The organism is Vibrio sp. TMPB1044, from assembly GCF_030442075.1.
In the GTDB taxonomy this organism is placed as follows: domain Bacteria; phylum Pseudomonadota; class Gammaproteobacteria; order Enterobacterales; family Vibrionaceae; genus Vibrio; species Vibrio satsumensis.
Genome location: NZ_JAUJED010000019.1, coordinates 241,010 through 298,680 on the forward strand (window position 1 = coordinate 241,010; position 57,671 = coordinate 298,680).

47 protein-coding genes and 1 tRNA gene (2 of these 48 running past the window's edge) are annotated in these 57,671 nt (G+C 42.9%); 34 read left to right on the top strand and 14 right to left on the bottom strand.

What is annotated here, in order from left to right:
• Positions 1-2,313: the 3' portion of a UvrD-helicase domain-containing protein gene (locus tag QQ041_RS13005; protein WP_285954135.1), read on the top strand. 681 nt of this gene lie to the left of the window's left edge; 2,313 of the gene's 2,994 nt are visible here — the last part of the coding sequence; the start codon falls outside the window, past its left edge; the stop codon is at positions 2,311-2,313.
• Positions 2,314-2,648: 335 nt separating this feature from the next.
• The gene (locus tag QQ041_RS13010) at positions 2,649-2,825 is read left to right on the top strand and encodes an AlpA family transcriptional regulator (RefSeq protein ID WP_060981908.1); all 177 of its coding nucleotides are present in this window, start codon (positions 2,649-2,651) and stop codon (positions 2,823-2,825) included.
• A 6-nt stretch (positions 2,826-2,831) separates the two neighbouring features.
• Here the strand turns inward: QQ041_RS13010 and QQ041_RS13015 are convergent, their stop codons facing one another.
• From QQ041_RS13015 to QQ041_RS13025, 3 genes are read right to left on the bottom strand one after another with little or no spacing between them, the layout of a single operon-like run.
• Complete coding sequence (locus QQ041_RS13015) at positions 2,832-6,128, bottom strand: tyrosine-type recombinase/integrase (RefSeq protein ID WP_285954136.1); 3,297 nt, start codon at positions 6,126-6,128, stop codon at positions 2,832-2,834.
• Between the two features lie 9 nt (positions 6,129-6,137).
• Positions 6,138-8,573 carry a hypothetical protein gene (locus QQ041_RS13020; protein ID WP_285954137.1) on the bottom strand — a complete coding sequence of 812 codons (2,436 nt, stop codon included), beginning with the start codon at positions 8,571-8,573 and terminating at the stop codon, positions 6,138-6,140.
• A gap of 32 nt (positions 8,574-8,605) precedes the next feature.
• Positions 8,606-9,181 (bottom strand): hypothetical protein, encoded by a 576-nt coding sequence (locus QQ041_RS13025; protein ID WP_285954138.1) that lies wholly within the window; start codon positions 9,179-9,181, stop codon positions 8,606-8,608.
• Positions 9,182-9,513: 332 nt separating this feature from the next.
• On the opposite strand from QQ041_RS13025, the gene QQ041_RS13030 reads away from it, so the two are divergent.
• A tRNA-Val gene (locus QQ041_RS13030) sits at positions 9,514-9,590 on the top strand.
• A gap of 120 nt (positions 9,591-9,710) precedes the next feature.
• On the opposite strand, the gene QQ041_RS13035 is transcribed toward QQ041_RS13030, so the two are convergent.
• Entirely contained in the window at positions 9,711-10,124 is a 414-nt protein-coding gene (locus QQ041_RS13035; RefSeq protein WP_285954139.1) for a nuclear transport factor 2 family protein, read from the bottom strand.
• A 150-nt stretch (positions 10,125-10,274) separates the two neighbouring features.
• On the opposite strand from QQ041_RS13035, the gene QQ041_RS13040 reads away from it, so the two are divergent.
• Positions 10,275-10,598: a helix-turn-helix domain-containing protein gene (locus tag QQ041_RS13040; RefSeq protein WP_285954140.1), complete on the top strand. Its 324-nt coding sequence runs from the start codon at positions 10,275-10,277 to the stop codon at positions 10,596-10,598.
• A 356-nt stretch (positions 10,599-10,954) separates the two neighbouring features.
• On the opposite strand, the gene QQ041_RS13045 is transcribed toward QQ041_RS13040, so the two are convergent.
• On the bottom strand, positions 10,955-11,848 hold the full coding sequence (locus tag QQ041_RS13045) for a LysR family transcriptional regulator (protein ID WP_146491461.1): 894 nt from the start codon (positions 11,846-11,848) through the stop codon (positions 10,955-10,957).
• Between the two features lie 419 nt (positions 11,849-12,267).
• On the opposite strand from QQ041_RS13045, the gene QQ041_RS13050 reads away from it, so the two are divergent.
• The 15 genes from QQ041_RS13050 (at position 12,268) to QQ041_RS13120 (ending at position 25,086) form a co-directional block, all read left to right on the top strand.
• Positions 12,268-12,474, top strand: a complete 207-nt coding sequence (locus QQ041_RS13050) for a Flp family type IVb pilin (RefSeq protein ID WP_017080668.1) — start codon at positions 12,268-12,270, stop codon at positions 12,472-12,474.
• A 145-nt stretch (positions 12,475-12,619) separates the two neighbouring features.
• Entirely contained in the window at positions 12,620-13,072 is a 453-nt protein-coding gene (locus tag QQ041_RS13055; RefSeq protein WP_146491462.1) for a prepilin peptidase, read from the top strand.
• A 21-nt stretch (positions 13,073-13,093) separates the two neighbouring features.
• Positions 13,094-13,918, top strand: a complete 825-nt coding sequence (gene cpaB, locus QQ041_RS13060) for a Flp pilus assembly protein CpaB (protein WP_285954141.1) — start codon at positions 13,094-13,096, stop codon at positions 13,916-13,918.
• Positions 13,918-15,288: a pilus assembly protein N-terminal domain-containing protein gene (locus QQ041_RS13065; protein WP_285954225.1), complete on the top strand. Its 1,371-nt coding sequence runs from the start codon at positions 13,918-13,920 to the stop codon at positions 15,286-15,288. The genes cpaB and QQ041_RS13065 overlap by 1 nt, the downstream gene beginning before the upstream one ends.
• Positions 15,285-15,764 carry a hypothetical protein gene (locus QQ041_RS13070; RefSeq protein WP_285954142.1) on the top strand — a complete coding sequence of 160 codons (480 nt, stop codon included), beginning with the start codon at positions 15,285-15,287 and terminating at the stop codon, positions 15,762-15,764. The genes QQ041_RS13065 and QQ041_RS13070 overlap by 4 nt, the downstream gene beginning before the upstream one ends.
• Positions 15,764-17,005 (top strand): chromosome partitioning protein ParA, encoded by a 1,242-nt coding sequence (locus tag QQ041_RS13075; RefSeq protein ID WP_285954143.1) that lies wholly within the window; start codon positions 15,764-15,766, stop codon positions 17,003-17,005. Before QQ041_RS13070 ends, QQ041_RS13075 begins: the two co-directional genes overlap by 1 nt.
• Positions 17,002-18,273 (top strand): CpaF family protein, encoded by a 1,272-nt coding sequence (locus QQ041_RS13080; protein WP_285954144.1) that lies wholly within the window; start codon positions 17,002-17,004, stop codon positions 18,271-18,273. The genes QQ041_RS13075 and QQ041_RS13080 overlap by 4 nt, the downstream gene beginning before the upstream one ends.
• Position 18,274: 1 nt before the next feature.
• On the top strand, positions 18,275-19,177 hold the full coding sequence (locus QQ041_RS13085; RefSeq protein ID WP_050621443.1) for a type II secretion system F family protein: 903 nt from the start codon (positions 18,275-18,277) through the stop codon (positions 19,175-19,177).
• Positions 19,174-20,016, top strand: coding sequence for a type II secretion system F family protein (locus QQ041_RS13090; protein WP_285954145.1), 843 nt, complete (start codon positions 19,174-19,176; stop codon positions 20,014-20,016). Before QQ041_RS13085 ends, QQ041_RS13090 begins: the two co-directional genes overlap by 4 nt.
• Before the next feature lie 12 nt (positions 20,017-20,028).
• Positions 20,029-20,766: a lipopolysaccharide assembly protein LapB gene (locus QQ041_RS13095; protein ID WP_285954146.1), complete on the top strand. Its 738-nt coding sequence runs from the start codon at positions 20,029-20,031 to the stop codon at positions 20,764-20,766.
• Positions 20,753-21,235: a TadE family protein gene (locus QQ041_RS13100; RefSeq protein WP_285954147.1), complete on the top strand. Its 483-nt coding sequence runs from the start codon at positions 20,753-20,755 to the stop codon at positions 21,233-21,235. The genes QQ041_RS13095 and QQ041_RS13100 overlap by 14 nt, the downstream gene beginning before the upstream one ends.
• A complete protein-coding gene (gene tadF, locus QQ041_RS13105) occupies positions 21,225-21,782 on the top strand; it encodes a tight adherence pilus pseudopilin TadF (protein WP_285954226.1) in 558 nt (185 codons plus the stop codon). The genes QQ041_RS13100 and tadF overlap by 11 nt, the downstream gene beginning before the upstream one ends.
• Before the next feature lie 10 nt (positions 21,783-21,792).
• Entirely contained in the window at positions 21,793-23,349 is a 1,557-nt protein-coding gene (locus tag QQ041_RS13110) for a TadE/TadG family type IV pilus assembly protein (RefSeq protein ID WP_285954227.1), read from the top strand.
• Positions 23,350-23,357: 8 nt separating this feature from the next.
• On the top strand, positions 23,358-23,996 hold the full coding sequence (locus QQ041_RS13115) for an OmpA family protein (RefSeq protein WP_285954148.1): 639 nt from the start codon (positions 23,358-23,360) through the stop codon (positions 23,994-23,996).
• Positions 23,997-24,144: 148 nt separating this feature from the next.
• A complete protein-coding gene (locus tag QQ041_RS13120; protein WP_285954149.1) occupies positions 24,145-25,086 on the top strand; it encodes a GGDEF domain-containing protein in 942 nt (313 codons plus the stop codon).
• A gap of 71 nt (positions 25,087-25,157) precedes the next feature.
• Here the strand turns inward: QQ041_RS13120 and QQ041_RS13125 are convergent, their stop codons facing one another.
• On the bottom strand, positions 25,158-26,417 hold the full coding sequence (locus QQ041_RS13125; protein WP_285954150.1) for an adenylosuccinate synthase: 1,260 nt from the start codon (positions 26,415-26,417) through the stop codon (positions 25,158-25,160).
• 206 nt (positions 26,418-26,623) lie between these two features.
• Between QQ041_RS13125 and QQ041_RS13130 the strand changes: the two genes are divergently transcribed.
• Positions 26,624-27,496, top strand: coding sequence for a LysR family transcriptional regulator (locus QQ041_RS13130; RefSeq protein ID WP_285954151.1), 873 nt, complete (start codon positions 26,624-26,626; stop codon positions 27,494-27,496).
• A gap of 192 nt (positions 27,497-27,688) precedes the next feature.
• On the top strand, positions 27,689-28,603 hold the full coding sequence (locus tag QQ041_RS13135) for a LysR family transcriptional regulator (RefSeq protein WP_285954152.1): 915 nt from the start codon (positions 27,689-27,691) through the stop codon (positions 28,601-28,603).
• A 46-nt stretch (positions 28,604-28,649) separates the two neighbouring features.
• Here the strand turns inward: QQ041_RS13135 and QQ041_RS13140 are convergent, their stop codons facing one another.
• A complete protein-coding gene (locus QQ041_RS13140; protein ID WP_186728072.1) occupies positions 28,650-30,167 on the bottom strand; it encodes an arylsulfatase in 1,518 nt (505 codons plus the stop codon).
• 374 nt (positions 30,168-30,541) lie between these two features.
• Here QQ041_RS13140 and dmeF point away from each other — a divergent pair, with 374 nt between their 5' ends.
• The 5 genes from dmeF (at position 30,542) to QQ041_RS13165 (ending at position 38,199) form a co-directional block, all read left to right on the top strand.
• Positions 30,542-31,537 carry a CDF family Co(II)/Ni(II) efflux transporter DmeF gene (gene dmeF / locus QQ041_RS13145; RefSeq protein ID WP_285954153.1) on the top strand — a complete coding sequence of 332 codons (996 nt, stop codon included), beginning with the start codon at positions 30,542-30,544 and terminating at the stop codon, positions 31,535-31,537.
• Entirely contained in the window at positions 31,515-31,931 is a 417-nt protein-coding gene (locus QQ041_RS13150; RefSeq protein ID WP_285954228.1) for a MarR family winged helix-turn-helix transcriptional regulator, read from the top strand. Before dmeF ends, QQ041_RS13150 begins: the two co-directional genes overlap by 23 nt.
• A 625-nt stretch (positions 31,932-32,556) precedes the next feature.
• The gene (locus QQ041_RS13155) at positions 32,557-34,281 is read left to right on the top strand and encodes a methyl-accepting chemotaxis protein (protein ID WP_285954229.1); all 1,725 of its coding nucleotides are present in this window, start codon (positions 32,557-32,559) and stop codon (positions 34,279-34,281) included.
• Between the two features lie 242 nt (positions 34,282-34,523).
• Positions 34,524-35,522, top strand: a complete 999-nt coding sequence (locus QQ041_RS13160; protein WP_285954154.1) for a DHH family phosphoesterase — start codon at positions 34,524-34,526, stop codon at positions 35,520-35,522.
• Positions 35,523-36,009: 487 nt separating this feature from the next.
• Positions 36,010-38,199: an immunoglobulin-like domain-containing protein gene (locus QQ041_RS13165; RefSeq protein WP_285954155.1), complete on the top strand. Its 2,190-nt coding sequence runs from the start codon at positions 36,010-36,012 to the stop codon at positions 38,197-38,199.
• Between the two features lie 247 nt (positions 38,200-38,446).
• On the opposite strand, the gene QQ041_RS13170 is transcribed toward QQ041_RS13165, so the two are convergent.
• Positions 38,447-39,190 carry a class I SAM-dependent methyltransferase gene (locus tag QQ041_RS13170; RefSeq protein WP_029235856.1) on the bottom strand — a complete coding sequence of 248 codons (744 nt, stop codon included), beginning with the start codon at positions 39,188-39,190 and terminating at the stop codon, positions 38,447-38,449.
• Positions 39,191-39,401: 211 nt separating this feature from the next.
• Positions 39,402-40,697 carry a diguanylate cyclase gene (locus tag QQ041_RS13175; protein ID WP_285954156.1) on the bottom strand — a complete coding sequence of 432 codons (1,296 nt, stop codon included), beginning with the start codon at positions 40,695-40,697 and terminating at the stop codon, positions 39,402-39,404.
• 275 nt (positions 40,698-40,972) lie between these two features.
• On the opposite strand from QQ041_RS13175, the gene QQ041_RS13180 reads away from it, so the two are divergent.
• Positions 40,973-41,497 carry a GNAT family N-acetyltransferase gene (locus tag QQ041_RS13180; protein WP_285954157.1) on the top strand — a complete coding sequence of 175 codons (525 nt, stop codon included), beginning with the start codon at positions 40,973-40,975 and terminating at the stop codon, positions 41,495-41,497.
• 173 nt (positions 41,498-41,670) lie between these two features.
• On the opposite strand, the gene QQ041_RS13185 is transcribed toward QQ041_RS13180, so the two are convergent.
• Together QQ041_RS13185 and QQ041_RS13190 are read right to left on the bottom strand one after the other, a co-directional pair.
• Positions 41,671-43,389 (bottom strand): S8 family peptidase, encoded by a 1,719-nt coding sequence (locus tag QQ041_RS13185; protein ID WP_285954158.1) that lies wholly within the window; start codon positions 43,387-43,389, stop codon positions 41,671-41,673.
• Positions 43,390-43,759: 370 nt separating this feature from the next.
• Positions 43,760-45,115, bottom strand: a complete 1,356-nt coding sequence (locus QQ041_RS13190; protein WP_285954159.1) for a sphingomyelin phosphodiesterase — start codon at positions 45,113-45,115, stop codon at positions 43,760-43,762.
• Positions 45,116-45,301: 186 nt separating this feature from the next.
• Between QQ041_RS13190 and QQ041_RS13195 the strand changes: the two genes are divergently transcribed.
• From QQ041_RS13195 to QQ041_RS13225, 7 genes are all read left to right on the top strand, one after another.
• Positions 45,302-45,898: a LysE/ArgO family amino acid transporter gene (locus QQ041_RS13195; protein WP_054546391.1), complete on the top strand. Its 597-nt coding sequence runs from the start codon at positions 45,302-45,304 to the stop codon at positions 45,896-45,898.
• Between the two features lie 175 nt (positions 45,899-46,073).
• On the top strand, positions 46,074-46,730 hold the full coding sequence (locus QQ041_RS13200) for a glutathione S-transferase family protein (RefSeq protein WP_285954160.1): 657 nt from the start codon (positions 46,074-46,076) through the stop codon (positions 46,728-46,730).
• 460 nt (positions 46,731-47,190) lie between these two features.
• Entirely contained in the window at positions 47,191-47,760 is a 570-nt protein-coding gene (locus tag QQ041_RS13205; RefSeq protein WP_146491486.1) for a porin family protein, read from the top strand.
• Between the two features lie 213 nt (positions 47,761-47,973).
• Positions 47,974-49,227 carry an exonuclease subunit SbcD gene (gene sbcD / locus QQ041_RS13210; protein WP_285954161.1) on the top strand — a complete coding sequence of 418 codons (1,254 nt, stop codon included), beginning with the start codon at positions 47,974-47,976 and terminating at the stop codon, positions 49,225-49,227.
• 5 nt (positions 49,228-49,232) lie between these two features.
• A complete protein-coding gene (locus QQ041_RS13215) occupies positions 49,233-52,949 on the top strand; it encodes an AAA family ATPase (RefSeq protein WP_285954162.1) in 3,717 nt (1,238 codons plus the stop codon).
• Between the two features lie 110 nt (positions 52,950-53,059).
• Positions 53,060-53,203 (top strand): DUF2256 domain-containing protein, encoded by a 144-nt coding sequence (locus QQ041_RS13220; protein WP_285954163.1) that lies wholly within the window; start codon positions 53,060-53,062, stop codon positions 53,201-53,203.
• Between the two features lie 93 nt (positions 53,204-53,296).
• Positions 53,297-54,181, top strand: a complete 885-nt coding sequence (locus QQ041_RS13225; RefSeq protein WP_285954164.1) for a PA4780 family RIO1-like protein kinase — start codon at positions 53,297-53,299, stop codon at positions 54,179-54,181.
• Between the two features lie 166 nt (positions 54,182-54,347).
• Here the strand turns inward: QQ041_RS13225 and QQ041_RS13230 are convergent, their stop codons facing one another.
• The 3 genes in view from QQ041_RS13230 to QQ041_RS13240 are tightly spaced (each overlapping or abutting the next) and all read right to left on the bottom strand, a layout consistent with a single transcriptional unit that may run on beyond the window.
• The gene (locus QQ041_RS13230) at positions 54,348-55,088 is read right to left on the bottom strand and encodes an SDR family oxidoreductase (protein ID WP_285954165.1); all 741 of its coding nucleotides are present in this window, start codon (positions 55,086-55,088) and stop codon (positions 54,348-54,350) included.
• Positions 55,088-56,647 (bottom strand): cryptochrome/photolyase family protein, encoded by a 1,560-nt coding sequence (locus tag QQ041_RS13235; protein WP_285954166.1) that lies wholly within the window; start codon positions 56,645-56,647, stop codon positions 55,088-55,090. Before QQ041_RS13235 ends, QQ041_RS13230 begins: the two co-directional genes overlap by 1 nt.
• Positions 56,644-57,671 carry the 3' portion of a DASH family cryptochrome gene (locus QQ041_RS13240; RefSeq protein ID WP_285954167.1) on the bottom strand. Its footprint extends 331 nt past the window's final position, so 1,028 of the gene's 1,359 nt are visible here — the last part of the coding sequence; its start codon lies beyond the right edge, outside the window; it ends in the stop codon at positions 56,644-56,646. Before QQ041_RS13240 ends, QQ041_RS13235 begins: the two co-directional genes overlap by 4 nt.

Consider the following 57,671-nt stretch of genomic DNA (forward strand, 5'->3'; position numbering starts at 1 on the left):
GGTAAAGCTGGCTATCTCATTCAAGCGAACATAGCTAAGGCTGAGAACATACTAATGCTGGCCTTTGGTAACAAAGCAGCGGCTGAGATGAACGAACGTATAAAAGATCGTATTCCAGCTAATGCAGATCACCTGAGGGCAAGTACATTTCACGCTCTAGGTAATGACATCTTAGCAAGGCACCACGGATTTAAACGTTCAATTACATCTTTTACGGAACAACCACATCAGTTCACGAAGTTTATTGACGAGACGCTCAGTGATTTGGCTGAGCATGACCCGCTATTTAAATCTGCTTTGGTCAATTATTTTTCAAGCTTGAGCACACCAGGGAAATCCGATCTAGATTTTGATTCTATTGAGGAATACAACGAATTTCTGTCAAGTTGCCGTTTGATTACGTTGAACAATGAATGGGTAAAAAGTGTAGGGGAGCTGAGGGTTGCTAACTATTTGGCATTGAGTGGCATCAAGTACGAGTACGAAGCCGATTACAAATTTAACACCAGAAGCGTCGATCGACGCCAATATCAACCTGATTTCTATTTGCCTGATGTCGATCTCTACATTGAATACCTTGGGTTGGATGAGAATAACAATACAGCGCTCTATATCGATAAAGATGAGTACTTAGCAAGCTTAGAATGGAAACGCGAGCTACATGAGTCGAAAGGCACTCATATGCTTGAATTGTACACATATCAACTCCAAAAAGGTCAATTGCAATCATCTTTAGAAGCTGCATTAAACGAGTATGAAGTGCTCATCCAGCCTGTAGAAGTCGATGCATTGTTCAAGCAGCTTAAGGAACAAAACGAAAGTCAATGGCAAGGATTTATTGACCTACTACAACGTTTCTTAGGCTTGTATAAAGAAGGGCAGTTTGATTCAAATACAGTGCGAGATGAATATCGCGGTGGAGGCTATGATATTGAGAGAACGGAAGCTTTCTTGCGGATTTTTGAACCTATTCTAACGGTGTATCAGGAGCACTTAGCTAATACAGAATGTATTGATTTTAGTGACATGATCTCTGAAGCGACTGATATTATAGAAAAAGGTCGTTTTCATCATTCGTATACTCATGTTTTGGTTGATGAGTTTCAAGATATCTCTGGTGGTCGTTATAAGTTACTTAAAGCGCTATTGGCTTCAAAGCCAAATATTCGTTTATTCGCTGTAGGTGATGACTGGCAATCCATTTACCGTTTCAATGGTGCCGATTTAGCGTTATTTACTGAATTTTCCGCCGTGTTTAACCCTGCAACAGCTGTTCCTTTGGACAAGACCTTTCGCTTTAATGACAAAATTCATGAAGTGAGTAGTCGTTTTGTAATGACAAACCCAGCTCAAATCAAAAAAGAGATTTCCACTCACGCTATGTTAGATGCACCTGCTGTCAGGTTGGTTGATGTAAAGAAAGATATGGAAAATCTTAAGTCGATTAGCAGTGTGAAGGAAAGAAAAAATCAAGCATATGTGGTTTCTTTACAGCGAGCTTTAGCTACGTTAAATCGCACAGCCGATAGAAAGGGCGAAGTCGCTTCTGTTCTCATAATTGGACGTTTTCGCCAAGAGAACACCTCGCAGTTGAAAGGCATTAATGTTGAGAAATTTTCGTATACAAATTTGGACATTAGCTTTGTTACAGCCCATGCGAGTAAGGGCCTAGAGGCCGACTATGTAATTCTATTCGGTGTTGATACTGGTGTATTTCCTTCGACGAGGGAAAACGATGAGCTGATCGATCTAGTTTTGCCAAACAAGGAAAGCTTTATCCATGGTGAGGAAAGACGGTTATTTTACGTAGCGTTGACTCGAGCGAAGCACTTTGTTTATGTATTATTCGATGGTGATAAGAGCAGCCCATTTTTGTCTGAAATGGCAAAGTTTGGCTTGCAGTTTGTAGATAATAAATTGGCACCACAACTTGCAAAGTGGAACTGTAGTCAGTGTAAGACAGGTGAACTTCGTCCGTTAACTACCAGATATAACAAAACTTTGTATAAATGCTCACACTCACCAGCCTGTGATACGTTGGTCAATAGTTGCAAGCATTGCAACTCTCCCTTGGAAACTCATGCAGAAGGGTTTAGACGTTGTCGAGGTTGTGGTGAAATTGAGATAGGGTGCTTACGTTGTGGCATCGGTACGATGGTTGCACGCTGTGAGAATGATCCAAATCGCGAGACGTTTTATGGCTGTAATCGCTTTAGAAGAGGGGCTGACGACTCATGTGGAGAAAACATTAAGATTGGGGCTTATGAAGCTCGAATGGCAAAAGCTCGGTTAATAAAAATAAGTGCTAATTGATAGATACAACTTGTATGTTGTTTTACTTGTGCTTCGATGTCAAACAACTACTCACTTTAATTATTCGTTAAATTGATCGACCTAAACCAAGAAGCTACGATCTGCTCGGATATATTCATTAAGAGTCGTAACCTCATACCTAAACTTTGTTACGGAACCACTAATCGGAAGTGTGCATAAAGAACTAATAAACAGTGGTTCCCTGACGCTCAACAAATGTTTGGTCTGAAAGCCTTGGATCCATTTAACATTAGTGCGTTAACGCAGGTGTGATAATAGGATCTTTGATGGCATGGTGTATCTTCTTTGTGAGTAAGCATAATTAAGGTATATCAATGAGATTTCTGAAAATAAAAGAAGTCATGACAAAGACCGCTTTAAGTAGGTCTTCTATTTATCGAAAGATGAGTGAGGGCTCATTTCCTAAGCCCGTACCTATAGGGGAGAGGGCCGTTGCTTGGATCGACAGTGATGTAGAAGAGTGGATGAAAGAGTGTGTAAAGCAGCGATGATTGCAGCTAGTCGATGGTCAAAGGTAAAGGGATCACATCCAAATAAACATCCAGTAATTGAAGAAAGGTAATGTATGACCTGCTTCGCTGTGGGCTCATTGGCACCAGTTTCCTAAATTCTCTTGTGAGTGAATCACGGTTCTCTTTTTTGGTCTGAAGCAGGTGGATGCTAATGTTTCCTTTTTCATGATAGCCAAGAAACTTAGCTTCATCCGAACGGTGTATATCGACACCAATTGCTGTCATTTTTTGAGATAACCGATCATATCTATGTGGGATAACTGCTTCAATAGTTGTGGCATTAAAGCCAACTCGGCTTTGCACTAACTGTTCCCAATATCGGTAATGAGAAATGACTTTATCAATCGTTATTTCATCGGACGCTAGTTTATGAGAAAAATGCCATTTAATTCTTACGTGCTCATCCTTAATGCCAATCACTTTCATGGTTTTGAGTAAGAATGCGACGGTCTTTATATCATGCGTTCGAACTAAGTGTCCTTTAGCCCCTACACAATGGTGAAGCGCTTTGGTTACTTGGGATAGGTTGATCTTGGCATTACGTAGCGCCTCTGATTGCAATGATTTATCAAATTGCTGCATAAAAAAGTTGAGTTGATCTATTTGATATTGATTTAGCCTGTTTATGCCGCAAAACTCAGGAAGGGTGTTTTTGGATCTTCTCGTGTAAATCTCGCGATGTGATTCCAGCCTAAGTGCAATCCGAGTTATGAGCTGTGCAGATATCTTTGTTAATTCTGCGGCTTGTTTTATAGAGTAACCATAACTTAATAGGGAAGTGCATTTAAAAACGTCAGCAATGGGAACACTGTTCGACGAAGGTTTTCTCTCTTCTTTGTTAATAAGTAGCTCAAGAGATCGTTCAAGGTCGGGTTTGGATTTTCCAACCATAGTCATTGGTAGTGCGTCATGATAAAGAGCCAGCGGTTTGTCATTTCGGATTGGCCTCATACTCTTGTTATCGAGTTTTACTGTGTAATCAATACTATACTGCAATAAGTGAAGGGGAGACTCATTTCGACTCCTATTTAATAAGTAAATATGAAGGGCCGCTAGGTGTATATAAGAGCTGAATGTCGTTTCAATGGTGCCATGTCCAAGTAAACGTGATAGTACAAATGCCTTTTTCCTTGTATTAGTGCACACACCCAAGCGATGAAATAGCTGGTTTTGCCTATCTGCCGAGAAGAAATTGTGCTGCAATGGCAGAGGGAGGTTATTAGTAGGGTAGCGATTGAAATTGATTAATAACCAATTCCAATTTGCAAAGCTGTGCCGTAAGTGATGAAACCTAAGTTTATCGTCTTGGGTGATCTCTTTTAAGACGACAGTAAGTAATGTAAATGCGTTTTTTAGTCTTTTAGGATCCTGAAAAATTAAAGCATTTGCCTTTTGAGAGCTAAGTTTGGATTTGTCGATAAATGAAATGAGCTTCTTTTGCCAGTGAATGGGCATCAAGCAATCTAGTGGTAAGTTGCGAGCACTGTTTCCAGTTTTTAAGGAACGATACTTATTGAGTCTGATATGTACTTGAAGGTAACCGTGGTCGTTCAAATGAAAGTCATTAAGTTGTAGCCCTCCAATTTCGCCTCTACGCAAACCACCGTAAAATCCAAGTAAAAATACAACAAGAGCAAGTTCAGCTTCTAAACTATCTTTGTTGAGAAATGATGTTACAGCATCGGCTTCGTGCATAGTTATTAAGTTAGCACTGACATTTGATTTAGATGTTGTTATATCTAAATCAGAGAAGCATAATTCGGGCACAATTTGAGAACTCACGACAAAATCAGCAAAGTAGAGGACGAAAGATTTCCTTTTAGTTGAGTTGATTCCCTCCGCAACGATATTCAATTTTTCTGCCCATTCTAGAGCATCCATTGTGAATAGGTTACAGTAATTGAATTCTGCTATGAATGGGACAGCGAAGGTTCTCACATAGTCGCGAATGGTACTAAATGTGAGTACTTTCTTCCCAATGTCACCTCGATAAAGCAATTGATACATCCAACTTACCAGAACCCAAACTACTGGATATTTACTAGCGTTATTTTCAGCTTCAAGCCATTCAAAAAGCCCCCTCCTGATTAGCCGCCCTTGATGAGCTTGTTCCCTTCTCGTGTTTTTCGATGTCTTCAATAGGTCCAAGAAGCTATGCAACATGCGCACTAACTCATCGCTACTTAGCTCAGTAATATTATTGTAAGAGGTATGGTTCTTTTTCCATGCGGTGCTTTGTCTAACCGTTGCAGCTTGGCTTGTAAATCTCGCTGGTGGTTTTCTGAAGACATCAATCTTATCGAGGAATACGCGTTTCATTGTTGAACGCGTTAACGGTGTCGATTGTAGTAGGCTAGATTGGATTCTAAAATCGATAGGACTTTGAGTTAGTACCGTTTCGATTCGATGGCATTGGCGAATATCTGAAAGATTCAAAGAATATTGTTTAGGTATAGCTGCAGTATGATGACAGTAATCATTGATACTACAAATGATTTTTGATGATGTTAATCCTGCTAAGCTTCGTTGTGAAGTTAACTTAGGGACAAGAACAGGAGCGGTGAGGCTGTTCTCATATTGATACAATCTCGCCTTTTTAATCAATAGCCTAGACTGATTGTAATGTTTCATATTTATGAATGAAATTTGGTGTAAAACTAGAAGGGCTTCAGCGACTGGTGACAGAAAATATTGCTGCTTTCCAGAAAAATAACTTAGTTGTTCAGTTCGATATAGGTCTTGGCTGTTGGTGATTAGAGCTGATATATCCTTTGTATTGACACACCCTTCTTTTAAAAATAGCCATAAAGCAAGCCTCCCTAATGACTGTTCTGAAGACAATGATAATGTGGGTTTCTTGAGCTCTGCTTCAAGCTGAGAATAGAGTTTGTCAGCTAACGAGGCTTTGAAAATATTTCCTGGCGTAACTATAGGCTTATCCCTACGAATTTCAGTAAATGAGCCTAAAGGGGGAGAAGTAACCTGGAACTCTCGCTCTAACAGCACCAAATAGAGTTGTAATATTTTCCGCTGCAGGGATTGGACATCTATATTCGAATCGAGTTTTGACTGGAGTACATTGAGTGATTTTATTGTGATGGCGTCAGATTTTGCTTCTTTATCATAATTGACCACAAGTAATTTAGTGATTAGGGCGTGTAGTTTCTCTATTAACTTTTTTGCTGCCTTTTCTGTATCGAGGACAAATATATTCTCAATATCTTGTTTAAATACTACTGAAACCTCTGCAATTAATCTTTTAAGGTCTATTGAAGGTGGCATACAGGTTCCTTAGGCCAACAGCGAGCGAATTGGAGTTAAATTCAGATCATTGGCCATACCTTGGATTATTGGACTGACGGTCCTGCATGCTTCGTTGAAGTCGAAGGTTGAATAACGTCCAAGAGGAGCTTCACCAGTAGACCAATGTCCCATAATGAAGGCTATCGATTCTGGTGGCAGGTTGCTCTTTGTTAAAAAGGTTCTCAAGTAGTGTCGAGTTGCATTGAGAGGATAGTCTGTATTTTCTTGTTCACTTAACCAAGCTGGGTGTACATTCCTCATATGTATACCGTGGCGGTTTTCCATGAAATAGAAAAGTACACCGGGGTATATTTTTGAGTTTTTAATCTCTGAGAACCAGTTTGTTGCTTCAGAGTGCTTAATGGATAATGACTGAGTCAACTCTTCTATTTGCTTCTTGGCGTGGAATGCTGTTTCAGGTTGTAGTACATGAAGAATGTTAGTTAGCTGTTTGAGGTGGTTTTGATAATGCTTGATCTGTTTATCCAGATTTTCAGCGAGTGGAATAATGCGTGCGTGGGTGAAGTCTACGTCATCTTTATCGCTGATCATTAGCATTTTATAACGACTCAATCTTAAGTTTAAAGAAGGGAGAGGGTTATAAACAGCGCGGTAACCTGTCATTGCTAACAGCATTGAGCTTACATAAAATACGTAATCATTATGATATTGGATTAATTTGTAATACGAAGACTGTATTTCGAGCTGGTTATACCCAGCCAGCTTTCTTTGAAGAGATGCGTAACGCTTTTGAAAGAACGCTTTAGAAGGTAAAAACCTAGAACCAACAACATTGCAGTCACAAGTAATTAGATAATCAATGAGTTTTACATTTCCTACTTTAATACTGGGAACAAACCCTAAAGAGGTTACTCTATCAACGATAGCTTGCCAGAAATAAAAGATACTTGAGCTCATTTCCATAAATGAATATTGAGTATAGTGGCGACTAGCTCGTGTTTTGTAAGTGGTATGATTGAAAGCGAAATCGAAAATAACAGAGTCGATTAATTGGTTGGCTTCGTTAAAGTTAAGACTGAAGTATTGAATTGATTTAAGACTGATTCTGACGGCGTGCGTTTCTGATAGGTTCTTCAAGAATGTTGCACAGCTCTCACGATACCTGCTTTTAGATATTTTATTAAACAACGGGCCTGCATTTCGTTGATTGAAATCCAATATAGAAACTAGAAACTCGGGTACTTGTGTGAGTGAATAGTCACTGATTTTTATTAACTCACTTGAGCTAGAGTATTCGGCGACTGTGAGACTATCAACAAATGCAGCCTTAAAGTGCCAAGTGTTATCAATCCGCACAAAGCCCTCACCATCTTCAGAGTGTTTATCGAGAATCTTTAAAGAGCAAACATCTGCTATCGGTCTCGATAGGTAAAGTGAAGCAGTAAGCAGCTTACAGATCACATGCGTCTCAACAACTCCGATAAGTTTACGATAGTTCTTTTTCTTATTTAGTTGAAAAAGTAGAAAAGAGAGGTCGTGAATCTGCAGTATGGTTTTATCAAGAGAAGTTGAATTGTGGGCGCGCTGAATACTTTTGGAGATGTTTGTTATTTGTGTTTGACGGGATGAGTTCTCATTGATCTGCTTAATTGCTGGAATTTCATGTTCCGGTTTTCTGTCTATTGTGGACTCTTTCTTTACGAAGCTCATCGAAGGAAAGGCTTCGGTTTGTTCAATACCCGATTTAGTGTTGTCAATTCGAGTATTTGCGATACTTGTATAGGTATCATTGCTAGCACCTATAACACGCTCGAGTTGTTTGTTGTTGAATCGCTGTCTCAATACCGCACGTGTTGACGATTTCTTTTTAGTCCTATTTTTCCAATTTAGATTGAAGAAGTTGCAGAGTTGCCTTAGTTGGTTGTTAATCGATCCTTCGTATGTATTGGTTTTACGCAAGGTGTCGAATCGGTCAGCAATTTCATTGGTTGTTACCCCAGCGAAGTTGGGTAAGTTAAATGTTTTATTTCGGTTTAGATTACGAAAAGCACTAGTCACTTCCTCTTCTCTTTCAATCTTGAAAATCGTTTCCATATGCTCAAAGAAATGCGATAGAAAGGTGAGAGTAAAAACAGCACGATTAGAAGTTGAAAAGAACATTTTGTATTGTGCAAGCAAAGCAAAAATGACGTGGGTTTGGCACCAACCTCGTTCAAAGTGATGGTTTGAAAAGTCGTCCTTGCTAGAGATTTTTGAATCAGAAATTGCCTTGATAAAACTTACTAAATCGTTTTTTGAAATGAGAAAAACGGTTTCGAAAAAGTGTGGATATTGTTGTGCTATTTCGAGTAGGTTACTTAGTACTTCGTTGAGAGCTCTGAATGAAATAGGGCACTCAATTAAAGTGAGAAAATCATAAAGTCTTTCGAACTCATCATCGCTCACATTCAATTGTTCATCCAATAAATTTTGCCTAGAAATGAACTCTCTCATGGTCATAGATCTCGATTTGAAGTGTTCAATATGGCGGCTAGTTCTTTCTTAGTTGTTAGCTCTGGAAAAATTACTTGCCACTCTTTGTTTTTTAGATAGCTACCTTTTGCCTCATCATTAGGGAACCAGTTTTCTAAGAAAAATTTCACAGTCTTTTCTTTTGTGATAAACAGCTTTTTTAATAATTGGGTGGTTAAATCGGACAAAAAGATGAGCCGTTTAATGTCGTTTTGAGGCTTTTTAGTGAGCAAGATAACGGGTGTTTTTTTAGTGAGTGACTGTTCGGAATTAATCGTATTTATAAGCAGAAAGTGAGTTAAAAGACCCGATACGAGATAGTAATGATTTCGTTTTTTATAGACCCAAATAGGAGATTGCAAAGCAACTAGGTTGCTCATAGCCTGAGTGCTTTCTGATGCAATCGACTTTGACTTTAAGGCTGAAATGGGATTTGACTGCGCGATGATTTCTGCGAGATCAGGGTCGATAGATATGTCACAAAGATTAACGTGAGAGAGCTCTACGTTGCAGAGCAGGGTCGCGTCGTATTTCTCAAGTCTAGATATAAAATCGCTCAAATGTTAGATCTCGTAGTTGCAAATTGAAATTTTCAAACCTAACTAATTGTAGTATATGGATGTGACAAGAGTGTGCCCAAATTCATACATAAAACATTTCGTCATAACAAAACCTAAGTCACTGATTTTAAATATTCTAGTTTAAGTGTCTGTTTTTTCGGTGGACAGCATGAATTTAAGGTGTTCATGTAGATTTTCTATTTACACATCTACTGTCTTGACATGGCGGGGGTCGGTGATTCGAGTTCACTCGGACGCACCATTCCTTCTTTAGTTTTTATTGCATAACTATTGAGTTTGTCACAATGCTAGTAATAAGAAATTAGAACATCGCCCGCTTAGCTCAGTTGGTTAGAGTACTTGCATGACATGCAAGGTGTCACTGGTTCGAGTCCAGTAGCGGGCACCAAATTCGTTCTCTATGAACAAGCAAAAAAGCCCACCTAGTGTGGGCTTTTTTGTGTCTGAAATTTATTGCCAGCAAAGCTTTCAGACTTCGTCCTTCAATGATCTAAAGTGCGATGGTCATTTAAAACCCGTTCGGGTTATCAATTACGTATAACCAGCCTCCATCAACATACCTCATCACTTCCAGAGCGGTTCCTTTAGGGCCTCCAACTATCTCCCATTCAGACCTTATAAGAGCCGTATCGCCGTTAATATGGATGGATACATCATGGGTTAGCATTTCAACGTCACCTTGAAGGTAACCTTTCAATATCGGCTTGATAGCCTTTGGCCCTCTAGCAAGGTTCCCTTGAGCATCCAGGACGAATATGGCGTCTTCATGGAACAGAGTGCCTAGTCCGTCTATGTCTTGTTTTGAAAAGTATTCCGCGAAAAGTTGGTGCAGTTCAGTTGGCGCCTGCGGTTTTTTGTAATCTGTTGATGCGTAAGAATAGAAAGTTATAAAGTTTAAAGCTAGGAATAGAAATATCTTCATGGAACCACCTTCTTGTTTGTGTTTTGGGTTGAGGCCATAATAGATAGGGTGCTTACTAAAAAAAATTAGCTACCTAAAAGTAACTAATTACCTTAAGGTAACTAACTATCTTTGAGTAACTTTACAATCTTGATAATCTGAGAGGTAAATATGAGTGAACAGGGTAAGCAACCTGAAGGTTACTGTAACGCTGATAAATATTTGACCTTGATCTCTACGAAGTGGACTGCTCACATCGTTTGGTTATTAGGTCAGAGTAGCGAGATACGCTTTGGACAAATTCAAAAGCAACTGGCTTTAGTGTCTAGTAAAGTACTTAGTGAGAGGCTGAAGTTACTTAGCAAAGAAGGTTTTATCTGGCGCAGGCAAGAAGAAACCGTTCCTGTGACTGTATATTATGGTCTGACAGAAAAAGGAAAAGAACTTGCGGATATTGTTGATATTATAGTAAAAAAATCTGAAAGCTGGGATTAGTTTGATGTATCTAAAGAAAGGCTCTTAACCAATGCCATTATCTTTTGTGGGTTTTCTGAGTTCATAGCTTGAGAGATGTTGTTCGAGATTTGGTGACGCACTAAGTATTAGTTAAGTGCTGAATAATCTTAAAGGCTGGTTTCTATCTAGGTTTTATTACAGATTTATGAACGGGTAGGTAATGAAAGACTCGAAGTAAATGACAATGCATATATTAGCCGATGCATCTGATAATAAATATATATATTTCATATGCTTTGCTTGGCGTTTATATTCGGATAAATATCGGGATTGAAATATCACACTCAAAGCTGGAGAGTGCAATAGAGTGTGATCGTCATGATTTTAATAGAACGTTATTGAGCTAGATCAGCAACAAATGTTTGTTTGTAATTAGTTGTGGTTTGTAGCTCTTTTTTTATCCATTGGTTAAACAAGCTAAAGTCAGAATGTATTTGCCAGAAAAGTGATGCGATAACTCGTTTACCAAAAAAGTCAGGGTGATCGGTAATAACCTTAAGCTTATGTTCTTTGATGTTGCCTTCGATGAGAAACCCTGGCAGAAAGGCGATGCCTTTTTGAGCTTTACATAAATCGATGATGGTTCCTAAATCATCGAGTCGCCATAGGTTATATGTTGCGATGTTTGACAAGTTAAGTAGCTCTTCACAACCATCCATTAATAGAACTCGCTGTGATGGTGCTTGGGACTTTAAGGTTACTAAGTCTTCATGGGCCACCCACCAACAGTTAACGTGGAATAGTTCCTCGATGTTGAAGTCGTAATTTGTCTTGTGATAGGGGTTACCTAACGCTAAGTCTATCTTTCCTTCATTAACGTAATTACCTAAAACGAAACTTGGTTTAGTCACAACAAGTAGGTCGACATTAGGAAAAGCCTCTGAAAATGCCAACAATGCCTTTTTTACGTTTTTGTTGAAAACTAATGGATCGATGCCCACGCGGTAAACTATCTGGTCGGATAGATTCATTTGTTCTGCAATAGTGATTAACTCACGATATTTTGATACCACAGGTAAAGATAATTGGAATAGGCGTTTTCCTTTCTCAGTTAACCAGACTTTAGAGTGTTCTCTATTAAATAAATTGAAACCCAAGTCTGACTCTAGGTTTTGCACAGCGGTACTAACCGTTGACTGAGACTTGCCAAGCTTACGTGCAGCAGAGCTAAATGAACCTTCTTCAACTACTGCTATGAACGAAACAATATTTTCGAAATGTAGTTTCATGATTCGACTAACCTTTTGACACAAAGAAATTATATTTTTTATGGTTTGTTGATTCGAAGAACAATAGCGTGATGATAATTGTATTTCAACATGTTTTATAAGGGGTAATAAAGATCGATGAATTATCTATTAAGCTAGTTCCAAAGCTTATATAAATTTGGATTAAGTTAAACATTGATGTATGTCTTATTTTTTCAAGTTTATAAATTTAAATATTCATTTTGTTTTTTAGCTGATTATTAATGTAAGTGCTTGTCATATATGGACTTTGTGTTTCTATTGGTATTTTTTAAGGTGTTTGTTTTGATCATTTTTTACACGACCTATAGATTGAATCGATAGGGGGTATTTTCCATAGATTGGTGGTGCTAATTATAATAGCGACGAATTTTAAACAGCCCTTATAGGAAGACATAATAATGATTACTAAGCTATACGTTAAAACAAGCATGTTTCTATCACAATTCAAGAACGATGAGCGCGGAGTAACTGCAATTGAATATGGTCTTATTGCAGTAGCAATGGCTGTATTAGTAACTACTGCAGTAGGCGCTGATGGTTTCATTGGCAAACTTGAAGGTGCTTTTGAAGATGTAGCTACTGCTATCGATACTGCAAGCAGCTAACATCAAGCCTTATTGGCTAATGTAGAATATATCGAAAGATATTTGTGCCAGACCTATGTTTTCATTGGTCTGGCTCAGTTAATTGGAAATAACAATTAATACATGTTTACGTCAATCTATATAAATTTAGGCAATATTTCCAATTTTGAGTTTTGAAGTATATTTACTGCTTTTAGCAATCGTGTGTGTCTATGTATCGGTTACCGATTTTCTCTTTCGCAAGATACAAAATCACGCATTGCTGATATTACTCTTTTTGCAATGTTTTCTGTCACCGTTAGACATTCAAATTATGAGTTTTTTACTGGTGTTTGGGGGAGGGCTGATTCTTTACGCCCTGATTTGGATTGGAGCCGGTGATATTAAATATGCCGCAGTTCTATCACTTACTATACCTCTCAACGATTTACTTTGGGCGTTTGTTATGACGGCTTTTGCTGGCGGTTTTGTAGCCGTTATTTATCTCGTAAAGAACAAGCTGATAACTAAAAAGCTAACAAGAAAAACGTCGAACGACCAACAAGGTATTCCATATGGGATAGCAATTAGCGTTGGATTCTACTTGGTAATTTTAACTCAAAACACGCCACATATTTAAACCTCCAAGAATGAGAACATTATGAGATCTCGACTGGTATTACTTGTTGCCATTGCTGCCTTAATTGTGGGCGCACTAGGCGTTGTCGATTTGTTGAAGAGTGAACCTCAGCCGACAACGACCACTGAAGTGGTGGAAGAAAAAAATGAAGAGCATGTTGCCGTTTGGATGACCACGGAACCTTATGAAAAAGGACGTGCGATTGATGCGCAAGGTGTCGTAAAACAACAACTCCCTCTTAGTGAAGCATTAACGATGGGTGTTAGAGAAGATGCACAAATCAGCTTTTCGCCCTCCATTTTGCTCAATCGTAGCCTTAACGCAGGTGAGGTTGTACTGCCTGAATATCAAGTGACGCCAGGCCAGCCCGGATACATCGACCTTTTGGTCACGGAAGGCATGACGTTATACCCACTTAAAGTCAGTGACAAAAACCTAATCAACGATTACATCCGCCCTGGAACGTCCATCGATATCCTCACTGTGAGTTCTCCAAACGATAACTTAGCCGGAATTATCGATAAGCCGAAGCGCTTTAGAGGTGTGAAGGCGTCAATGTTCCTTAAAAACGTCAAAGTACTCAACATTGGCAATGACGCCACTGGCGACAGTTCTATTACCGCTCGCGCTCCGAGTAAAGAGGATGGACTGACTACGGTGGTCATCGAAGTTAGCCCCGACGAGTTACCAAAACTTGCGCTAGCACAACGAACAATGCACATCGAAATTTACCGAAGCCAAACCTACACGCAACCCGAGTTCGCGGAGGTGCGCAATATTATCGATAACTATACAGGGATTGCTGAGTTACGTGGTAACGAGAACAATCCGAGAGAGGCTTTGTGATGATGATTCACCATCGAATCAAACAAGTACTGTTTGCTTCCATTCTAGCGCCACTGATTGGCTTACTTTCTATAACAAACGCTTTTGCCGCCGATCGCTCCATCACGCTCAACGATGGTCAGCACATCCAGTTAAAAAATCCGATTGGCCAAGTGTTTATTAATAACCCTGACATCGTCGACTACAAGATAATCAACGACAACACGATCGTTGTGTTCGCCAATGCTATTGGGCAAGCACGACTGATCGTCTACGGCATTGATGGTGATGTTCTGCTTTCCGACCGCATTATTGTTGATTTGGATTTAACGGATATTAGACGTCAACTCAAATTTCATTTCCCTGATGCCAAAGTCAAGATTCAGTCTGTGGGAGAGCAAGTCGCCGTGAGTGGTCTTGTTGATTCCGAAGCGACTCGTGACGATATCTATCGTTTGGTTGCCACTCTGCTTGGACGAGAAAAAACAGAGAGATGGGACAAAACGGTGAAACTGGAGTTTAAGTCCGATAGCTCAAATTATGAAGAGCCCGAAAGCATGGTGTTTGCCCGCAATATGACGTGGGAAGGGATCATCGAACGCATTGAAGTTGCAACGACTCAGCAAGTGAACGTCAAAATATCAGTAGCGCAAGTCACCGAATCATTTGGACAAACTGTTGGTGTAGATTGGAGTTCCGTCGGTTCAAGTGTTGGTGAATTTGTTTTCGACCAGTTTGACGCGGCTAACCTAAGCACGTTAATCACTGCATTAGGCAATGACCAGATTGCAGAGGTTCTGGCTGAGCCTAACTTAACCGTGTTATCCGGTGAGTCGGCAAGCTTTCTCGTTGGTGGCGAAGTGCCGGTTATCGTCTCTACCAGTAGCAACGTAAACATTTCATTCAAAGAGTTCGGCATCAAACTCGACCTTACAGCAAAAGTGCTTAGCCAAGACAAGATTCGAATGCAGCTAGCGCCTGAAGTGAGTGAAGTAGAAGGTTATGTTGAAGCAGCAGGCATCAAAGTTCCGCAACTGGCTTCACGACGCGCCATGACAACTGTTGAGTTAGCCGATGGCGATAGTTTCGTCCTTGGTGGTTTGATGAGCAGTGCCGATCTGGAAAAAATGCAAAAAATCCCTTTTGTTGGCGACATACCAGTACTCGGTGCCGCATTCCGAAAAGCGACCACAGAAAGAAAACGAACTGAATTGATCATCGTTGCGACCGTGAATCTTGTGGAACCGATGAAACCGAAAGACATTCAACTGCCTTACATCAAAAAGACTTCCACATTAGCGCGTTGGCTCAATGTCAAATGGGATGGCAAGGCGGTGACATCTTCTGATGCAACGATTCGTCTGTTGTCGCAAGGAGGGTTTATCCAATGAAGAAATTATTACTGATGGCGTTATTTACCACGTCACTTTTTGGCTGCGCCTCTGAGCAATATTTTGTCGGACATGGCTCTGAAGCTTTGGTGTACAAAGAGCACCACAGTTTTGAGTTTGCGATGAAAAACCGTTCTGAAACGACTAAACAGATTACAGCCTTGATTCAAGATATTGAGTCGATGGACAAAGAAGCGACCTATGTTGTGGATTACAAATCATCTCGCAGCAAACAGATGTTGCAGGCGATCTTCGAACAATATCCTTCACACCTTATTGCACCACAAAGAGTGACGTATCGAAACGCTCAATTGTTGCCTAGCGATCTAAATATTCAGGTGACGTTAACGCGTTTGAAGACTCAAGAGTGCAAGCCAGCACAGATTCACGCTCGGTTGAGACAGCAAGATTGTTTTGTTGAATCGATGCGTTTGAAGCAAGTGGCTTACAAGTCTCGATTGGTAGGAGAACAATAATGTTTGACCTTACGAAAGCATTAACAACAAAGGCCAAGCCAACTCCGACCGCAACAACAGGTGTTGCGGGGTGTACATTGTTCTATCAATCTCAAGAGTGTTTAGACCTTGTTCAAGAAGTCTTTCGATTTGAAGGATGGAATGATCCAGCTTGCGTCAAAGCCAAAGCGGGATTGACCAAACTGACAGAGCAACAGAGTAGCCATATCGTTATTCTGGAACTTAATGAATCGACCAATGTTGTTGAAGACGCTAAATCTTTTGCCAGCAAACTGCCCACCCACAAAGGTGTGGTCGTGATTGGTAAAGAAGACGCCATTTCTACGCTTCGTTCGCTTAAAGACATGGGCTTTTATTACGTTTTCTGGCCAGTGAACAAACAAGAATTTGCAGACTTCTTGAACCACGTTAGCAAGAACCTTAAAACTTTCTCTGGTGTAAGCCAGAAACGCAAAGCGAAGCGCGTAGCAATTGTTGGTGCCAAAGGCGGCGTTGGCGCGTCGTTTATCACCACTGAGTTGGGCTCACTGCTATCAACGCAAGGCTCGGACACGATTCTTGTCGACCATCAATATGCCGATACCAATATTGATGTCTTGCTCGGCCTCAAAGACTTTAAACCGCGAACCATTGATGAGTTTACTGCGCCATTGCATGAAATGGATGAAGAAGGGGCGTTGAGTTACTTAATTAACGCACGAAAAAACTTACGTCTGTTGGCTATTGATGGCGACATGAGCCAAACCGATGTTCTTAATTACAACCAAACGTTGTGTGAGTTGTTAGCGCGCAACGCCAACTTCATTATTGAAGATTTTTCAGGTGGTGTGGACTTCAAAGTTGAACCTCAACTCTTGGTAGAAAACTTTGATGTGGTGGTTCTGATTTTAGATGCTTCGGTATCTTCAGTAAGAAGTGCGAAGCGACTGTTTGAGAAAGTCTCTAACTTACAGCTTTCGTTATCGTCTCGTACGCGAGTGATTACCGTGGTGAACTTCCATCGACCGGAAAACGCTTACGTCTTACAAAAGTCCGATCTGACTAAGTATTTAGGCGCAGAGGTTGATCTCGAAGTCGACTATTGCAAAGCGCTGGCGCACATCATCATCGATGGCAAACGCGGCCATAAACATGATCGCCACATCAGCCGTTCTATGGAACAGCTGGTGAAGCTGATTAATGGTCAACCTATGGATCACAAGGGCATGAATTCTTGGTTGAAAAAGGTACGTGCTAAATGAGTTCTAACAAAGACTTATACCTCGCGTTTCGTGGCCAAATATTTGAAGCCCTAGATGCAGAAGCGGTTCAGAAAATGAGCCGCCGAGACCTTGAATCTCAGATACAAGCAGCGGTTGATCTACTCGCTAATAGCTACCAAAGACCGATCACTTCGATGATGAAGTCAGGCTTGGTGAAGAGCTTAATCGATGAGCTGTTTGGTTTAGGGCCTTTGCAGCCTTTGGTTGAAGACCAGTCTATCTCCGACATCATGGTGAACGGGCCAAACAACATCTTTTTCGAACGACATGGCAAGGTCAAAAAATCCGAAGTCTCGTTTGTGAACGAAGAGCAGTTGCTCGCTATTGCCAAGCGTATCGCATCACGCGTTGGGAGGCGTGTCGATGAACTCTCTCCTACGGTCGATGCCAGGTTGGAAGACGGCAGTCGTGTGAACATCGTGATCCCTCCGATTGCTTTAGATGGCACATCGATCTCTATTCGTAAGTTCAGAGAACAGAAAATCGGTTTTGAAGATCTGATTGGCTTTGGGTCGATGTCTCCAGACATGGCAAGAGTGCTGATGATCGCTTCGCGCTGCCGCATCAATGTATTGATCTCTGGCGGTACTGGCTCAGGTAAAACAACGTTGCTCAATGCGCTGTCTCAATACATCGCTGAAGATGAACGTATCGTGACGATTGAAGATGCGGCCGAGCTGCGTCTCCAGCAACCCAACTTAGTTCGACTGGAAACACGTACTTCAAGTGTTGAACAGACCGGAGCAGTTACCCAGCGAGAGTTGGTGATCAACGCGCTTCGTATGCGTCCAGACCGCATTATTCTGGGTGAGTGTCGTGGCTCTGAAGCGTTTGAAATGCTGCAAGCCATGAATACGGGGCACGATGGCTCAATGTCTACATTGCACGCCAACACACCGCGCGATGCGATTGCTCGTGTTGAATCCATGGTGATGATGGCGAACTTGAATCAGCCTCTAGATGCGATTCGAAGAACGATCGTGAGTGCCGTTCAGATGATTGTTCAGGTTAATAGGCTCCGTGATGGGTCTCGTAAGATCACGAGCATCTCTGAAATCGTTGGTTTGGAAGGTGAGAGCGTAGTGATGGAAGAGATTTATCGCTTTCGTTATGACGACGCGCATTACGGGGAAAACGTTAAAGGCGAATTTGTTACTGACGGCATCATGCAACGTTCTGAGCTAGTCAAAAAAGCGCAATTTTTCGGGCTCTATGACGAGCTCATCGCCGCGTTTAAGGGGGCATAACATGCTTTGGGTTTCATTAATCCTGTTCGCGTTTGTGCTGCTTTTGATCCGAGATTCAAAGGTCAAAAAGGTCTACCAGTTTTTCAATATCGAAGAAGCGGAGGCTGAAAACTTTAATGCGATTAACGTGAAGTCATTAGTGCGTAAGCAGGGCTGGCAAAAGTTCAAAGATTCCATCTCACCAACATTAATGGTGTTAGGCCCGAGATCGTCGTTGTACATAGCCTTATATATAACGGGTAGCCTTATCGCGTCTTGGTACATCGTTACGGATCTACTCTCCATCACCAACTCTTGGTTGGTGCTTGGCTCCTCTTTGATGTTTACCTTCTTCGGTTATCGTTTTCTGGTAACAAGAAGGCGTCGAGATTTTGAGAATACGTTCCCTGACGCGTTGAATATTCTAATGAGTGCCGTCACCGCGGGTGACAGCTTAATGCAAGCCATCAGCTATGTGGGCGATGTCATGCACAACCCGATTGGCCGCGAGTTTAAGCTAATGGGAGAGCGACTGAAGTTAGGCGAATCTCCAGAAGTAGTGCTTCAACGATCGTGCAAAAACTACCCTTATCCAGAGTTTCTGTTTTTTACCGTGACTATCAGGGCGAATATTGCTCGAGGTGGCCAACTTAAGGGCGTGTTAGCACGATTGATTAGGGTTTTGGTTGACTCTCGTACACTAGAGAAAAAGAAGATGGCGATGACTTCGGAAGCTCGAATATCCGCCAAAATTGTTGCAGCTATTCCTCTGATTTTTATGATTATTCTTAACTACGTTAACCCTGAGAATGTGGATTTCGTTCTCTATGACCCTGAGGGAAGAATCGTATTGTTTTATGTACTGGGTAGTGAGCTGTTTGGCTTGTTCATTGTTTGGTTATTAGTAAGAGGAGTACGTGCATGATGTTACTGGCTTCCCTTACTGTGCTGTTCTTTTCGCTACTCTTTTTAATCGTCGATTCGATTCGTAAAGAGCAACGACACAAAAAAGTTGCACTCTACATTGGAGATGATGCTGTTCGTGCACCTTCTCGCGTAAACCGTTTTTTTGTTCGTTTTGGTAAAGAACATCGACACGAACTAGAGCAAAAAATGATCGAGGCGGGTTACTACAATACAGAGTGGGCGAAATTCTATTTCCCAGCCAAGTTATTGGTATTAGCGTTGGTTTCAGGCTTGGTTTTGTTAGGGGACATGACATCCACCAACAAGCTGCTCGTCGTTATTTTCTCGCTGATTGCTGTCATCGTCGTGCCTGATACTTTACTGCAAATGAGACGCAAGATGTTGATCAGTAGAACCTCGGCTCAACTGCCGTATTTGCTCGACATGATGTCGGTATGTGTGCAAACCGGTATGACGATTGAAGCCGCGCTGGTTTATTTGGGCAAAGAGTTAGCTGAATTTGACTCAGACCTTTGTTACCAAATTAAGCGCACATCGGATTCTGCGAAAATACACGGACTTGAAAAAGCGCTCAATGATCTGAGTGAACGTATCCCGACGCCACCAGTACGAAGCTTCGTACTGACTATAATCCAAAACTTGCAATACGGGACATCCGTGGCGCATGTGTTAAGTGATCTCGCAGAAGACATGCGAAAAGTGCAAATTCTTACGGTCGAGGAAAAGGTGGGTAAGCTTTCTGCGAAGATGAGTGTGCCTTTGATCCTCTTCATCATGTTCCCGATCGTTATCCTGATTCTCGCGCCGAGCATCATGCAAATGACATTGAGCATCTAGGGAGAATTACGAATGGTTGGAAAACGCATCGGTTTCATTTTGCTCACGTTGAGTGTGTTGGCGGGCTGTCAATCGGCCCCTTCACCACAAGACCAGCAGCTTGGCGACGTGACTAGCATGGAAAAAGTGAACAACTATGATGGCTTGATTAGCTATTACAAAGCTGAATTAGAGCAAGGCTCCGAAGACCCAGAAGTTAAAGAAAAATTGGCATGGGCTTATTTCTACAAAGGGGATATTGAATCGGCTGACTTTTATGTCCAACACTTGCAAAAACAGGGGTTCGAAAATCCCAACTTGTACCAATTAGAAGGCCAAGTGTTTGATGCAAAAAATGACATTGAAAGTGCCATTTCTGCTTACTTAGCCTCTATCGATGCTGGAAACAGAACAGGGCAAATTCACGTCTTGCTCGGTGTGTCTTACACCAAAGTTGGGAAATACGACGAAGCACAGAAAGAGCTCAACCAAGCTCGTTTACGCGGTTATGACGATGTCGTTGTTAAGAACAATATCGCAATGATTCAAATGGCCAATGGTGAGTATCAACAAGCGATTCAAACATTAGCCCCTGTGTTAAAAGAAGATCCTGCGAATAAAACCGTTAAAGCGAATCTGGCGATTGCCCTGATGAAAACCCAGCAAATCGATTCGGCAAAAAAGTTGCTCAAAGGCGATTTCTCAGCAGAAGAGATCCAGAGCATCGCTGCTGAACTAACTCAATTAGGAGTTAATGATGAAGCGTCTTAACATGCAGAAGGGCGTGACGGCGATTGAGTTTGTACTAGGTGCGCTTGTTCTGTTTTTTGCCACCTTTGCGATCTTCGAATCGAGTTACCAAATTTACGTTGTGAACATGACTGAGTATTCGCTGAGAGAAACTATCAGGAATACCAAAATATATGAAGGTAAAGGGATCAATGAGCAATACGAGAATAAGTTTAGGTCGTTAATTGAAGACGATGACAATCTTTGGAGTTTCTTAATTGATAGCTCACGTTTTTCTATCGCAGGTCAGTACTTCAAAACCTATGACGATTTTATCGCGAACAGGGGACACTCAGATCAAGGCTTGAACTTCAATTACGACTTAGCCGAGATCACTGTGACCTACCGTTATACCCCAGTCATTAAATTGGCCGGTGCCGCAGATCGAAATATTTCACGCACCATGGTTTTGAACCTAGAACACGAGGGGTGGGCAGATGATGCTCCGTAATCAAGGTATGTTTTCGAAACGTCGCCAACAAGGTTCTTACACCATTGAATTAGTTTTCATCCTTGTGGCTTTGTGGGGCGTTTACCTGTTTGCTGCAGACCTGAGTTATCAGTTGCTCGTGCGCGCCAAGCTAGACCGTTCCAGTTTTGCTTTGGTGAATGTCATTAAAGAGCGTACTCGCTACTTTGAAGCCGACGTGTTGGCAGGAAAGAACTTAGCCGTGACAAGCGCAGAACTACTAGATATGACGAAAGTAGCAAGTCGAATGCTCAATACACCAGTAGACAGTGTGGCGATCAAGATTGAGTCGTTGACCAATAAAACGAATGTCGCTGAATTCTCAACCAGCAAGTATCGAAGCTTAAATTGCCAAACCGATTCGATTCTCGATCATGCAGATTTAGCTCCGGTAGAAAAGGGTGTTGTGTATCCATTGTACCGCATCAGTCTTTGTGAAGAGGAGAGCTCTTGGTTCAAACCCTTCTTCAACGGTGGTACGAGTACCACGGTCAAGGTTGGCTCATCTTCAATAATGCCAGGGAGATAGTGAAATGAAAATGCAGCATGGGCGTCATATCAATCGCCAGCATATCAGTCTCCAAAGGCAACAAGGGGTTGCCGCGGTTTGGATGGGCTTATTGCTTGTTCCAATTATGGGCATGACCTTTTGGGCGGTGGAAGGCACACGTTATGTTCAGGAGACCAGTCGATTACGAGATTCCGCAGAGGCTGCAGCCATCGCAGTGACTATTGAAGATCAACCGGATCAGGCTCGAGCGCTTGCGACCAAGTATGTCGAAAACTATGTGCGTGATATCAAATCAACCAACCTTTCTGCAGACCGTTTCCACCAAGCGGAAGACGAGGGTGCTGGGGTTCTTGAATACATCCAATACACAGTGAATGCCAAGACGACACACGACTCTTGGTTTGCGAGTAGCTTTATCCCGTCTTTTGATCAGCAGCAAGACCTGGCGGGCCGTTCGTTAGCGAGAAAGTATCCGGTGTATCTTGGTGATAACAACATCGACATTGTTTTTGTGTCGGACTTTTCCGGTTCAATGAACGACAGATGGGGTTCAAATCGAAACAGAAAAATCGACGATTTGAAAACCGCCATCGATGAAATATCCAGTAAAATTCTTTGCACATCGATTAAACAGGACTATGTCAATGGAGAGTGGAAATACGTTTGTGACGAACCGGGAGAAGATACAACCGGAGACAAGTTGCTTAATCGAGTTGGCTTCGTGCCTTTTAACGTTCGAACGAGAGAAATCGTTTCGGGTAATAAAGCTAATGCAACAAGCCAATTGAGCTACAAAGATAACTATAAAACGAATGTATCACCTTATTCTTACAACGATGTTAACTGGGATTACTGGCGTACGTATTCGCAAGATTATGTACTTAGATGTGCTGGTCGCGAGTCACGTTGTCCAAATCCAAAATCGGATAATCGAAAGTACGCTAAACGTATTAAGGATGTGATTAATCAAGATAATTACCGAGTTGCTGACGTATATAACTATGTAGATTTACCGACATCAGTGTCGACGATGTTTACTGATAAGTCGGGGTTAAAGCCTGATTTCTATGGTGTGAGTGGAACAGAGCTATTTAATGCGCATGGCTCTTCCGATTCATCGCAGTTTTCCAACATTCGCTTATCGAACAAGCTTTCAGACTTGAATCCGATTAATTCGATGTGGGCAGATGGTGGTACGGCTGCTTTTCAAGGCATTTTGAGAGGTTCTCAGGTGCTCCATGACGGTGACCCGAACAGTTCCGATCAAGAAGAGCAGCAAGTCTACAACAAGAAAATCAAGATGCTGCTGATCTTAAGTGATGGGCAGGAAAGCCCGAATAACGGCATTCTCAAAGGGTTAGTCGATAGAGGCATGTGTGACAAAGCAAGAGAAGAAATACCAGGTTTATACATAGGTGTTATCGGAATTGATTTTCGAGCATCTCAGCAAAGTGGTTTTCAAGACTGCGTTGTCGACCCAAATGAAGACATTATCGATGTATCTAACCTAGATGAATTGATTGAAAAGATAGAAGAACTCATCCGTAAAGGCTCAAAAACAAGCGGAATAACTAAGTTGTACTAGAGGAAAATATGAAAAAGTTAATGATCAGTTCAATCGTCCTATCGACATTGCAACTTAGTTTTATCGCCAACGCAAAAGAAGGCATCAGTGTTTATTGCGATACTTTGTTCAGTGAGTATCAACACAGTGTCACGGTTGATGATGTCGTTGGTATCGCACAACACAGGCAGGGCTTTCTACAAATAGAGCAGTCGTCTGACAGCAGTGAGTTAAAACAAGTATTGGCAGGCCAGTCCAATCTGGGCATGAACCAATCAGGCTGTAAGACTTGGATCAGTAACCAAGAACGCAAAGGCTTGTTGGCTCGCCTCCATTTTGGTTTTGACCAACACAACTTAACGCCGATGGGCCGTAAAGCATTGAGTCAGCTCGCCGGTGAGTTAAAGACTAACGGCAGCGCGATTACGGTGGATGGCCACACTGACAGCACTGGCGAAGCAGGTTACAACCAAGCGTTAGGGCTTCAAAGAGCGCTGACTACGTCGGACGGTTTAATCGCGGATGGTGTCGAGAAAAATCGCCTTGTGATTCGTTCGTTTGGTGAAAGTGAACCGATCGCGTCTAACGCAACGCCAGAGGGTAGAGCGAAGAATCGACGCTCAGAAATTTGGGCCTCTACGAATGATGCTTCTGAATTAGAAAATTAGGATGTAGGGCTTGGTTGTTGCTTAGTGCTTGGTTGTTGCTGAGTGGTAGGCAATAACCGCCCTAGATGATAGCTCTCGGGATTTTTGTTACAACGTATACTAATGAATGTTCGATTAAGTTTAACTGTCTGATACTAAAGAAATATAAATGCTTTTTGATAAGTTCTCTTCTGAAGGGATGCAAAGAAATATCGATGTCGATACTTGGGTATCTATATTGGATAACATACGAGACATAATGGACGCATCGAATGCGGGCATCATCATGATCTCTGATTTGAGTTGCTCTGGTTCTGAGAGCGTGTGGAGCTCCTCAAACATATCGTGTAACCAACATAAGAGCAAAATTAGCCTCTTTTGTGAGTATGTGCATAACGAAAATCGCACGGTCTATTTGAGTGGTCACGCTGGTGGTGATTCCGTTTCTGCGAATGGTAAGGATGCCTATAAGTCTTTTTGCGGGGTTCCTGTTAGGGATATAGATGAAGAAGTGTTTGCGGTGCTCTTGGTGTTTGATTTAAGCCCAACAAGGTATACCGAAAGCCAAGTTAACTTGATTGAGAACATATCGACTCTATTGCGTTCTGAAATTTTGTTAAAAGAAGAGAGCAGGATTTTATACAAAAACAGTCACTTTGATATCATGACGACGCTGCTTAATCGAAGGGGCTTTTTCCATGAATTCAACAAAGCAAACATCAGCGATGGAGAGATCGTTTGTTTGTATTTTGATTTGGATAACCTGAAATATATCAATGATACGTATGGCCACTTCAAAGGTGATGATTACATATCTGGCTTTGCGTCATGTATTAAAAACAATTCAAAGTACAACACTATATCGGCCAGAGTCGGTGGTGATGAATTCATCGTCGTCATACACTCAGAAGAGCCTGGGTATGCTCGTGAATTGGTCAAAAAAATTCACGCTGAATTTCATGATTTCATTAAAAGTTTTCATTGTGATGATGAGGTGCCACTCGGTTTTTCATATGGTTGTGGTATCGCTGACTCTCGGAACTTCAATATCATTAATTTAATAAAGTCGTCCGATGAAAACATGTACCTCAATAAAAAAAATAAGATTTAGCCGTTTGTGACAGACGTAAAAAAGCCCACTGAATGTGGGCTTTGATGTAGATGTTTGTACCGTCTTCTTAACTAAGCTCGAATGATCATTTGCTCGCGTTCAGGACCTACCGATACCATTACAATTGGCACGCCCATCAACTCTTCGATACGAGTTACGTAATCTTGTGCTGCTTGAGGAAGGCTCTCAAACGTGCGGCAACCCGTGATGTCTTCATCCCAACCTGCCATATCTTCATAAACAGGTTTTAGCTCGGCAGTTTGCGGCCAAATTGGGTTCTCTGTGTGTTCACCTGAGTAAGCCGTACAGATCTTAAGTTCAGATAAACCAGACAAGCAATCAATCTTAGTCAGTGCGATCTCAGTCGCGGCTTGCAGGTCAACACCGTTGCGAGTTGCTACTGCGTCGAAGTAACCCATATCACGTGGACGACCTGTTGTTGCACCGTATTCGTTAGAGCTTTCGCGGAAGCTGTCTTGCTCTTCCATTGCCGTAACAAGCGTGCCAGTACCCACTGATGAGCTGAATGACTTAGCAACGGCAATAACGCGCTCAGGACGAAGGGCTGGTAAGCCACTACCGATACCTGCGTAAGCTGCAGTTACATTAGAAGAGGTCGTCCATGGGTATTCACCGTAGACAAGGTCACGACCTGCACCTAATTGAGCTTCAAATAGTAAGTTTGCGTCTTGTGATTGAAGTGCTTTAAGCGGCTCAGTCACGTTGCAAATGAACGGACGCCAAGCTTTAGTCACTTCAAGTAGCCACTCTGTCATTTCAGAAGCGGTTTGAGTGAAGTCACATTGAGGGTATAGCGCTTTGAGCTGAGGCATCTTCCAATCAAGCAGGAATTGAATGCGCTGCTCTAAAATCTCAGGTTGATTCAACCAACCCACAAGAATGCCTTTCTTCATTACACGGTCGCCGTACGCTGGCGCAATACCTTGACGTGTTGAACCGTAAGCACCATCGCCTAAACGTTCTTCTTCAAGCGTATCTTCAAGGGCGTGTATAGGTAGACACAGTGTCGCACGGTCTGAAATCGCCATTTTCACTTTGATGCCAGCCGCTTGTACTTCTGCAATCTCTTCAGTTAGCGCAGCAGGGCTGATCACCATACCTGGGCCAAGAACCGCCGTACAATCAGGATTAAAAATACCACTTGGTAGCTGGTGCAGTTTGAATGTACCGAAGTCATTTACTACGGTATGGCCAGCATTGTTTCCGCCTTGAAAGCGAATGCTAGCAGAAGCTTGGTCTGCTAAAAAATCGACGATGCGGCCTTTGCCTTCATCACCCCAGTTTGCGCCCACAACAACGATAGATGGCATAACTTTTCTCCTAACTGATTGAGAAATCATGTTAGGCTCACAAAGTGGATAAGAGAAATTAATTATCTTTATTATCTTGATAAGGATTTCATATGGCCCTAAAGTCTAAACCGACAAGCGAGACTCCCTATCACGTTCGTTCCTCACTGTAGGGAATGACGGGGTGAGACATACTTTGTAGTTGGAAGTAACACGTAAGAGAGGACATGATGCTTGATATCCATTTGTTGAAGACGTTTGTGACGCTTGCGGAGTACAAGCATTTTGGGAAAGCGGCCAATGCGCTTCATATGACACAGCCCAATGTGAGTTTGCACCTGAAACAATTAGAGCAACAAACACGTATAAAGTTAATAGAGAGAAGCCCATTTCAATTGACTCAAGCGGGTGAGCGGCTATTGGAAACAAGCCAAAGAACGCTACTCGAACTGCAGATTTGTCAGGCCGATCTCAATGCCATCAACGACCTTAAAATAGGGACGTTAACCATTGCTGTGAGTGACATCATTTCTCGATTCTTGTTGATTCGTCCGTTCCAGAAGTTCAAAGCGCAGTATCCCGGTATTGACCTTACGCTATTGAATACCACCTCATCTCAGGCATCGAGTTTAGTTAAAAATGCTCAAGCGGATATTGGTTTTGTTATCGCCAAAGAACAGCACAACGAGTCACTCTATTTCACTAAGCTGCAAGAGCTTTCTTGGTGTGCGCTTGGCGATGGGTTTGATATCCAAGACTCAGGTGCAGAGCTCTCTTTGATTTTACTTGGCCACGATACGAGAACGCGTGATTTCATTGATGAGGGTTTACCAAGCCTTAATCTACCAAGTTATAGGGTGATGGAAGTAGGGAGTGTTGACGCTCAAATCGACTGGGCAGAAGCGGGTTTTGGTGTGGCTATTGTCCCCGAGTTTGCGGTATCAACTAAGCCTCACCTGAATTCAAAAGTGACACCATTGATCAACTTCTCGAGCACCAGCCTCGGTTATATTGTTAGGCAGAACCAAGTGTTGTCGAAAGCGACCAAGCAGTTGTTAGGCTGGGTGAATGATGAGATTACCCTGTTGCAAAACCAATAATTCCATCTCTCAATTAGATCTATCTAGGCCCGCCGCGTGTGGGCTTTTGTGTTCTGTTAATCATAGTTTTCTAGCATGCTAATTCGTAGGTGACTTCCCAAAATAAAAGGCGCGTTAATGAAGTGCTTGGTTGATTCGGTATAATTCAATGATATGAACGTTACTTTAGTACGCTAGTTTGGTAAATAGAACATGAAAAACACCGATTTTAGTCTGATCCCGTATTTTGTTGTCATGATGGAAGAGCTCTCTATCTCGAATACCGCGAAACGTTTTGGCGTTACTCAACCCGCAATTAGTAAGGCGCTTAACCGACTAAAAGAAACCTATGATGATCCGTTGTTTGTGAAAACAAAGGAAGGCTATAGACCGAGCAGTTTTTGTTATGACATCTATCCCCAGATAAAACAGGCTTATGATGCCTTTGAGTCGACTTTTCCAAGTAAGCGAAAGTTCGACCCAACAAAAATTGAAAGGTCGTTTAATGTCGCTTGTATTAGTGGTGCGACTTATTCATTGATGAAGCGTGTATCGGATGTTCTTTACGCAGAAACGCCAGACATCGGTCTACATGTTGATCCTTACTACACCGCAGACATCATTCTTGATCTGCGCCAACACCGCTATGATTTGTGCATAGTTCATACACCGATAAATGACCCCGCAATGGAGTGTACTCAGCTCTCGAATGAACGCATGGTGGTGGCTTATGATAAAAACCATCCTAGATTAGGGGGCGAGATTACATTGGAAGAATACCTTGCAGAGAAGCATGTTCTTCATAGTATGTGGGATACCAAAGAGTCACCATTAACTAAAACCAGCAAATATGCGAAGAATAGAAAAGTTGCGCGAAAGGCGCCCGGACCTTTTGAAATGCTTGATATGGTCAGAGGGACGGATTGGCTTTGTATTAGTCAGGAATCGATAATTGAAAGGTTTGGTCTGATGGATGATTTTAAGTTATCACCGTTACCATTTGAATCAGACCTTGGGACTGAGTATCTGGTGTGGCACAAGAGTCGCAATGCAGATATGGCCCATTCATGGTTTAGAAAAAAGATTATTGATGCCTCACAAAAAAAGCCCCAGTGGGGCTTTAACTAGTCGTTATCTTTAGTCGCGGCAGCTTGACTATTTAGCCATTGCTTCGCTATTGCGCGTTTTGTGCTTGCATCTGCTGAATTAGCTTTTGCATTTTCAGCGTGTTGTAATTGATGTTTGCCGCGCTGAAGCCTTGGCCTTGTTGCATTGGGTAATCGTTTAGAGACCCCATGAACTTAATCACTTCTTGAGACATTGGTACGAATAACCACATATTGTCTACCATCCAACGAGTGTACATACCTGACTCTTTAGCCGCTGTTTCAAACGGGTCCATACGCAGGTTCGTAATTGAAGCCCAGGCCGGAACTTCACGAATAGCTGACTGCATGGTGCCTTCCATCATCGCAAAGCTTGCTTTCCAGTCGTTCCAACGAAGCGCGTTGAAGTCACCGTTTCCAGAGAAGTAGAAGATAGTTTCACGAGGTGATTTTTCAGTTTTACCTTCAAAGTATGGCATGAAGTTCGAGCCATCTAAGTGAACTCGCCAATCTTTATTGTTGAGTGAAACACCTTCTTTAAGGTCGTCAACGATAGAGTCGTTACCTGCTGCTGCAGCCAGTGTAGGTAACCAGTCCTCTTGAGACATTAGCGCGTTAACCGCAGAACCAGGTTTGATCACACCTGGCCATTTAACGATTTGTGGAACACGCATACCACCTTCGTAAGTTGTTCCTTTTTCACCGTGGAAAGGAGAAGTACCGCCGTCAGGCCATGTAAACTTCTCTGCTCCATTATCGGTAGAAAGGATAACAATAGTGTTGTCAGCAACTTCTAAGCGTTCAAGAGTATCAAGCAATGCGCCGACATTGTCGTCTAGTTGAACCATACCATCAGCGTAGATGCCTTGACCAGAAATGCCGCTGTAATGTTCGTTCAGACGAGTCCAAACGTGCATGCGAGTAGAGTTGTACCAGATAAAGAAAGGCTTATCTTCTTTTACAGATTTCTCCATGAACGTGATGGCTGCTTCGGTAAAGTCCTCATCGATGTTTTCCATACGAGCACGAGTCAGTGGACCTGTATCTTCAATTTTGCCATCAGAGGTTGCTTTGATAACGCCACGAGGCCCGTAGTTTTTTCTGAAATCTGGGTCTTTGGGGTAAAAGTAGGTTTCTGGCTCTTCTTCCGCGTTTAAGTGGTAAAGGTTACCAAAAAACTCATCAAAACCATGGTTGGTAGGAAGGTGTTTGTCTTGATCGCCTAAGTGGTTTTTACCGAATTGTGCCGTCGCGTAACCTTCTTCTTTTAGAGCGTCACCAATGGTAGGCGCCCAGTCAGGAATACCGTGCGCAGAACCAGGCATACCGATAGTAAGTAGGCCAGTACGGAATGGGTGTTGACCGGTAACGAACGCAGAACGACCAGCCGTACAAGATTGTTGTGCATACATATCCGTAAAGATAGCACCCTCATTAGCAATACGATCGATGTTAGGCGTTTCGTAGCCCATCATTCCACGGTTGTATGCGCTCGTGTTGTAATAACCAAGATCATCTGCCCAGATAGCAAGAATGTTCGGTTGGTCTGCAGCAGCGACGCCTTGTGCAACGCTGAGTGCGCCCATTGCTAACACGGTTTTGGTTAATTTAGTCAAGGTAATGTCCTTTCTTTAGTTTCTATTTGTTTAAAAAGAAAATACCAATTTAGTATTAACTCAGAGGACTACTGGGTATGAATTCTAGTTACTTAGAGGAATAGTGGAGCCGTGATCAGGGCTAGTGTTTTACTCAAAATCAGAGACCTGACCCAGAGTTATTTTTTGATTAAGTGCGCATTATTCATTTTCGTTCCATTTCGAAAACCAAATTCGCCGTTGACAAAGTTTGATAATCAAACTAAATTTCAATCAATTGCTTTGATTGTCAAATTACTTGTAAATCAAAGGGCTTTTATTAAACAACGAACATCTAACCACAAACACTAGCCAAGGACGCCATTTTGAGTTTTCCAACACGTCACCAACACAACTTTTCTTCACATAACAGCCAAGGTGAGAAACGCACGCTTTATGTCTTGTTATTGACCGTCGTTACCATGGTTGTCGAAATCGTTGCGGGCACTATTTACGGCTCGATGGCATTGCTTGCCGATGGTTGGCACATGGGGACGCATGCTGCAGCGTTTGGTATAACCTTGTTTGCATACCGATATGCGAAGAAACATGCCGACAGCGAACGTTTCTCTTTCGGTACTGGCAAAGTTAGCGTGCTAGGGGGCTACACCAGCGCGATTGCATTGGGTATTGTGGCGTTGTTGATGCTGGTGGAGTCAGTACATCGCTTGTTTAACCCACAAGCGATTCAGTTCAATGAAGCGATTATTGTTGCGTGTATTGGTTTGACAGTGAATGTCGTGAGTATGTTTTTGCTAGGGGACCATCATCATGACCACGGACATGATCATGGACACGAACACTCTCATTCTGAACATAAGGGACACAACCACAATCATCAACATGATGGGCATCAAGAACACACCGAGCACAAAGGGCACCATCACGATCACAACTTGCGTGCGGCCTACATGCACGTCTTGGCCGATACATTGACTTCTCTGTTGGCGATTGTTGCTCTGCTATTTGGTAAGTTTTACGGTTGGAACTGGTTGGATGCCGCAATGGGTATGGTTGGTGCGGCTGTGATTGCCAAATGGACAATGAACCTCATGAAACAGACAAGTCCAATCTTACTCGATCAGAATATTGACGATGAGTACCGTAACGGCATAACTGAAGCTTTAGCTCCTTATGCAGCCGTAACCGACTTACATATGTGGAAGGTGAGTGGGCATCACTACTCAGCGGCGATTACTCTTGAATCAAACAGTGATAAAACCGTCTCTGAATATAAACAAATGCTCGCCAAGTTTGGTAAGATTAATCATCTTACTCTTGAAGTACATTCAAATGACCATGCGAAATATAGAACAGCTTAACCAAATACTGACTGAGTTCTACGATAAAATGTCTTCGTGGGAGCAGTCTGTTGTCAAAGAGACGGGTTACTCCCTGGCTCAAGTACACACCATTGAAGTACTTGGTATGCATGGCGCGTTAAGAATGAAAGAGCTCGCTGAAAAGTTGGGTATCACCACGGGTACACTTACCGTTCAAATCGAAAAGTTGGTTAAAGCAGAATTGATTGAACGCCATGAACACCCAACGGATCGTCGTGCGATTGTGGTGGCATTAACTGATGAAGGTCATAAGATCCACGTTCACCATAATCGACTCCATTTGAATTTGGTTGATGAGCTGACGCAAGGCATCGAAGAAGACGAGAAAGCGGTGTTATTGAAGTGCTTAACCAAGATGGTGAAAGCGTTTTAGTCAGCCTTAAGTTCGCACCCTAACTTATTAGCGGCAAAGCGATTGATTAAGAAATCCAAAAATGGACCTGACTCGAATTAAGTCGGTCCATTTTTCTCGCCGTTTACGCTCGACAGTACAATCACCAATCGATGGATTCACAGTTTAAAAAAACAAGTCAAAATATCCAATATTGCTCTTCGCTCTTGCTCCTTTTATGAGCCAAAAAAACGTCATTTCTAACCCTTCGGTCAATAATAGTCCAAAGTGTTTTAATTCAAAGTCTTATATAGCGGGGTGTTCAGGCCTTCACGCTCCGTCAAATAGCTGTCTCTCACTTTTATCATTCAACTAATGTACATGTATTCAATTTGTGTTATTGATGCATTTATCTTTAGTGAGAAGGATCATTCTCTGTTTGAATACCATTGAGAATGTCACTGCTGGTGGACTAAACAGTCGCTAGGTTTAGTGCTCATTACTGATACAAAAACCATAACCATAACAATAACCAGGTCGCACGAATTAGATATCCATTCTTCGATGCGATTCATTTAGATACTCATAGTTAATTTAGTAAAGACGAGCCGCATATATGAATATAAAGAAAAAGCTCTATTCGTTGGGGATGTTCTCCATCTTCGGTATGATTTCACTGCTATTTACCACATCACAATTTGCAGACACCACCGCTCAAATGAGCGAAGCTAAACAAATTACCAAAGAACTTGAAGTACGATTGCTCAACCTTCGCCGTAACGAGAAAGATTTCTTACTGCGTAGCGATATGAAATACCTCGATAAGTTCGACGTAAACTACAACAAATTCTTAGCGTCTGAATCTGAACTAGGAGCAGTGTTAACTGATTTAGGTTTAGCCAACAGCACACACTTACGTGAAGACATCGAAACCTACCACACAAGCTTTGTTAACTTAGTAAAAGCGAGTGAAGTCTATGGGTTAGCGCGAGACAAAGGTTTGCTAGGCGAGTTTCATGTTTTGCTCGATAACATCAGCGCGACAGCCAGTGCTGAACAAAAAATCGAGCTTTACCTGTTTAATGACTTAATTGAGAAGGGGAAGTTTGACCCGAGTGTTCTTTCTATAACTTCGAATATGAGTAGCTCAGCTGCTTTGATAGATGCTGCTCGTCAAGTGGTTGAACAAAAGCGAGTGATTGGCTTGAAGCACAACGAAGGTCTGCTTGGGCAAGCCCGCTCTGGTTCACACGCTATCGAAACTCAGTTTAAAGAGTTTTCCGCTGTATTAGACCAAGAAACCCAACAAGAGATGGACAAACTATCGCTGATCAACAACATCCTTTGCGTCACGCTACTCGTGTCGATCATTCTGTTCAGTTGGTTAATTGTCCGTTCTATTATCGGCAAGATTGAGTCACTGCTTTCGGTGATTCGCAACATCGTTGATTCTAACGACGTGTCTATTCGTTCGCACCTTGATGGCAAAGACGAACTCGGCACTTTAGGCCAATACTTCAACCAATTGCTTGATCAGCTAGAAGGCTTGATCGCGGCATCTCAATCTAAGTCACAGCAACTGACACAAAGCACGTCGAACATGCATGACGAGCTAGAGTCAGTAATCAAACAGTTTGAAGTGCAAGCTAACCATACCTCAACCATGACAACCTCAGTGCAAGAGATGGTACTCACCATTGGCGAAATTTCTGAAAGCACATCGGTTGCTGCAGAAGGTGTTCATCAAGCGAAAGTGAATGCAGACAAGGGCCGAGAGGTGGTTGTCGCGACCATCGATAATATTACTCAGTTGTCTGAACGCCTTTCAAGCAGCCAAGATTCGATCAGCTCATTGAACCATCATGTTGATCAAATCGGCGATGCAGTAAACATCATCCAAGGCATTGCAGAACAAACCAACTTATTGGCATTGAACGCAGCGATTGAAGCAGCACGTGCCGGTGAACAAGGCCGAGGCTTTGCGGTGGTTGCCGATGAAGTTCGAGCGCTGGCAAGCAGAACGCACCAATCAACGACTGAAATTACCAGTGTAGTAACGGCAATTCAGAGCCAAATGAATGCTTCGATGACAGAAATTGGTGAGTGCAATCAACAAGGTCAATTAACACTAAAAGATTCAGAAGAACTTGATGCTAGCCTGCAGCTTATCTTAAGCGACATGGAAAGCATCCAGGGCAACTCTGAGCGTATTGCATCAGCGATTGAAGAGCAGGGTGCTGTTATGGCACAAGTGAGCGACTCAATCACCGAGTTAAACACCATTTCAAGTGATAACAACGCTTCGGCGCAACATTGCTTAGTTGAAGTGGATAAAGTCGCAGAGCAAGCCCATGAGATGGATAAAGCGGTGGCGCAGTTCAAGACCTCTTAGAAGCAACCTAGTTGCATTAAGGAAGAGCAGCCAAACAACTTAATAGAAAGGCGCGGGTTATCTGCGCCTTTTTTGTACCTGATGGATAGGCAAGTTCATGGACAGGTATAAATAAGAATAAGGCATTCCAAAATATACTTAAGTATCTGTGAAATATAACTAAAATAATGACAGACTATCGAATAAACGAACGTATTGGCGCGTTTCTGGCAAACGGTTAAATCTATAGGAAGAGGAACAACATGCACTACGACGTATTCAACGGAGACGCAGATGGCATAATCGCGTTGTTACAGCTGCGATTAAGTGAGCCACGAGAGAGCGTGCTCATTACTGGTGTAAAGCGTGATATCAAGTTGGTCACTCAAGTTGTTACTCAAATTATGGAGCCGGGTAAGCAAGGTGACATTTCTTCCGTTACCGTTTTAGATGTGTCGATGGAGAAAAACTTATCTGCATTGAACTCACTGCTAGACGCCAACATTAATGTATTTTATTGCGATCATCATCGAACTGGTGAGGTACCTGACTCTAGCTATTTGGATACTCTGATTGATACCGCGCCAGAGAGCTGCACGAGCTTGCTAATTAACCAGAAGCTGAATGGTGCGCATGTGGCTTGGGCAATCGCGGCTGCTTTTGGTGATAATCTAAAAACTGTGGCCATGCGGTTAGCGGATGAAAATGGATTCGATCAATCCCAAACAGAGTTTTTGGAAGAGCTAGGTACCTTGGTGAACTACAACGGTTACGGTTCGTCACTCAGTGATTTGCATTTCACGCCAGCTGAGCTTTACAACATTCTTTATCAATACCCAAATCCGTTTGATCTTTTGGATGATAAAAACTCTGTGTTTTATCGACTACGAACTGCCTATCAAAGTGATCGCCAGCAGCTATCAAACCTTGTTCCTGTTTATGAAAGTGAAGTCGCACGTGTGTTTGAACTGCCAGGTGAGACTTGGGCAAGGCGCATCAGTGGCGTATTTGGTAATGAAATCGTCAATCAAGATCCAAACCGAGCGCAAGCAGTATTAACGAAAAACAAAGATGGAAAGTCTTACACGGTGAGTTTACGGGCACCATTATCAAACAGAATAGGCGCGGATGAAATTTGCTCAAGTTTTGCAACTGGTGGAGGAAGAAAAGCAGCGGCTGGAATTAATCAACTTAATGAACTTGATAAGGTGAATTTTATTTCACTATTGGACGCATATTATTCATCTGGTGCTGAGGGTTAACTGAAAAATTCCTGAGGTATACATCCAAAATTCCACAAATTTTCACTCCTATATTCCGTTATACGTGTGTATCTCTAGCACATGTATGACGATTATATCCAAGCTATTTTAGTGATGTCACTCGCAATGGTATCTGGTCTGAGGTCAGTGATTACGGCATGTTTGGGGTGATTTTTGCCGATTTAAAGTTCGTTTTTTCTTATTGGTTATTTTTTATGTTTTTGGTTAATTATCTTAGTGAATTAAGGTTGATTAAATATTTGCTCAATCAATGCATTTAGCTGAAAATAACAGATTTTAGCATTTCAATTTGAATGAAAAGTCAAAATCATATTGATTCTGATATTCAATCTGTGACTTAAAATCACAAGTTAAATCAAAGGTCATCTTTTCCTATAAATTCCATTACTTCTCTATAAATATTCATGATTACAATGAATTGGTTCGGTTGTGATTGGCACAGCTGTTAAGTAAGGAAGTGGGACTAATGTTGAAACGTAAAGCTCTACAATTAGCAGTATCGGTCGGCATGGCGGCTATGTCTGGCGCTGTTTATGCGAATGGTTCAGATATGACGAATCCAGATTCAGGCGTCGTAGTTGGCTATTGGCATAACTGGTGTGACGGTGGCGGCTACCAAGGTGGTAATGCGCCGTGTGTGACGCTAGATGAAGTGAGCCCAATGTACAACATCGTGAATGTATCATTCATGAAAGTGTACGATGTAGCGGATGGTCGAATCCCAACTTTTAAACTGGACCCAACGGTTGGGCTTTCAGAAGAACAATTTATTGACCAAATCTCAGAACTCAACAAGCAAGGTCGCTCTGTACTGTTGGCTTTGGGTGGTGCAGATGCACACGTAGAGTTAGAAACAGGTGATGAAAGAGCCTTTGCTGATGAGATCATTCGTCTCACGGAGCGCTATGGCTTTGATGGTCTAGATATCGACCTCGAGCAAGCGGCCGTTACTGCTGCAAACAACCAAACCGTTATTCCAGATGCGCTGAAGCTAGTGAAAGATCACTACCGCGCAGAAGGCAAAAACTTCCTTATTACTATGGCGCCAGAGTTCCCGTACCTAACGACGGGTGGTAAGTATGTTCCTTACATCGATAACTTGGAAGGTTACTACGATTGGATCAACCCGCAGTTTTATAACCAAGGTGGCGACGGCATCTGGGTTGACGGTGTAGGCTGGATTGCTCAAAACAACGATGAGCTAAAAGAAGAGTTCATTTACTACATCTCTGACTCTCTAATCAACGGTACTCGTGGTTTCCATAAGATCCCGCACGATAAGCTTGTGTTTGGTATCCCTTCGAGTATTGACGCAGCGGCAACTGGTTTTGTGAAAGAGCCACAAGACCTATACGACGCGTTCGATAGTTTAACTGCTCAAGGTCAGCCTTTACGCGGTGTAATGACGTGGTCTATCAACTGGGATATGGGCACCAACAAAGCCGGACAAGCATACAACGAACAATTCATTAAAGACTACGGTCCATTTGTTCACGGCCAAGTGACACCGCCACCGGTTGAAGGTGAGCCTGTGTTGAAAGGTGTTGAGAATACACGTGTTCTTCACGGCACTGTTTTTGACCCGATGGAAGGCGTGACAGCAACAGATAAAGAAGATGGTGATTTAACCTCATCAATTGATGTTGAAGGTTATGTCGAGACCAGTGTTATTGGAACTTATGTGCTGACTTACCGCGTAAAAGACAGCGACAACAATGAAACAACCAAGGCAAGAACGATAGAAGTTTACAGCCAAAAACCTGTTTTCGATGGCGTGTCGGATACTACTGTAGTGCTTGGTAACTCATTTGACCCAATGGCGGGTGTTACAGCAAATGATGCTGAAGACGGTGACCTAACAAGTTCAATTACACACACTGGTAGTGTCGATGTGAATGAGATAGGTAACTACACGCTTGTGTATAGCGTAACAGATAGCGCGAACCAAACTGTAACCGCTGACCGTAAAGTGTCTGTGACGGATGGTTCTAACTGTGCTGCTGCATGGGATGCCGACACCGTTTATGTTGAAGGTGACCAAGTATCGCATGATGGAGCAACGTGGGTTGCAGGTTGGTATACTCGTGGCGAGGAGCCGGGAACGACAGGTGAGTGGGGCGTTTGGAAAAAAGCGTCAGACAGTTCATGTGGCGGCAACCCTGATCCAGGTGGTGATTTAGAGCTAAGTGTATCTGGTCTTCAGTCGGAATACATTCTAGATAATGGCAATGTACGTTTACAGTTCACACTAGCGTCAAACGAAGCGCTTGATGTCACCGCAACGGTGAGCAATAGCTCGGATACTGTTGTTGAACAGACTAACGTGAATCTAACTGATAGCCGCACGATTACTATGGAGCTGAGTGATGTTGCAGAAGGTCAGTACCAGCTTGAAGTGGTTGGTACTGCGACAGACGGCGAAGTGGTGATGGTGGATAACTCGTTCTCAGTAAAAGAAGAGGGCGGAACAACACCTCCTCCGGGTAACTACCCTCCGTATGCAGCTGGTACTAACTACGAAGCAGGTGACATTGTGGTAGGCAGCGACAATGGTCTATACGAATGTAAGCCTTGGCCATACACGGCTTGGTGTGCAAGCGCATCTTATGCTCCTGGTGACAGCCAGTACTGGCAGGACGCTTGGACAAAGCTTTAGTCTTATAGTTTAACGCTAGCAATATAAAGTAGACGATCAAAGAGAGGCCATTGTGCCTCTCTTTTTTATGTTTAAACATTTCTGATTTAGAACTTTGATAACCGTCTTGATCTCAAACTCGGTACTTTATATCACCTTAGATAACACTATGACGCAATGTGATATTGGATACGCGATAAAAATAAAGGCAAATATGGGTTCTTTGTTGATCTATGTGTTTAGACTAATTTGCTGCGTATCGACTTCTCTAGATTTTCACACACGTGATCAGCGCATTGCCGGATTGAGTATCCCAAGGTATCAGTTTGTCGTAATCGTGCTCGAATATATTAACCTCGAAGTAGGGCTTCAATATTTCGATTAATTCCTTAAACGAGAATGCCACCATCGGGTGTTCATCATTCCACACTTGAGTTTCACCCGCGGTCGTCTTTTCAATACTAAGCTTTAGCGCTTGCTTATCACCCTGACCAGAGTAATACCAACCAGAACGGAACGTGAAATCGTCTTTGTCTTGGTTTGTTGTGTGTCTAACAAATAGGTCGTTACTGATCTTGTCTTTATCCACCACGTTAAAACAGAAAATGCCTTCAGGCTTTAATGCGCGATGTACACTTTCAATACACTCTTTAAGTTTCTCTAGGCCATCGTTGTAATGGATGGAATACAAGAAACAAGTGATAAGATCGAGTGGTTCAGTGACCTCAAAGTTACTCATGTTTTGTACTGAGAACTTGGCTTCTGGGCAGCGAACTTCTGCGATGTCTAACATCGGCTTGTTAAGATCTAGGCCACCGCTTTGGTAACCAAAATCAATAAAATGACGAACGTGTGGGCCAGTGCCACAAGCTAAGTCGAGGTGTGTTTTTCCTTCATTTCCAAAGATTTGATGGAGTCTACGGACGCAGTTACTTTGCGCTTGGTAGTCAATATCTACACACATTAAGTCATAGTAACCGGATAGGTCGGTATAGAGTGCGTTAGCGGACATGTTTGCCTGCAGCATAAGCTGAAAAATTAGGGTGGCGCATCATATACCGAAATGCAGAGAACGCAATCAAATATCGATCAATATAAGCGCTTTAATTGTTGGTGGTTGTACTTTAATTGTGGACGGTGGAGTTCAATTCGTGCAGTTAGTCGACTGACTTTACGTATATTTAAACTATCTCCGGATTATGAATGAGAGGAGGTCGCTATGATTACGAAAGTGCTTCATAGCACACCGTGTCGTCGTTAACTAAGACTTGGTTTTTCCCCCTTGTTTTCGCAAGATAAAGCGCCTCATCAGTCACACGAATAAGTGTATCAATGGTGTTGGCAGAGTGGCACTCGCACTGGTTGGTAACGCCAATACTCACGCTCGATGTAAATTGGTGGCGATTAAATCCAAAAAAGATATGTTGATTGAAGGTGTGGCAGATTCGTTCGCCAATGATTTTGGTATGCGCGGACTTCGCTTTTGGAATGAACACAATAAACTCCTCGCCACCCCATCGTCCTACTACACCCCCTAACAATTCAACGTGAGTTTTAATGGTGTCTGCTAAGTGCTTAATGACCGTGTCACCGACTGTGTGCCCAAACCTGTCGTTAATCGATTTGAAGTCATCAATATCAATCAACATACATGACATCACCATATGCTGATTAACCGGTTTTTTTAACCAATCGTAAATAGCACGTCGATTGAGCACATGTGTTAAATCGTCATGCATCGCACGATGCAGTAACTCCTTCTCTAGCAAAACCTTATCAGTGACTTCCTCAAGGATAACTTGAATGGCGTCTTCACCTTCCCAGTTAATCACGTTGTCATAGAGGTTGAAGTATTTATAGGAGCCATCGAAACACTGGTTAGATACCACGGAACTAAAGTTCGGTGTATGGCCGTCGAGAATATTGCCACAGCGTCTTATCGCAGCTTCGCGCTGATCTTCAGGTACAATGGATATGATAGAGTCCATAGCAAGCACTTGTTCTATAGATCCTGCACCTTGCTGCTCAACCCATGTTTGGTTGACCATTAAAGGCTTGAAGTTTCTATGGATCAAGATCCCTTGTTTTGATGTGCTGAGTAGCTTGCGGTACATACGATCGGTTTCGTTACGTTTGCGCTGAGCTTCGACTACGGATGTAATGTCAATGATAGTCACTTTGAGCGCGGGTTTGCCATTGAGTTCAATAATATGTGATAGGCAGAAGATAGAAATGTTGCGGTCATTGGCTGGAATATCTGTATACAACTTGCCTTTGTTGAGCTTGCCTTTTATTGCTTCTAAATAACGCTTTTTTGCTAGGTTTTGGTAATTCTCAGGGACCAATGCATAAACAAATTCTACGTTCAGTAAAAGTTCTTCCCGGCTTCGGTAACCAAAGATTCGGGCGATCTCATTGTCTACATCAATAATTCGGTGATTTTGTAGAGTCATATGCCCTTGCGCGGAATCGAAGTTCTGGCAGGGTGTTGTGGTGGTTAAATCTACTTGAATGCTCATATCGACCGGACTACTTATTCGTTAAACTGAAACAGCTGTTGCTCCCTCGCTGCTGCGACCTACGGGCTTTGCGGCACGCTTTTATGACGAGACTAGATAGGAAAAATATGGTATCTAGGTAAACCCAGTGTGACATTTATAATTTTATGATTAATCAGTAATTTTACTGATTCAAACCGAGTTCTTGAAAAGGAAACAATTCAGGAAAGTAGGCCAGTAATTAACGCCAAATCACTCAAATTAAATAAGCGAACCAAACAAGGAGAGTTGAGGCAATGAAGCCAGCAACAAATGCACAGGATTCAATGGAAAATGGAACAGCATTGAAAAGCAGCACATCGATAGAAATTAAGCTTGATGACTTATCGGGCGGGGAAGTCGTTGAGTTGCTTGAAGAGCACCTCGCTGATATGTATGCAACTTCGCCAGCCGAAAGCGTTCATGCATTGGATCTGGAAGGGCTGAAGTCGCCAGATATTACCTTTTTCAGTGCTTGGAAAGACAGCCAACTGCTTGGGTGTGTTGCCATTAAAGAGCTAAATACACAACACGCTGAACTCAAATCAATGAGAACCTCGCAGTTTGCTCGAAAGTCAGGCGTTGCCAGCCAACTCTTACAACACGTATTGGATACCGCAGCCATTCGCCAGTATCAAACAATCAGTTTAGAGACAGGTTCAGAAGACTACTTTAAGGCCGCACGTAACCTGTATGAAAAGTTTGGCTTTGGATACTGTGAACCCTTTGCTGATTATGTGCTGGACCCGCACAGCCAGTTCATGAGTATTGAGTTGCGTTAGATGCGATCGAAATTGTAGATCGAAGTAAAAGAAAGATTCCCTATCACGTTCGTTCCTCACTGTAAGGAATGACGGGCGGGGTGTATCTCGATGACTTGTACTTCTGTTTTGCTGTTGTAAAAAAAGGTTGCTCTGAGCAACCTTTTTAATAGGTAACGATAATGGCTAAAGCGTTAGCGAGTTTCTAGCTCCGCGAAAATGGCTTCGGCATCTACTACGCTGCCTGAGATAGAAAGTGTGCTGAAAGGAACCAAATCTTCAGGGCTTGATGGCTTTTTAACAAGTAACTCAGGGTAGATTTTTGATTCACCCATTAACATCGCTTTGAGCTCTTTGACTGACAAATCAGGGTAGCGTGACCAAACCAAGGCCGCGACGCCTGAAACCACTGGCGCAGCCATACTTGTGCCACTTTTCGAACCGTAAGTATTCCCCGGTGTGGTTGATAAAATGCGGTACCCAGGTGCAAACACATCAACCGACTTTTGACCGAAGTTACTGAAGCTCGCCACTAATGTTTCGTCGGCGTATTTCGCTGATGCACCCACATCTAACCATGTTGAAATAGGCTTTGAGCGGTAGTGCTTCGCGTAGCGGTTTGGAAAGCTTGGTTTGATGTCGTTATCGTTGCGGCTGTTACCCGCAGAGTGAACGATCAACACGCCTTTACGTGCCGCATAACGAAACGCGTGGTCGACGATGTACTTACGTGGCGAGTAGCTTTTACCGAAGCTCATGTTAATGACCTTAGCACCATTATCGACGGCATAGCGCACTGCGTTAGCAATGTCTTTGTCTCGCTCATCGCCATTTGGCACCATACGTACCGCCATGATCTGAGCATGGTCCGCTACACCATCAATACCAATAAAATTGCCGCGTTCAGCAGCGATGATTCCAGCAACGTGTGTACCGTGCGAACCGACAGGGCCTTTTACATCGTTGTTGCCGTAGCCTTTTTCCCAAGGGTTAGAAATGTCATCCCAAACAATATCGCCACGCGTATCGAGCTCTAGGTTAAGGTGAAAATCTAGAGAATCTTGATAGCGGCTACGACGAGATTCCAGATATTCAAAGGAGTACCATGAATCAAACAGACTTAAAAGCCCTTCAGCAGCGGTTACAACGCTAGCGTTCTCGCTATCCAATAGTGTTTTTAAACCGTTAGTAGAAAAGTCTTTTTGATCGACGAACTGAAGAATCTGTTCTTTGAACTCATTGGCTTGGTCAGTTGCTGTCGTTACACGATTCAACGCATCTTGGTCATCTTTTAGAGATGACAAGTAATCGGATTCAACACCTTGATAGTACTTACGTTTCTTACGCGGAATCCAATGTCCGTTCTCTTTTAACTCAAGGTACTTTTTGTATTCTCTAGTGACTTCTAGCGTGTCCTGGTCAACGTTAATGCCTAATGAGTTACCAAGAAAATTCCAACCATGGACATCATCGATGTAGCCATTGCCATCATCATCGATACCGTTGTCTGGGATCTCTCCTTCATTGGTCCAAAGCTTGTTTTTGAGGTCTTCGTGTTCAACGTCGACACCCGAATCAAGAACGGCAACGATGACAGGTTGTGGTTGAAGAGGAGGCATCAAGTAGTCATATACCACATCAGAACCCACACCCTGAATTCTTGTGTAGCTTGCTGTTAAGTTAAACCAATCACCGCGTTGTTCATCAGCGTTGCTCATCATTCTCATCGAGAAAAATGAAGGTTGGATAGTTTCTCGCGAGTAATCCTCAACAATTGTCCCTTTTACATCTTGGATGAAAGGTGAGTTGGCAGGTTGTGGCTCTGGGCTACTCTCATTCAGAGTTGTAGCTGATACGTGAGCCGAAGCCATAATAGCCAAAGCAAGCGTGGTGAGTCTTTGTCCGTGATTCATGTGTGTTGCATCCTTATCATTGTGCGACTAAATAGTTGTGCGACTAGAACTGACTCCTTAGCGAAGCTTTATGAAAGCACGCAGTCAGTTCTGTGAGAGGGAAATACCCGCTCAAAAAGCAATCAAAAGGTAATATGCAATCAGACTTGTATCATTCGTTTGATCAATGAAATGGTAGGAAGATCTCACTGTGATTAATTTTAAAGTCTCAAAGTTTGAGCTAAATTCTATTAACAAAACCAATATTTATAAAATTAAGAATTGAAATTAAAGATGTTTAGAATCAACTGATTAGTTTGTTAATTGCAGGGGATGGTTTTGGCTCTCACTCTGCATTGAAGTGCTTTTGAAAGAGCCAAGATCAAGGAGCTTAGTCGTCGTGAGAGCTAAATTTAAAGTTTCCGTTGACGGCAAAATGGTCTGAAAGGTGCCAACTTCCCCAAGTGTCAGAGTTCAACCTTTGATGAAGCTTGACCGTATTAGTATTACTTGTTGCTCGTCTATGCATTCTGCTAACAAAAACGTAATCCAGATACTCTACGTCAGCGCCACCTGAATATTTATAAGCGGCATACGGGTTAATCGTCGGGTCAAAGGTTGCATTGGTGTAGCCTCTGAATTCTGGAGGATCAACATCCAACGTAGCTAGCATTAGCAGGTATTCCACGAAGTCGCTATTTTTATCGATATTGAAGTCTCCAGCATAGATAACTGCTTCGTTGGAAGGTATGCCTTTAGTCAGCATAAAGGTTCGCATCAGCCCTAGCTGCAAGCGTCTTAGTCTTTTGGCAGCAGGCGTATTGAATGATGCTAGGTGCGTGTTAAATATATGATATATCTGACCATCTTTGTCGATTTTGGTATAGACGACGCCTTTATCTGCGTAACAATCCGTCCCAGAGCAGTGTTCAAAAACTATACTGTCGGTTTCAATAATTGGATGGCGACTAAAAGTGACCACGCCTCCGTCGTACATCGCACTAGTGCCACCTCCTACCACCTCTGTTCTAAATGCATATTCCTCTGCTAGAGCGTTGAATAGGATCTCTCGGTCTGAAGAAAAAGCTTCTTGAAGTGTGAGTACGTCATATCCAGAGAGAGTGTGGTCCAAGACACTTGCACGACTTGTAATGTTTGATGATACGCCGGGGAGCATCCATAGGTTATATGAGCCAACGTTCAAGGTATTTGGGTCTTGATCAAAATCATTGATCGTATGTTCTGAGACTACAAATTCAACGTCGTCAAAGCCTGACGTGTATATAGCCTTAACACCGAACTCAGAGTGATATCCATCTTGGTTATATCGATGAAGAATATATGGGTTGTAGTCGGTCACCATCCCTTGATCTTTGTACCCATAAGACAACGTTGAGCCTGAACCGTGACCAACCAACCTAAGTTGACTTACAGGTTCTTGTGGCTTACGTGCCCAAGTACCTTCGTTTGTTAATCGTGAAATTGTTAGGAAGTAGTCATAGGTTGCGCCATTAACAAGCCCATAGTATCGATTAAAATCAGCTACTTTGGCTTTTTGATAAGGCCAAATAACTAAGTTATTTGTAGTAAGCCTATATTGGTAACCGTTACTTACGGGCGTACTGGAATCTATAGAAAAGTTTATTAATATGGGTTTGTCGGTACGGTTTATATAGTAAAGTGATGTTGCGAGTGCTTGGCTGGCTATTGCCCAAAGTATCAGTGTTGAACACAGCTTTTTGATCATGTTTCTTCCTTTGATTACATTCCTAAAATCGAAATCAGAAAATAGCCTTGATATGCACTCAGTTGCAATTTAAGGGTTTTGGTTTTGTGCTGTGTAACACGTATGTGATCATATTGTATATTTTATGAAAAATTACGCTATTTTATAGTAACTTATGATTATTCTAACCGATTCGAAGTACATTCTATGACGACTTATTTTGCTGGTTTTTCCCTTGGGCTTTCGCTGATTCTTGCAATCGGTTCTCAAAATGCATTTGTTTTAAAGCAAGGGCTTAAGAATCAACACGTATTGGCAGTTTGTGCTGTATGTGCCATTTCTGATGCCTTACTAATTAGCTTCGGCGTTACAGGCTTTGGCGCAATCGTTAAACAGTTCCCACAAATTGAGCAGCTCGCTCGTTATGGCGGCGCTATCTTTTTGGGTGTCTACTCATTCTTAAGCTTCCGCTCTGCATTTACCGAAAACCACGCCTTAGAAGCCACTACTGAAACCAAAGACTCGTTAACCAAAGCGATTGCGATGTGTTTGGCGTTTACTTGGCTTAATCCGCATGTGTATTTGGATACTGTGGTATTGCTGGGTTCTATCTCAACGCAATATCAACCTAATCAAATGTTGTTTGGCGCTGGTGCAGTATCGGCGTCGTTTGTGTTCTTCTTTTCACTTGGATATGGCGCACGTTTCTTGGCTCCAATGTTTAAGAACCCGAGAGCGTGGAAGGTGTTGGAATTTGTCGTTGGCATGATCATGGCGTCTATTGCAATATCTTTGATCGTTTAGCCGCTCGTAATTAGGCATTCAAACATATTATCTAAAGTTCCTACCTAAAGTGACTGCCTTTAGTTGCCTTCGTATTTAATTATTTCCACAAAAATGGAATTATTTTTCGTCTTTCGGTTTTGGCGTTCGTCTTAGGGGTATGAATAGAAAATAATGACCTAATTCGGAGTCAACCATGATTAAACTTGTTAGCTTTAAAAACTGCCCATTCGTTCAACGTGTAATGGGTGCTTTAGTAATGAAAAATGTCCCATTTGAAATTGAATACATTGAGCTAAATAATAAACCTCAATGGTTCCTAGATATTTCGCCAAACGGACAAGTGCCAGTATTGATTACAGAAAATGACACAGTTATTTTTGAATCAGATGCAATTGTTGAATACTTAGATGATAAGTATGCGCCAATAGAAGAGGTGTCTGCCGAGCAAAAAGCATTAGATCGCGCTTGGTCTTATCAGGCAAGCAAACATTACATGCCACAATGCGGAACGATGGGTAGTAAAGATAAAGAAACCTTTGAGACGCGTTTAGCGATTCTTCAAAAATCCTTCCAAAAAGCCGAGAATAAATTGGGTGATAGCGTCTTCTTTAAAGGCGATTACATCTCTAACGTCGACATCGCTTGGCTACCACTGTTACACCGAGCATCAGTAATCAAAGAGGGCTCAGGTTTTGACATGCTTGAAGGCTTCCCGAAAGTACAGAAGTGGCAAGCGGCGCTGATTGAATCTGGCTTGACCGATAAAACTGTTCCTGCGGACTTTATTGAGAAGTTCAGTGGCTTCTATTTAACGAATAACTATTTGGCTAGTCTTACAGAAGCTTGTTAATAACATGGAATAAATTTAAATATATTTTAATAGCAGGTTGTTCTAAATAAGTCTTCTGAAAAATAAAACTCACCCTATTAATCGATAGCGTGAGTTTTTTATTTCTGAGGAAGGTATAGCTGATGTATATAAACGCTACTTTTAAGATTAATGGCTTTCTAACATGTTGATTTAAGTTGACTTTAATGGTCGTGATATAGTGGGTGCGCTTCGTTTTACATCTATTTTTCTTATTGTGTCTCATAAATAAGATGCTGATAAATTATTTAACTATTCGCTTGGTGAATAAAAAGTATCGTGTTAATTTCTCTATCACTTCACAAATGAACAGTGTTTTATTGTTTGTTAGGAGTCGCTTGAATAATTTATTTTAAACAGTATCGCAACCGTTGGAATAGTGTCGGAAACCTATTGATAGTTGATGAACGGTACTGTGGAACAAACTAAAAAGGGTATTTTCATGCTTAAATCATCATTTCTATTGGGCCTAATTGGCTTAGTTTCACTTCCTACACTTGCTGCTGGTATCGAGGGCGGTCCATACATTGGCGCAGGCCTTGGTGTGTATCAAGACTCAGACACTGACGGCGCAGGCAGTCTAGATGCTGAAAGCATGGGGTACAGCCTTTACGGTGGCTACCAATTTAACCGCATTGTAGGTATCGAACTTGGCTACACGGATTATGCTGACTATGAATCATTTGGTACTAAGGTGTTTTCACCAACATCGCTTTCTGTTGCAGCAAACCTAGGCTACACCTTTGATAACTCAATTCGTCCATTTGTACTAGCGGGCTTGAGCTACGTAGATTTGAACTCAAACAACGCTAGCTCTTTTGATGATGATTCTGGTGCCGGCTTTCATTTCGGTATTGGTGTTGAATACACGCCAGTAGAAAACCTAACATTACGTTTGATCTCACAAGCAGACGCTGTAAATATCGAATTCTTCGGCCCTAATGGTAATAGACTGGCAAGTCGTGATGTCGCGTTTAGCACTGTAACTCTGGGTGCTTCGTACAATTTTTAATGACCCCTGTGAAATAACTTACAGCTAATGTCATGGACACCTATAACCGCTCTAACGTTGAGCGGTTTTTTTATGTCAAAAATAACGATTGGTCACGCTATGGGCGGAGTTGCTCTAAAGCCTGAAATTAGTTGGTTTTCACAAGCTTATAAAAGGGAATTATCTCGACTATTTTGGTAGATTAAAGGTATTACAGACTTCCAGTGAGCAGCAATGAAGATTCTTCACACGTCCGATTGGCACCTTGGCCAAAACTTCTACAATAAAAGCCGTAAGAATGAACATGAACGGTTTTTACAATGGTTACTTGAGCAAGTTACAGAGAAAGACATCGACGCGATTATTGTTGCTGGCGATATTTTTGATACCAGCACACCGCCGAGTTACGCTCGTGAGATGTATAACAAGTTCGTGGTCGATTCGAACAAGATCGGCTGTCAATTGGTGTTGTTAGGTGGAAATCACGATTCGGTGTCTGTGCTTAAAGAGACACAACAGCTGCTCAAATACATGGGCGCAGACGTGATTCCTAATACCAACCAAGATCATGCGACTCAGGTTGTCGAACTAAAAGGTAAAAACGGCGATGTAGAAGCGCTGGTTTGCGCCATTCCTTTTATTCGCCCACGCGATGTGTTGACCAGTCAGGCGGGTGTCACCGGCGTTGAGCGCCAAAAACAGCTCGGCGATGCGATCAAACAGCACTACCAAAGTGTTTATGATGCGGCGGTTGCTAAACGTGCGACGTTTGAAAACAGCGAGCACATGCCGATCATCGCTACTGGTCATTTAACGGCGATGGGGGTTCAACAATCGGACTCGGTACGCGACATCTATGTCGGCAACCTTGATGGTTTCGCCGCTGATGGCTTCCCAGATGCCGATTATATTGCACTTGGTCATATCCACCGCCCACAAGTGGTGGCAAAGCGTGAATACATTCGTTATTCAGGCTCTCCAATCCCATTAAGCTTTGATGAACTTAAATCTCAAAAGCAGGTATGTCTAGTTGAGTTTGTTGAAGGTGAGCGCACGATTTCTCAATTGCCAGTTCCAACGTTCCAACCCCTAGCCGAAATCAAAGGTGACTTGAGCGAGGTTGAATCTCAGCTGAACCAATACATAGGTTTAGATAGCGAACAAAACGTGTGGTTATCGATAGAAGTGCAAGCGCAAGATTACTTGTCGGATCTACAAGAGCGTGTGCGCGCATTAACTGAAGGTTTGAATGTGGAAGTACTTCAATTACGCCGAGCAAGAGAACGTCGCAATCAAGCATTAGAGCAAGAGTCGGCAGAAACCTTATCTGAACTGAGCCCGATGGACGTATTTAGCAAGCGTATTGCCTTAGAAGAGTTTGAAACCGATTCTGAAAAAGCGCGTTTAGAGCGCATGACGGTGAAGTTTAAACAAGTGATGGTTGAAGTGTCTGATAGCGCTCAAGCGCCGAACAAAGTAGAAGAGTAACCAGTATGAAGATTTTAAGCCTAGAATTTGAAAACCTGAACTCTTTGAAAGGGCGTTGGAAGCTCGATTTTACTCAATCGCCGTTCGCAGAAAACGGCCTGTTTGCTATTACGGGTCCAACAGGTGCGGGTAAGACCACCATTCTGGATGCGATTTGTTTAGCGCTATTCCACCGCACGCCTCGTTTGAAAAGCATAGCGAAGGGCAATAACGAGCTGATGACTCGCGGTACGGGGGAGTGTTTCGCCGAGCTTGAATTTGAAGTGCAGGGCAAAACGTACCGTTCTAACTTCCATCAAAAGCGAGCGCGCGGAAAACACGATGGCGCATTACAGACGCCAACGTGTGAATTTGCCGATGCTGACACCGACAAAGTCTTAGAGACCATGTTGACCAAGAAAACCAAGTTGGTGGAGCAGGTAACAGGTTTAGACTTTTCACGTTTCACTAAATCCATCATGTTGTCTCAGGGTGAGTTTGCGGCCTTTTTAAATGCCAATGCTAACGACCGAGCAGAGCTACTTGAAGAGCTGACTGGAACCGAAGTTTATAGCCTGATCTCTGAGCGCATATACGATCATTTTAAGTCAAGTGAAGAGTCACTTAACAACCTGAAAGCGAAAGCCGAAGGTGTAAGTTTATTGTCTGATGAGCAGATTCAAGAGCTGACAACAGAGCGTGACACGTTAGAAACTGAACAGAAACGTTTAGCCGAGCAGTTAAAAGAGTGGCAAGCGCATCTAAGCTGGTGGAAAGACGTGACTAAAGCTGAGCAAACTATTGCTACCAGTGAGCACGATCTCAAAACAGCTCAAAATGAACTAGACCGTAATCAACCTTCACTAGAGCGTTTGGCAAACAGCGAACCGGCTGAGAAATTGCGACCGCTGCACAAAGACCTAAAACGCTGCGAGCATGAGCTCAATCTTACGCAAATTAACCTAGATAACAGTACTAAGTTGCTTGCGGTACGCGAGGCCGAGAAGTTAAATGCCCAAACTAAGCTGACTCAAAGTAGCGAAGCGGTTGAAAACGTTAAAGCCGAGCAACAAGATCAAGAGAAGATCATTGAACAAGTCCGCCCACTCGACAATCAAATGTCGGTACTTAAAGACAAGAAAGCTTCGGCGGTTAACGCCGCGAATACGCTGAATGAACAACACGCGCAGCAGCGTAATCAACAGGTCGTTTTGGTCCAAAAACTAGATGCACTGGAGCAACAAGATCAACTTAGCACTGAGTACCTAAATACGCATCAAGCTGACCAACATCTGGAAAAATACCTAGGTCAGTGGCAAGCAAAGGTAGAGCAAGTTCGTACTCTAGAGCGTCAGCATGCAGAACAGTTGAACTCAGCGAAGCAAGCTTTGTCAGCGGTTGATGCACAGCAAACGATCATCAAATCTGCGCAAGAAGCTAAAGCAACGCAAGATAAAACTTTAGTTGAATTGGTTGTGCTAGAGAGTAGTGCAAAGCAACAGTGGGAAGCATTGCAAGGCAACACCAGCGAACAAGTGTTGAATTCGCAAAAAGATATATTGGAGTTTTGGAATCGCAATACGCACTCACTACTAGAGATTAATCGTGGCTTCCTAAATGCCCAGCAACAACTGCACGCAAAAACACAGACACACCAAACTAACACTCAGTTGGTCGACAAACTTTCGAAAGAACGTGAAGTGCTGGTTGAGCGATATAAAGAGAAAGAGACGTCTCTTGAGCGATTGACGCGTCTGATTGATCAAGAAGGCGAATTGGCAAAATACCGTGCAGCTCTAGAATCTGGGTTTGAATGCCCACTGTGTGGTTCAACAGACCATTCGATTGAGCAGTCGCAAGATATTGCAAATTTGGTTGCTCAGAAGGATAGGGAAAATCTAGAGCTAACAGCTATCAAAAAAGAAGGCCAAGAACATCGTCAGCAGTTAGATTCTCTTGCCCCTATGATTGCGGCACTTAACGATGACATTCAACGTGCGCAAGCGGATATTCAGCAAGCTCAAATGAATTGGCAAGGCGTTGTCGACAAACTTCAACAGAGCTTATCGGATTTCGTTGGCACGGTTCCAGAGCTAGCGATACTAACGATTAACGATTTAGGCAATGGAGCTACGGTTGCGACCTTTGCTCAGCAGTGTGAACTTCAACTGAATCAGAGGTCGCAGCAACTCAAAGCGTTGGCTAATGCTAAAGCGCACTATGCCGAAGCTGAGAAACAACGCTTATCAGTGAGTGTTATGGCTGACAAAGCACAATCTAACCTTGAGTTGGCCGAGCAACGCTTAGCGGATCTGAATAAGCAAAATCACAGCACTAACGAGCAAGTGGCTCAGATAGCTCAAGCGAAAGAGCAGCAATGGAGCTCTTTGAAAGAGAATATTGTTCAAACGGCTATCGAAGCGCCTGAGCTGGAATATATCGATGATTGGTTTACTGCGAAATTGCAAGCATCAAGCACATGGCAGCAAACTAAACAGCAACAGGCCGATATTGAGAAGCAACTAATCACTCAACACGCCGAATTGAAAACCTTAGATGACAAGCTAAACAGTGTTGAGAAAGAGCTCGCGACACTGACGCAAGAGAGCGAGTCTCTAGTGTCAGAACTGACTCGTATTGGTGCTGAAAGGGCAGAGTTGTTTGGTGACAAAGACATTCAAGCCACCAGCAATGCGATGAAGCAAAAAGTTACTGAAGCGGTAAATGCATTTGATGCCTCGCAGTTAGTGCTTAACCGTTGCGAACTTGAACATCGAACCGAGCAAACCAAACACATTAGCTTCTCTGAAGAGTTGACCAGCAAGCAGTCAAGTTACACACAAGCGTCGAATGCCTGGTTAGAAGCGCTGAAAACGAGCCCGTTCGAAGATGGAGCTAATTTTGAAGCAGCGTTGTTAGACGAAGAGGTTAGAACTCAACTTCAAAGCCTAAAGAAGTCTTTAGACGAAGCGATTGTCAGTGCGCAAGCTAGGTTGAATACAGCTAAAGCGACGCAAGTGGAACTACAAAACCACGCAAATGCTAAAGCATGGCAAGAGCAAGACCAACAGCAAGTTGAAGAAGCGACTACTGAATGTCAAAACGCACAACAAAGCCATGCGACAAAGATCGGCGCGATTTCTGCCAATCTTGAAACGGATAGCCAGAACCGCAGTAATCAGCAAGATCTGTTTAAGCAAATAGACGAGCAACAGGTCGACTTTGATGATATTTCACGTCTGAATTCACTTATTGGTTCTAAGAACGGCGACAAGTTCCGTAAGTTTGCTCAAGGTCTAACACTGGAAAACTTGGTGTACTTGGCGAACAAGCAGCTACAGCGTTTGCATGGTCGTTACGAACTTAAACGTAAAGCCGATGATGGCTTAGAACTGCAAGTGCTCGACACATGGCAGGGCGATGTGATGCGTGACACCAAAACCTTATCCGGTGGCGAAAGCTTTTTGGTGAGCTTGGCGTTGGCATTAGCGCTTTCTGATCTTGTGAGTTACAAAACCAGTATTGATTCTTTGTTCTTGGATGAGGGTTTCGGCACGTTGGATAGTGACACCTTAGACATTGCTTTAAACGCGCTCGATAACTTGAATGCATCAGGCAAGATGATTGGCGTCATTAGTCACGTTGAAGCACTGAAAGAGCGAGTGCCTGTTCAGCTTAAAGTAACAAAACACTCTGGCTTAGGTGTGAGTGAGATGGAGAAGCAGTACAAGGTTGTTGCTTAGTCTTGATATAGATGCGGATAAACAGCCCCTGACTCAGTCGTGTTTCCTTCTCGAGGATGACGGAGTTTCGGGGCTGTTATCAATCACTCCTCGTCAAAAAGGAAACGGCCATGCACAAGAAGCCTCATTTACCAACTAAGACATGTCCTATTTGCCAAAAGTCTTTCTCATGGCGTAAAAAGTGTCAACGTTGTTGGGATGACGTGATTTACTGTTCTGAACGTTGCCGTCGTCATAAGACAACTTTGGCGTAATTTCTGTTCGTTTTTACAACACGTTAATAGTTTCGTCATTCATTTCTTAAGTTAATATTTCTATCTGTAAGACAACTAATGTATAAAGGCGGCATGAAGATACCTAAAAGAATACAGCCCTTAGTTGACGATGGTTTAGTCGACGAGGTGACAAGCCAATTAATGAGTGGCAAAGAAGCATCGGTGTACATTGTGCGCTGCGGCGATACGATCCGCTGTGCCAAGGTATATAAGGAAATAAGCCAGCGCAGCTTCAAAAAAGCGACCGCGTATCGTGAAGGCCGAAAAGTCCGAAATAGTCGCCGTGCTCGAGCGATGGAAAAAGGCTCTGGCTTTGGTCGTGAGCAACAAGAAAAGGTTTGGCAAAGCGCTGAAGTGGATGCCTTGTATAAACTGGCAGAAGCGGGCGTTCGTGTACCTGTGCCTTATGGTTGCTTTGATGGCGTACTGCTTATGGAGCTGGTTACTGATGACGAAGGCTATGTAGCACCACGTTTGAACGATGTCGTGATGTCGGCAGAGCAAGCGATCGAAGATCACGCAGTGATGATGACCTATGTGGTTAAAATGCTGTGTGTGGGTTTGATCCATGGTGACTTGTCTGAGTTCAACGTATTGGTCGATGAGTACGGCCCGGTAATTATCGATTTACCGCAAGCGGTTGATGCTTCGGCTAACAATAATGCCGAGTGGATGTTGGCTCGTGACATCAATAATATCCGTGATTATTACGCTCAGTTTGCTCCTGAATTGGCGAAAACCGAGTATGCCAAGGAAATATGGGCGCTCTACGAGAAAGGCGACTTAAAGCCCGATAGCAAACTAACGGGTGAGTTTACAGAAAGCGACGATTTGGCCGACATCAATGCAATCATGCAAGAGATTGACGCTGCGCGAGTTGAAGAACAACACCGACGCGAGCGAGCTAAAGAAGAAAAAGAAGGCGTTGACGACAGCAAGTTCAACTGGGCTGAGTAATCGTGATGATCAGTTTTGATCGTTAGCTAAATAGCAGCCATACGTCTTAAATAACTGATGCCTTCTTTCTAAAAAATAACCCAATAGAGCACCACTCTGTTGGGTTTTCTTTTTTAGCACTCATCAAATTTTACCATTCATCAAAGCAAGCGATTGGCATTCCTCACTACCAACTCAACTGCTCGCCATCGTACGCGTAGAAGTGCCCATTTTTATCGGGTGTCGCAGTGCGAATGATATCGACTAATTGATGGGCGACGTAGCTCGACTCAAACAACTTATCTTCAGGGACATTGGTCTGAAAAGGCTTCGACAGAGCAGTATCTGTTGTGCCTGGGTGTAGCGCTAACACAGTACCTTTCTTAATGGTGCGTTGCCATTCGATCGACATGGTTTTGATGAACATGTTGAGGGCAGCTTTCGATGAGCGATAGCTATACCAGCCGCCTAATCGGTTATCTGAAATACTCCCCACCTTTGCGGAAACCACGGCAAACTTTGGGTTGTCGCTCGTTTTAAGAATCGGCGTGAAGTGTTTTGCCAATAATAAGCTGGGCAGAGTATTCACCGAGATGTTTTTTAGGAAAAACTCAGGGTCAATGGACGCAAGGTTCTTTTCCGGACCAAGCTCTGGAGTGTGAAGCATACCCACGCAGTTTATCAACCAATCAAGTTGTTCAAACTCAGAACTCAAACACTTGATATCAGCTTCGTTGGTGGCGTCGACTTTGTGCCAGTTCAAGCGAGTGTTTTCAAGTTCCGGCTGTTGAGAGTGGTAAGTCGCGTCTACATGCACATCAAGAAAATCAAACCGAGACAGCTCAGATAATAGGTGTTTAACCACAGCGAAACCGATGCCGCCACTCCCACCGACCACCAAAATGTGTAATCTGAGTTGCTCAACCATTATAAATTCTCCAAGTTTGTGATTCGTTGTTCTGCGATCTCGAGTATCGCTTGTTGGTCGTGTTCATTCATGTTGTCCCAAGAGCGATATAACATGCCCATGCGTGGGTTACGGTTTAACGCATCGCGGTGCTGGTTCATAAAGCGCCAGTACAAGCTATTGAAAGGGCAAGATTGCTCTCCGCTGCGTTCTTTTATCTTGTAGTGACAGCCTTTGCAGTAGTCGCTCATGCGGTTGATGTAAGAACCGCTGGCAGAGTATGGTTTGGTTCCGACGATCCCGCCATCCGCAAACAGTGCCATACCTCGCGTATTTGGCATTTCAACCCACTCAATCGCGTCGACGTAAATACCAAGGTACCAACTGTCTACTTGGTCAGGGTCGATGCCTGTGATTAAGCAGAAGTTGCCAGTGATCATTAACCTTTGGATGTGGTGCGCGTAAGCAAACTCAAGAGACTGGTCAATCGCATGCTTCATGCAGTTCATCTTGGTCTGTCCGTCCCAAAAGTAATGGGGCAAGTTGTTGTTTGCTGAATAATGGTTTTTGTTGGCGTAAGTAGGCATGTTCGCCCAATAGACGGCGCGTATGTACTCTCGCCAACCCAATATTTGACGAACGAACCCTTCGACCTGTGCGATATCGATAGTGGTAGCGCCTTGCTTTGAAGAGGCGTGATAAGCGGAGAGTGTCGCATCAATGACTTCTCTAGGGCTGAGCAGTTTGTTATTTAGTGAGAACGAAATGCGACTGTGATACAGGCTCCACTTAGAGTCGTGTTCTGTAGTCATCGCATCTTGAAACTGCCCAAATAACGGTAAACAGACTTGGCAGAAATGAGCGAGCAGAGACAAGCTTTGTGCTCGGTTCACCGGCCATAGTAACTTGTTACCGACTTGACCAATGGTTTGCACTTGGTGGCGTTCTATTCGCTGCAAAATGTCTGTTATGTCATTGGTAAACATCAGAGGTTGAGGCAGGATTTCAATGTCTTGTTTCTTGAGTTTCTTTCGATTGCTCGCATCGTAATTCCATTTGCCGCCAACTGGCTTTCCGTCTTCTAGCAAAATGTCGAAGCGCTTTCTCATTCGGCGATAGAAGTGTTCCATCATGATGTGTTTGTCTTTCGGAAACTGTTGTTCTATCTCTTCGAATGGAAAGAGGAAGTGTTCCGTATCACAACAACCTTTAGTCGCATTAGTGAGCTTTAGCTTGTTCATCTGCTCTAAAAGGCGATATTCATCTGGCCTTTGATATTCGAATTTTTCTGCGCTGTATTCGTGTACATAATGCTTTAGGAGTGCATCTAGGTTTTCAAATTGCGTAGTATCGTCAAGAGTAAGGTGGAGTACTTGATGACCTTGTTGTGTCAGTTCGTCAGCGAAGTAACCCATCGCACAGAAAAAAGCTGCCACCTTTTGGATGTGCGATGTAACGTAGTCAGTCTCTTGCTCAAGTTCAGCGATGATATAAATGACCTCGTCATCAACCTGTTGAAACCAAGAGTGCTGGATATTGAGTTGGTCACCTAAAATTAGGCGTACAGTTTTGTATTTCATATTACGTCCTGATATCGAATTGACGCTGAAGCCTCGTCTTCTCGGTGCCATTTTTTGATAAATGTATGTTCCGGGTCATACATCTCTGTCTGCTTAACGAGATCGAAATGGCGGGATTTAGATTGTGATTGATGGGTTACACTTTGTTTGTTGGCGTTCTGGGGAGCCTGTGGATTCAACGTTCCAGCGATATAAGCCCAATTACCCCAATTCGAAGCCACATCGTAATCGATGAGTTGGCTTTCGAAATAAGCAGCACCGTGGCGCCAATCAATATCTAGCTCATGAATCAAGCAGCTCGCGACCAGCTGTCTGCCTCTGTTAGACATATAACCCGTTGCGTTAAGCTGGCGCATGCAGGCATCAACGATGGGATAATTGGTGTTGCCGCTTTTCCATTTGGCGAAGCTTGATCCCGCAGTGGTATCGAGCAATTGTTCATTGGACAGATCACTAGATTCTCGACCAAACAGTGACGTCCCCAGCGTTAAACACTTCCAGTAGAAATATTCACGCCACAACAACTCAAAATAAATCCAGTAGGTAGAGTCGTTCGCGCCACGATGCGCTTCGAATTGCTTTAAGTGGCGGTAAATGGTTTTTGGCGAAACACACCCTAATGCTAGCCATGGCGAAAACTTAGTTGAGTTCTCTATGCCATCTAATGCGTTTCGCGTCTGTTTGTAGGTTCCAGCATAGTCATGTGAAAAGTAGTTTTCTAAGTGGGTTAACGCTGCCGTTTCGCCGCCTACATAGTCGCCTGTTATTGAATCATCCAATTCAAGTATCGGCTCTCTATAAGAGTCAGTCGCGGTTTGAGGTAATGGTGGCAGGTACGTTATCACGCTCTCTTTTATCTCAATCTCTAGCCGTTCAACTTGAAGGCGGAACTTAGTGAACGAACGAGGTAGCTTGGCAAGTTCGAAGGGGAACATATCACTCTCAAACAGAGTAGTGTGATGCTGCTGAGAGATGAGTAAATCAGGGCACTGCGTTAGCGTATCCTTTACTAGCTCTCGCTCGT

Coding starts and splice junctions, on each gene's coding strand:
- QQ041_RS13120 (WP_285954149.1), top strand. CDS start 24,145: ATGCTTTTTGATAAGTTCTCTTCTGAAGGGATGCAAAGAAATATCGAT.
- QQ041_RS13160 (WP_285954154.1), top strand. CDS start 34,524: ATGCACTACGACGTATTCAACGGAGACGCAGATGGCATAATCGCGTTG.
- QQ041_RS13230 (WP_285954165.1), bottom strand. CDS start 55,088: ATGGTTGAGCAACTCAGATTACACATTTTGGTGGTCGGTGGGAGTGGC.
- QQ041_RS13035 (WP_285954139.1), bottom strand. CDS start 10,124: ATGAAGATATTTCTATTCCTAGCTTTAAACTTTATAACTTTCTATTCT.
- QQ041_RS13190 (WP_285954159.1), bottom strand. CDS start 45,115: ATGATCAAAAAGCTGTGTTCAACACTGATACTTTGGGCAATAGCCAGC.
- QQ041_RS13150 (WP_285954228.1), top strand. CDS start 31,515: ATGCGAAATATAGAACAGCTTAACCAAATACTGACTGAGTTCTACGAT.
- tadF (WP_285954226.1), top strand. CDS start 21,225: ATGCTCCGTAATCAAGGTATGTTTTCGAAACGTCGCCAACAAGGTTCT.
- QQ041_RS13215 (WP_285954162.1), top strand. CDS start 49,233: ATGAAGATTTTAAGCCTAGAATTTGAAAACCTGAACTCTTTGAAAGGG.
- QQ041_RS13155 (WP_285954229.1), top strand. CDS start 32,557: ATGATTTCACTGCTATTTACCACATCACAATTTGCAGACACCACCGCT.
- QQ041_RS13070 (WP_285954142.1), top strand. CDS start 15,285: ATGAAGAAATTATTACTGATGGCGTTATTTACCACGTCACTTTTTGGC.
- QQ041_RS13140 (WP_186728072.1), bottom strand. CDS start 30,167: ATGGGCGCACTCAGCGTTGCACAAGGCGTCGCTGCTGCAGACCAACCG.
- QQ041_RS13045 (WP_146491461.1), bottom strand. CDS start 11,848: ATGAAACTACATTTCGAAAATATTGTTTCGTTCATAGCAGTAGTTGAA.
- QQ041_RS13090 (WP_285954145.1), top strand. CDS start 19,174: ATGATGTTACTGGCTTCCCTTACTGTGCTGTTCTTTTCGCTACTCTTT.
- QQ041_RS13075 (WP_285954143.1), top strand. CDS start 15,764: ATGTTTGACCTTACGAAAGCATTAACAACAAAGGCCAAGCCAACTCCG.
- QQ041_RS13170 (WP_029235856.1), bottom strand. CDS start 39,190: ATGTCCGCTAACGCACTCTATACCGACCTATCCGGTTACTATGACTTA.
- QQ041_RS13095 (WP_285954146.1), top strand. CDS start 20,029: ATGGTTGGAAAACGCATCGGTTTCATTTTGCTCACGTTGAGTGTGTTG.
- sbcD (WP_285954161.1), top strand. CDS start 47,974: ATGAAGATTCTTCACACGTCCGATTGGCACCTTGGCCAAAACTTCTAC.
- QQ041_RS13130 (WP_285954151.1), top strand. CDS start 26,624: ATGATGCTTGATATCCATTTGTTGAAGACGTTTGTGACGCTTGCGGAG.
- QQ041_RS13085 (WP_050621443.1), top strand. CDS start 18,275: ATGCTTTGGGTTTCATTAATCCTGTTCGCGTTTGTGCTGCTTTTGATC.
- QQ041_RS13165 (WP_285954155.1), top strand. CDS start 36,010: ATGTTGAAACGTAAAGCTCTACAATTAGCAGTATCGGTCGGCATGGCG.
- QQ041_RS13135 (WP_285954152.1), top strand. CDS start 27,689: ATGAAAAACACCGATTTTAGTCTGATCCCGTATTTTGTTGTCATGATG.
- QQ041_RS13115 (WP_285954148.1), top strand. CDS start 23,358: ATGAAAAAGTTAATGATCAGTTCAATCGTCCTATCGACATTGCAACTT.
- QQ041_RS13180 (WP_285954157.1), top strand. CDS start 40,973: ATGAAGCCAGCAACAAATGCACAGGATTCAATGGAAAATGGAACAGCA.
- QQ041_RS13010 (WP_060981908.1), top strand. CDS start 2,649: ATGAGATTTCTGAAAATAAAAGAAGTCATGACAAAGACCGCTTTAAGT.
- QQ041_RS13125 (WP_285954150.1), bottom strand. CDS start 26,417: ATGCCATCTATCGTTGTTGTGGGCGCAAACTGGGGTGATGAAGGCAAA.
- QQ041_RS13015 (WP_285954136.1), bottom strand. CDS start 6,128: ATGCCACCTTCAATAGACCTTAAAAGATTAATTGCAGAGGTTTCAGTA.
- QQ041_RS13235 (WP_285954166.1), bottom strand. CDS start 56,647: ATGAAATACAAAACTGTACGCCTAATTTTAGGTGACCAACTCAATATC.
- QQ041_RS13175 (WP_285954156.1), bottom strand. CDS start 40,697: ATGAGCATTCAAGTAGATTTAACCACCACAACACCCTGCCAGAACTTC.
- QQ041_RS13040 (WP_285954140.1), top strand. CDS start 10,275: ATGAGTGAACAGGGTAAGCAACCTGAAGGTTACTGTAACGCTGATAAA.
- QQ041_RS13100 (WP_285954147.1), top strand. CDS start 20,753: ATGAAGCGTCTTAACATGCAGAAGGGCGTGACGGCGATTGAGTTTGTA.
- QQ041_RS13110 (WP_285954227.1), top strand. CDS start 21,793: ATGCAGCATGGGCGTCATATCAATCGCCAGCATATCAGTCTCCAAAGG.
- QQ041_RS13080 (WP_285954144.1), top strand. CDS start 17,002: ATGAGTTCTAACAAAGACTTATACCTCGCGTTTCGTGGCCAAATATTT.
- QQ041_RS13065 (WP_285954225.1), top strand. CDS start 13,918: ATGATGATTCACCATCGAATCAAACAAGTACTGTTTGCTTCCATTCTA.
- QQ041_RS13185 (WP_285954158.1), bottom strand. CDS start 43,389: ATGAATCACGGACAAAGACTCACCACGCTTGCTTTGGCTATTATGGCT.
- QQ041_RS13225 (WP_285954164.1), top strand. CDS start 53,297: ATGAAGATACCTAAAAGAATACAGCCCTTAGTTGACGATGGTTTAGTC.
- QQ041_RS13220 (WP_285954163.1), top strand. CDS start 53,060: ATGCACAAGAAGCCTCATTTACCAACTAAGACATGTCCTATTTGCCAA.
- QQ041_RS13050 (WP_017080668.1), top strand. CDS start 12,268: ATGATTACTAAGCTATACGTTAAAACAAGCATGTTTCTATCACAATTC.
- QQ041_RS13195 (WP_054546391.1), top strand. CDS start 45,302: ATGACGACTTATTTTGCTGGTTTTTCCCTTGGGCTTTCGCTGATTCTT.
- QQ041_RS13200 (WP_285954160.1), top strand. CDS start 46,074: ATGATTAAACTTGTTAGCTTTAAAAACTGCCCATTCGTTCAACGTGTA.
- QQ041_RS13205 (WP_146491486.1), top strand. CDS start 47,191: ATGCTTAAATCATCATTTCTATTGGGCCTAATTGGCTTAGTTTCACTT.
- cpaB (WP_285954141.1), top strand. CDS start 13,094: ATGAGATCTCGACTGGTATTACTTGTTGCCATTGCTGCCTTAATTGTG.